This window comes from Roseomonas mucosa ATCC BAA-692, assembly GCF_000622225.1.
GTDB classification, from domain to species: Bacteria; Pseudomonadota; Alphaproteobacteria; order Acetobacterales; family Acetobacteraceae; genus Roseomonas; species Roseomonas mucosa.
Genome location: NZ_JHWD01000002.1, coordinates 336,363 through 391,659, shown reverse-complemented (window position 1 = coordinate 391,659; position 55,297 = coordinate 336,363). Strand labels below are relative to the sequence as shown.

At 72.6% G+C, this 55,297-nt stretch carries 54 protein-coding genes (2 of these 54 only partly in view); 23 read left to right on the top strand and 31 right to left on the bottom strand.

Going from position 1 to position 55,297, the window contains the following annotated elements; all coding sequences use genetic code 11:
- A protein-coding gene (locus tag BT98_RS0104415) for an SDR family oxidoreductase (protein WP_019461533.1) crosses the window boundary here: on the top strand, positions 1-802 show its 3' portion. It extends 62 nt beyond the left edge of the window; 802 of the gene's 864 nt are visible here — the last part of the coding sequence; its start codon lies beyond the left edge, outside the window; it ends in the stop codon at positions 800-802.
- A gap of 66 nt (positions 803-868) precedes the next feature.
- Positions 869-1,627 carry a bestrophin-like domain gene (locus BT98_RS0104410; protein ID WP_019461532.1) on the top strand — a complete coding sequence of 253 codons (759 nt, stop codon included), beginning with the start codon at positions 869-871 and terminating at the stop codon, positions 1,625-1,627.
- 15 nt (positions 1,628-1,642) lie between these two features.
- Here BT98_RS0104410 and BT98_RS0104405 read toward each other — a convergent pair whose 3' ends face one another.
- Both BT98_RS0104405 and ygfZ read right to left on the bottom strand, forming a co-directional pair.
- The gene (locus BT98_RS0104405) at positions 1,643-2,227 is read right to left on the bottom strand and encodes a 3'-5' exonuclease family protein (RefSeq protein WP_019461531.1); all 585 of its coding nucleotides are present in this window, start codon (positions 2,225-2,227) and stop codon (positions 1,643-1,645) included.
- Between the two features lie 78 nt (positions 2,228-2,305).
- Entirely contained in the window at positions 2,306-3,127 is an 822-nt protein-coding gene (gene ygfZ, locus BT98_RS0104400) for a CAF17-like 4Fe-4S cluster assembly/insertion protein YgfZ (protein WP_019461530.1), read from the bottom strand.
- Between the two features lie 48 nt (positions 3,128-3,175).
- Here ygfZ and BT98_RS0104395 point away from each other — a divergent pair, with 48 nt between their 5' ends.
- From BT98_RS0104395 to BT98_RS0104370, 6 genes are all read left to right on the top strand, one after another.
- Entirely contained in the window at positions 3,176-4,153 is a 978-nt protein-coding gene (locus BT98_RS0104395; RefSeq protein WP_019461529.1) for a glycosyltransferase family 9 protein, read from the top strand.
- 186 nt (positions 4,154-4,339) lie between these two features.
- On the top strand, positions 4,340-5,362 hold the full coding sequence (locus BT98_RS0104390) for a glycosyltransferase (RefSeq protein WP_019461528.1): 1,023 nt from the start codon (positions 4,340-4,342) through the stop codon (positions 5,360-5,362).
- Positions 5,362-7,116, top strand: a complete 1,755-nt coding sequence (gene asnB, locus BT98_RS0104385) for an asparagine synthase (glutamine-hydrolyzing) (protein WP_019461527.1) — start codon at positions 5,362-5,364, stop codon at positions 7,114-7,116. Before BT98_RS0104390 ends, asnB begins: the two co-directional genes overlap by 1 nt.
- A 4-nt stretch (positions 7,117-7,120) precedes the next feature.
- Positions 7,121-7,453, top strand: a complete 333-nt coding sequence (locus tag BT98_RS0104380; RefSeq protein WP_019461526.1) for an SMR family transporter — start codon at positions 7,121-7,123, stop codon at positions 7,451-7,453.
- Positions 7,454-7,496: 43 nt separating this feature from the next.
- Positions 7,497-7,649, top strand: coding sequence for a hypothetical protein (locus tag BT98_RS27130; RefSeq protein ID WP_019461525.1), 153 nt, complete (start codon positions 7,497-7,499; stop codon positions 7,647-7,649).
- A 201-nt stretch (positions 7,650-7,850) separates the two neighbouring features.
- The gene (locus BT98_RS0104370; RefSeq protein ID WP_202801203.1) at positions 7,851-8,996 is read left to right on the top strand and encodes a mechanosensitive ion channel family protein; all 1,146 of its coding nucleotides are present in this window, start codon (positions 7,851-7,853) and stop codon (positions 8,994-8,996) included.
- 30 nt (positions 8,997-9,026) lie between these two features.
- On the opposite strand, the gene BT98_RS26495 is transcribed toward BT98_RS0104370, so the two are convergent.
- The gene (locus BT98_RS26495; RefSeq protein WP_019461523.1) at positions 9,027-9,167 is read right to left on the bottom strand and encodes a hypothetical protein; all 141 of its coding nucleotides are present in this window, start codon (positions 9,165-9,167) and stop codon (positions 9,027-9,029) included.
- Positions 9,168-9,304: 137 nt separating this feature from the next.
- Here BT98_RS26495 and BT98_RS0104360 point away from each other — a divergent pair, with 137 nt between their 5' ends.
- On the top strand, positions 9,305-10,654 hold the full coding sequence (locus BT98_RS0104360; protein WP_019461522.1) for a dihydroorotase: 1,350 nt from the start codon (positions 9,305-9,307) through the stop codon (positions 10,652-10,654).
- Positions 10,655-10,697: 43 nt separating this feature from the next.
- Here BT98_RS0104360 and BT98_RS0104355 read toward each other — a convergent pair whose 3' ends face one another.
- The 6 genes from BT98_RS0104355 to BT98_RS23215 form a co-directional block, all read right to left on the bottom strand.
- Positions 10,698-11,444, bottom strand: a complete 747-nt coding sequence (locus BT98_RS0104355) for a carbonic anhydrase (protein WP_019461521.1) — start codon at positions 11,442-11,444, stop codon at positions 10,698-10,700.
- Positions 11,445-11,583: 139 nt separating this feature from the next.
- Positions 11,584-11,973, bottom strand: coding sequence for a VOC family protein (locus BT98_RS0104350; protein WP_019461520.1), 390 nt, complete (start codon positions 11,971-11,973; stop codon positions 11,584-11,586).
- Between the two features lie 79 nt (positions 11,974-12,052).
- A complete protein-coding gene (locus BT98_RS23220) occupies positions 12,053-12,412 on the bottom strand; it encodes a hypothetical protein (protein WP_019461519.1) in 360 nt (119 codons plus the stop codon).
- A 24-nt stretch (positions 12,413-12,436) separates the two neighbouring features.
- Complete coding sequence (locus tag BT98_RS0104340) at positions 12,437-13,084, bottom strand: PqiC family protein (protein WP_019461518.1); 648 nt, start codon at positions 13,082-13,084, stop codon at positions 12,437-12,439.
- A 12-nt stretch (positions 13,085-13,096) separates the two neighbouring features.
- The gene (locus BT98_RS0104335; RefSeq protein ID WP_237719378.1) at positions 13,097-14,827 is read right to left on the bottom strand and encodes a PqiB family protein; all 1,731 of its coding nucleotides are present in this window, start codon (positions 14,825-14,827) and stop codon (positions 13,097-13,099) included.
- Positions 14,824-16,329, bottom strand: a complete 1,506-nt coding sequence (locus tag BT98_RS23215; protein ID WP_162175647.1) for a paraquat-inducible protein A — start codon at positions 16,327-16,329, stop codon at positions 14,824-14,826. Before BT98_RS23215 ends, BT98_RS0104335 begins: the two co-directional genes overlap by 4 nt.
- Before the next feature lie 421 nt (positions 16,330-16,750).
- On the opposite strand from BT98_RS23215, the gene BT98_RS0104325 reads away from it, so the two are divergent.
- The 3 genes from BT98_RS0104325 (at position 16,751) to der (ending at position 20,346) form a co-directional block, all read left to right on the top strand.
- On the top strand, positions 16,751-17,401 hold the full coding sequence (locus BT98_RS0104325) for a tetratricopeptide repeat protein (RefSeq protein ID WP_026033266.1): 651 nt from the start codon (positions 16,751-16,753) through the stop codon (positions 17,399-17,401).
- Between the two features lie 5 nt (positions 17,402-17,406).
- Positions 17,407-18,744 (top strand): outer membrane protein assembly factor BamB family protein, encoded by a 1,338-nt coding sequence (locus BT98_RS0104320; RefSeq protein ID WP_019461514.1) that lies wholly within the window; start codon positions 17,407-17,409, stop codon positions 18,742-18,744.
- A 237-nt stretch (positions 18,745-18,981) separates the two neighbouring features.
- The gene (gene der / locus BT98_RS0104315; protein WP_019461513.1) at positions 18,982-20,346 is read left to right on the top strand and encodes a ribosome biogenesis GTPase Der; all 1,365 of its coding nucleotides are present in this window, start codon (positions 18,982-18,984) and stop codon (positions 20,344-20,346) included.
- Between the two features lie 28 nt (positions 20,347-20,374).
- Here der and BT98_RS0104310 read toward each other — a convergent pair whose 3' ends face one another.
- Genes BT98_RS0104310 through BT98_RS0104295 form a run of 4 tightly spaced genes read right to left on the bottom strand, consistent with a single transcriptional unit; the run spans position 20,375 to position 23,579 of the window.
- Entirely contained in the window at positions 20,375-20,686 is a 312-nt protein-coding gene (locus BT98_RS0104310; RefSeq protein WP_019461512.1) for a hypothetical protein, read from the bottom strand.
- The gene (locus tag BT98_RS0104305; protein WP_019461511.1) at positions 20,683-21,471 is read right to left on the bottom strand and encodes an SDR family NAD(P)-dependent oxidoreductase; all 789 of its coding nucleotides are present in this window, start codon (positions 21,469-21,471) and stop codon (positions 20,683-20,685) included. Before BT98_RS0104305 ends, BT98_RS0104310 begins: the two co-directional genes overlap by 4 nt.
- Before the next feature lie 36 nt (positions 21,472-21,507).
- The gene (gene purF / locus BT98_RS0104300) at positions 21,508-23,004 is read right to left on the bottom strand and encodes an amidophosphoribosyltransferase (protein WP_019461510.1); all 1,497 of its coding nucleotides are present in this window, start codon (positions 23,002-23,004) and stop codon (positions 21,508-21,510) included.
- Positions 23,005-23,018: 14 nt separating this feature from the next.
- Positions 23,019-23,579: a CvpA family protein gene (locus BT98_RS0104295; RefSeq protein ID WP_019461509.1), complete on the bottom strand. Its 561-nt coding sequence runs from the start codon at positions 23,577-23,579 to the stop codon at positions 23,019-23,021.
- A 245-nt stretch (positions 23,580-23,824) separates the two neighbouring features.
- Here BT98_RS0104295 and BT98_RS0104290 point away from each other — a divergent pair, with 245 nt between their 5' ends.
- The gene (locus BT98_RS0104290) at positions 23,825-25,060 is read left to right on the top strand and encodes an MFS transporter (RefSeq protein ID WP_019461508.1); all 1,236 of its coding nucleotides are present in this window, start codon (positions 23,825-23,827) and stop codon (positions 25,058-25,060) included.
- A gap of 12 nt (positions 25,061-25,072) precedes the next feature.
- Here the strand turns inward: BT98_RS0104290 and BT98_RS0104285 are convergent, their stop codons facing one another.
- From BT98_RS0104285 to BT98_RS0104250, 8 genes are all read right to left on the bottom strand, one after another.
- Positions 25,073-25,819: a hypothetical protein gene (locus BT98_RS0104285; protein ID WP_126281839.1), complete on the bottom strand. Its 747-nt coding sequence runs from the start codon at positions 25,817-25,819 to the stop codon at positions 25,073-25,075.
- Between the two features lie 87 nt (positions 25,820-25,906).
- The gene (gene corA, locus BT98_RS0104280) at positions 25,907-26,893 is read right to left on the bottom strand and encodes a magnesium/cobalt transporter CorA (RefSeq protein WP_019461506.1); all 987 of its coding nucleotides are present in this window, start codon (positions 26,891-26,893) and stop codon (positions 25,907-25,909) included.
- Positions 26,894-27,044: 151 nt separating this feature from the next.
- Positions 27,045-27,755 (bottom strand): acireductone synthase, encoded by a 711-nt coding sequence (mtnC, locus tag BT98_RS0104275; protein ID WP_026033264.1) that lies wholly within the window; start codon positions 27,753-27,755, stop codon positions 27,045-27,047.
- Positions 27,752-28,306 carry a 1,2-dihydroxy-3-keto-5-methylthiopentene dioxygenase gene (locus BT98_RS0104270; RefSeq protein ID WP_019461504.1) on the bottom strand — a complete coding sequence of 185 codons (555 nt, stop codon included), beginning with the start codon at positions 28,304-28,306 and terminating at the stop codon, positions 27,752-27,754. Before BT98_RS0104270 ends, mtnC begins: the two co-directional genes overlap by 4 nt.
- Entirely contained in the window at positions 28,303-28,935 is a 633-nt protein-coding gene (locus tag BT98_RS0104265) for a methylthioribulose 1-phosphate dehydratase (protein WP_019461503.1), read from the bottom strand. Before BT98_RS0104265 ends, BT98_RS0104270 begins: the two co-directional genes overlap by 4 nt.
- A 196-nt stretch (positions 28,936-29,131) precedes the next feature.
- The gene (locus BT98_RS0104260; RefSeq protein ID WP_027297157.1) at positions 29,132-29,398 is read right to left on the bottom strand and encodes a twin-arginine translocase TatA/TatE family subunit; all 267 of its coding nucleotides are present in this window, start codon (positions 29,396-29,398) and stop codon (positions 29,132-29,134) included.
- Between the two features lie 361 nt (positions 29,399-29,759).
- Complete coding sequence (locus BT98_RS0104255) at positions 29,760-30,761, bottom strand: Bug family tripartite tricarboxylate transporter substrate binding protein (RefSeq protein WP_019461501.1); 1,002 nt, start codon at positions 30,759-30,761, stop codon at positions 29,760-29,762.
- Between the two features lie 148 nt (positions 30,762-30,909).
- On the bottom strand, positions 30,910-31,446 hold the full coding sequence (locus tag BT98_RS0104250; protein ID WP_019461500.1) for a CHAP domain-containing protein: 537 nt from the start codon (positions 31,444-31,446) through the stop codon (positions 30,910-30,912).
- A gap of 221 nt (positions 31,447-31,667) precedes the next feature.
- Between BT98_RS0104250 and BT98_RS23210 the strand changes: the two genes are divergently transcribed.
- From BT98_RS23210 to aidB, 4 genes are read left to right on the top strand one after another with little or no spacing between them, the layout of a single operon-like run.
- A complete protein-coding gene (locus tag BT98_RS23210; protein WP_019461499.1) occupies positions 31,668-32,864 on the top strand; it encodes an acyl-CoA dehydrogenase family protein in 1,197 nt (398 codons plus the stop codon).
- A gap of 54 nt (positions 32,865-32,918) precedes the next feature.
- Positions 32,919-33,677, top strand: a complete 759-nt coding sequence (locus tag BT98_RS0104240; protein WP_019461498.1) for a PIG-L deacetylase family protein — start codon at positions 32,919-32,921, stop codon at positions 33,675-33,677.
- A complete protein-coding gene (locus BT98_RS0104235; RefSeq protein WP_019461497.1) occupies positions 33,674-34,261 on the top strand; it encodes a class I SAM-dependent DNA methyltransferase in 588 nt (195 codons plus the stop codon). Before BT98_RS0104240 ends, BT98_RS0104235 begins: the two co-directional genes overlap by 4 nt.
- 41 nt (positions 34,262-34,302) lie before the next feature.
- Positions 34,303-35,130: an AidB family quorum-quenching N-acyl homoserine lactonase gene (gene aidB, locus BT98_RS0104230; RefSeq protein ID WP_026033262.1), complete on the top strand. Its 828-nt coding sequence runs from the start codon at positions 34,303-34,305 to the stop codon at positions 35,128-35,130.
- A 78-nt stretch (positions 35,131-35,208) separates the two neighbouring features.
- Here the strand turns inward: aidB and BT98_RS0104225 are convergent, their stop codons facing one another.
- From BT98_RS0104225 to BT98_RS0104195, 7 genes are all read right to left on the bottom strand, one after another.
- Positions 35,209-35,511 carry a hypothetical protein gene (locus BT98_RS0104225; protein ID WP_019461495.1) on the bottom strand — a complete coding sequence of 101 codons (303 nt, stop codon included), beginning with the start codon at positions 35,509-35,511 and terminating at the stop codon, positions 35,209-35,211.
- A gap of 56 nt (positions 35,512-35,567) precedes the next feature.
- A complete protein-coding gene (locus tag BT98_RS23205; protein ID WP_237719377.1) occupies positions 35,568-37,100 on the bottom strand; it encodes a sensor histidine kinase in 1,533 nt (510 codons plus the stop codon).
- Positions 37,101-37,295: 195 nt separating this feature from the next.
- Positions 37,296-37,976 (bottom strand): winged helix-turn-helix domain-containing protein, encoded by a 681-nt coding sequence (locus BT98_RS0104215; protein ID WP_019461493.1) that lies wholly within the window; start codon positions 37,974-37,976, stop codon positions 37,296-37,298.
- Between the two features lie 154 nt (positions 37,977-38,130).
- Complete coding sequence (gene mgtE / locus BT98_RS0104210; RefSeq protein WP_019461492.1) at positions 38,131-39,555, bottom strand: magnesium transporter; 1,425 nt, start codon at positions 39,553-39,555, stop codon at positions 38,131-38,133.
- 447 nt (positions 39,556-40,002) lie between these two features.
- Positions 40,003-40,848: an ABC transporter ATP-binding protein gene (locus BT98_RS0104205; RefSeq protein WP_051004866.1), complete on the bottom strand. Its 846-nt coding sequence runs from the start codon at positions 40,846-40,848 to the stop codon at positions 40,003-40,005.
- The gene (locus tag BT98_RS0104200) at positions 40,845-41,900 is read right to left on the bottom strand and encodes a FecCD family ABC transporter permease (protein WP_019461490.1); all 1,056 of its coding nucleotides are present in this window, start codon (positions 41,898-41,900) and stop codon (positions 40,845-40,847) included. The genes BT98_RS0104205 and BT98_RS0104200 overlap by 4 nt, the downstream gene beginning before the upstream one ends.
- Positions 41,901-42,166: 266 nt before the next feature.
- Positions 42,167-43,237, bottom strand: a complete 1,071-nt coding sequence (locus tag BT98_RS0104195) for a trypsin-like peptidase domain-containing protein (protein WP_019461489.1) — start codon at positions 43,235-43,237, stop codon at positions 42,167-42,169.
- Between the two features lie 348 nt (positions 43,238-43,585).
- Between BT98_RS0104195 and BT98_RS0104190 the strand changes: the two genes are divergently transcribed.
- Together BT98_RS0104190 and BT98_RS0104185 are read left to right on the top strand one after the other, a co-directional pair.
- Complete coding sequence (locus BT98_RS0104190) at positions 43,586-44,593, top strand: LLM class flavin-dependent oxidoreductase (protein ID WP_019461488.1); 1,008 nt, start codon at positions 43,586-43,588, stop codon at positions 44,591-44,593.
- 89 nt (positions 44,594-44,682) lie between these two features.
- Positions 44,683-45,831, top strand: coding sequence for a helix-turn-helix transcriptional regulator (locus BT98_RS0104185; RefSeq protein WP_019461487.1), 1,149 nt, complete (start codon positions 44,683-44,685; stop codon positions 45,829-45,831).
- Between the two features lie 190 nt (positions 45,832-46,021).
- Here the strand turns inward: BT98_RS0104185 and BT98_RS0104180 are convergent, their stop codons facing one another.
- Genes BT98_RS0104180 through hrpB form a run of 3 tightly spaced genes read right to left on the bottom strand, consistent with a single transcriptional unit; the run spans position 46,022 to position 51,477 of the window.
- The gene (locus BT98_RS0104180; RefSeq protein WP_019461486.1) at positions 46,022-47,659 is read right to left on the bottom strand and encodes a Na+/H+ antiporter; all 1,638 of its coding nucleotides are present in this window, start codon (positions 47,657-47,659) and stop codon (positions 46,022-46,024) included.
- A 51-nt stretch (positions 47,660-47,710) separates the two neighbouring features.
- Positions 47,711-49,003: an MFS transporter gene (locus BT98_RS0104175; protein WP_026033260.1), complete on the bottom strand. Its 1,293-nt coding sequence runs from the start codon at positions 49,001-49,003 to the stop codon at positions 47,711-47,713.
- The gene (gene hrpB, locus BT98_RS0104170) at positions 49,000-51,477 is read right to left on the bottom strand and encodes an ATP-dependent helicase HrpB (RefSeq protein ID WP_019461484.1); all 2,478 of its coding nucleotides are present in this window, start codon (positions 51,475-51,477) and stop codon (positions 49,000-49,002) included. Before hrpB ends, BT98_RS0104175 begins: the two co-directional genes overlap by 4 nt.
- 85 nt (positions 51,478-51,562) lie before the next feature.
- Between hrpB and BT98_RS0104165 the strand changes: the two genes are divergently transcribed.
- The 4 genes from BT98_RS0104165 to BT98_RS23200 all read left to right on the top strand — a co-directional run.
- A complete protein-coding gene (locus BT98_RS0104165) occupies positions 51,563-53,821 on the top strand; it encodes a protein-disulfide reductase DsbD family protein (protein ID WP_019461483.1) in 2,259 nt (752 codons plus the stop codon).
- Positions 53,818-54,450, top strand: coding sequence for a redoxin domain-containing protein (locus tag BT98_RS0104160; protein WP_019461482.1), 633 nt, complete (start codon positions 53,818-53,820; stop codon positions 54,448-54,450). Before BT98_RS0104165 ends, BT98_RS0104160 begins: the two co-directional genes overlap by 4 nt.
- Before the next feature lie 67 nt (positions 54,451-54,517).
- Entirely contained in the window at positions 54,518-54,859 is a 342-nt protein-coding gene (locus BT98_RS0104155) for a hypothetical protein (RefSeq protein ID WP_126281840.1), read from the top strand.
- 81 nt (positions 54,860-54,940) lie between these two features.
- Positions 54,941-55,297 carry the 5' portion of an alpha/beta hydrolase gene (locus BT98_RS23200; RefSeq protein WP_019461480.1) on the top strand. 531 nt of this gene lie beyond the right edge of the window, so the window shows 357 of its 888 coding nt (coding positions 1-357); it begins with the start codon at positions 54,941-54,943; its stop codon lies off the right edge, out of view.

The window sequence follows — 55,297 nt, the reverse complement described above, 5'->3', positions numbered from 1 at the left end:
GGAAATGACGCCGAAACCTGCCGCCGAGATGCGGCACTGGAAGGGCTCGGGCAAGCTCGCGGGCCGGAAGGCGATCGTGACCGGCGGCGATTCCGGCATCGGCCGGGCCGTGGCCATCGGCTTCGCCAAGGAAGGCGCCGATGTCTTCATCCTCTACAAGGACGAGCATGAGGACGCCGCCGAGACGAAACGGCTGGTGGAGGCGGAGGGCCGGCGCTGCGACACCGTCGCGGGCGACGTGGGCGACCCGGGTTTCGCCCGCTCGGCGGTGGAGAAGGCGGCGGCCTTCCTCGGCGGCATCGACATCCTGGTGAACAACGCGGGCGAGCAGCACGAGAACAAGGATTTCGCGACCATCGAGGAGGCGCAGGTGGAGCGGACCTTCCGCACCAACATCCTGGGCTACATGTGGATGGCGAAATACGTGCTGCCGCATCTGAAGGAAGGCAGCACCATCGTGAACACCACCTCGGTCACCGCCTATCGCGGCAGCCCGCACCTGGTGGACTATTCGGCGACCAAGGGCGCCATCCTGGCCTTCACCCGCTCCCTGGCTGCGCAGCTCGCGGAAAGGAAGATCCGTGTGAACGGCGTGGCGCCCGGGCCGATCTGGACGCCGCTGATCCCCGCCTCCTTCTCGCCGGAGGAGGTGGAGAAGCATGGCGGCAGCACGCCGCTGGAGCGCCGGGGCCAGCCGGACGAATGCGCCCCCGCCTATATCTTCCTCGCCTCCGATGCCGACAGTTCCTACATCACCGGGCAGGTGATCCATCCCAATGGCGGGGAGCCGGTGAACGGCTGACGGAACAGCCCCTGGACAAGCCTTCCGCCCTTCCGCAACATTGCGGAAGAGAAAGGAACAGCCGCGATGCTCGTGGCCGTCTTCACGGCAATCATTTCGGCAAGTGTCCTCGCCGGCGGAACGGTGGGCCTCTTCCTGTACCTGTATCTTCCGGCGCGCCACGTCACCAAGGAAACGCGGGACGTGGTGCATCTGGCGACTGGCATGCTGTCGGTCCTCGCGGCGCTGGTGCTCGGATTGCTGATCGCGACGGCCAAGGACAGCCTTTCCTCGGCGGACCGCTCGGTCCGCGACTTCTCGGCGGTCCTGGTCCAGGCGGAGCAGGGCCTGCGCGTCTATGGCACGGAAGCAGCGCCGGCCCGCGACCTTCTGCGGCGCTATACCCGTGCGGCCATTTCCCAGCGATGGACGCAGGACGACCGGGACATCCTCGAAGTCGCCGCTCCGATCGGCGCGACGCTGGAGCAGCTTCGGCTGACAGTCCTTTCGCTACGGCCGGCGAACGACGTCCAGCACTGGTTGCAGGGGCAGGTGCTGGCCCAGAGCGACAAGCTGCTGTCGCTGCGGTGGCAGATGCTGGAGCAGCAGGACCTGCCTTTCCAGCCGGTCTTCGTCCTGCTGCTGACCTCCTGGCTGTTCTTCATCTTCGCGGGGTTCGGCTTCATGGCGCCCCGAAACGCCGCCGTCTATGCCGCCTTCGTCGTCTGTGCGGTGGCGGTGGGCGGCGCGATGTTCCTGATCATGGAAATGGAGACGCCCTTCACGGGGGTCGTCCAGGTATCCCGGCAACCCCTGACCATCGCACTGGCCCATATGGAGCGCTGAGCCCGCCGGCAACCATCACCCAGGCGGCGGCAGGCGCAGCAGATGGGCCAGCAACCGGCCGTAGCCACGCGCATCGTCCAGGGCGCAGTGGGTATGCGCCGTCTCCCCCAGCCATTCCGCCGGGTAGTGCTCCACCCGGCAGCGTTCCGGTGGCCAGTGCAGCCGGCCGGCCGCGAAGGCGTGCAGGCAGAGCGGCACGTCCCGGAAGAGGGGGTCCACCGCGCGCGGCACAGGCACGAGGCGCGTTCCGGTGAAGCGTTGCAGGTAGAGGTCCATCCAGGGCCCATCCACCGCCAGCGGATGCGCGGCGAAGACCGGATCGCCCGGCAGGTCCCGCACCCAGGCCACGAAGCGGGCCATGACGGCCTCCGGCGGCTGCGGGTCCCGCGTCGCGGCGGCCCAGGCCTCGGGCTCTCCGGCGAACCAGGCCAGCGTGCCAGGATCGGGTTCCGCGCCGGGGAAGGGGGCAAGCACGGCCTCGAAGGCCGAGACCTCGCGCCCATCCGCCGCCACCGCGACGGCGCCGACCGAGAGCAGCGAATTGCGGCCCGGGGTGGGGCCGTCGAACTCCGTATCCGTCACCACATAGACCGGCGTCACCGCGAATCCCTTTTCCCGGAGGGCCGCATCCTGCGCCGGAGCGGCGGCACTTGTCTTGTGCGCCGCATCATGAAGGTGTCAGGCGGTCTTTTCCGGCAGGTGCATCCAGGCGGGCAGGCGGGGCGTCAGGCTGGCTCCGCCGCAGCGCAGGGGGGCGCCGGCGGTGATCGCCTCCAGCCGCAGCAGGGCCATGCCCTGGCTGCCCAGGCCGGAGCGCATGGTGCCGACCTCGGCCTCGCCCCGGAAGACGGGCGTGCCGGGGGCGGGCAGCGCGCCCTCCACCGTCACGGGAACGAGGCGCCGCTTGACCAGGCCACGATAGCGGGTGCGGGCGGTCAGTTCCTGGCCCATGTAGCAGCCCTTGGTCCAGGAGACGCCGTGCAACTCGTCGAAGCCGGCTTCCAGCAGCACGGACTTCTCCGCCTCCATGTCCTCCGACCCGCCAGGCAGGCCGAGTTCCAGCCGGTGCAGCGCATAGGCGGAGGCATCCATGGCGCCGTGCATCGGCTTGTCCAGCAGGGCGCGCCAGCCGGCATCCGGCAGGCGCGGATCGGCGAAGACGATCCCGTGCTCCGGCGCCGGGCTGCTCCAGCCGGCATGGACGGCGAATTCCGCCGAGGCATCCCGCAGCGCCACCTTGGAGCGCAGGCGGAAGCGGGAGAGCTTCGCGACCAGCATCTCCGCCTGGGCGCGCTCGCAGTCGAGCAGGAAGCGGTCCGGCTGGGCCAGCACGAAGAAATCGGCCAGCCATTTTCCCTGGGGGGTCAGCAGCGCGGCCCAAGCGGCCTGGCCGGGGGCCAGGGCGGCGACGTCGTTGGAGATGAGGCCCTGGAGATAGGCGACCCGGTCCTCGCCCGAGATCTCCACCACGCCACGGTCCGGCAGATAAGCGATCGGCATGGGGCAGAGTTGGCGCGGAGAGAGCGTTGCTGCAACCGGGAACATGCTATGAGGCGCCCGACCATGCGCATCCTCTTCGTCACCTCCACCCGCATCGGGGATGCGGTCCTGTCCACCGGGCTGCTGGACCACCTGCTGCGCGCCTATCCCGAGGCACGCTTCACCATTGCCTGCGGGCCGGTGGCGGAGGGGGTCTTCGCCCGCATGCCGCGGCGCGAGGAGACCATCGTGCTCGCCAAGCGCAGCCTTTCGCTGCACTGGCTGGAGCTGTGGCGGCGCGTGGCGGGGCGGCGCTGGGACCTGGTGGTGGACCTGCGCGGCTCGGCCCTGGCCTGGACCCTGCGCGCCGGCACCCGCGCGGTGATGCGCGGCGGCCGCCGGCCGGGGCACCGGCTGGGTCATATCGCCGAGACGCTGGACCTGGACCCGCCGCCCATGCCGGTGGCCTGGACGGCACCGGAGGACGAGGCGCGGGCCGCCGCGCTTCTGGGGGCGGGCCCCGGTGCGATAGCCGGTCAGGTTCCCATTCTGGCCCCCATTCTGGCCCCCATTCTGACCCTGGGGCCGACCGCCAACTGGTCGGGCAAGATCTGGCCCTGGGAGCGCTTCGAGGCGCTGGCCCGCAGGCTGACGGCGCCGGACGGGCTGCTGCCGGGCGCCCGGATCGTCGTGCTGGGTGGGCCGGGGGAAACCGAGCGGGCCATCGCCGCACCGCTGCTGGAGGCCCTGCGCAACCATCCCGGCGGCGTCACCGACCTGCTGGGGCAGCTTTCCCTGCCGGAAGCGGCGGCGGTGCTGCGCCGCGCCGCGCTCTTCGTCGGCAATGATTCCGGGCTGATGCACCTCTCCGCCGCCGCCGGCACGCCGACGCTCGGCCTGTTCGGCCCGACGCCAGCGGACGAGTACGCGCCCGCCGGCCGTGCCGCCCGGGCGGTGATCGCGGCGGATGGCCGCATGGAGGGGCTCTCCGTCGCGCAGGTGGCCGAGGCTGCCGGGCGGCTCCTGCCCGCGCGGCTGGCGGCGTGACGGCGGCTCTGTCCCGGAGGCCGCGCGAGTGGCGGGGCGAGTGCCCCTTGCCCCTCCACACGTGCCTGTGCCACCACCCCCGCATGCCGACAGTCCTTGCCGCGCCTTGCCGCATCCCGTCCCGGTCTACCGGCCTGCCGAGTCCGGGCGCCTGGTGAGGGGAACGCGGTGAGGGTCGCGCAGGTCATGGCCGGCGCCGTCCAGGGCGGCGCCGAGACTTTCTACGAGCGGCTTTGCCTCGGCCTGCACGACAGCGGCGAGGAAGTCCTGCCGGTGATCCGGCGCGAGCCGGCGCGCGAGGCGCGGCTGCGGGAAGGGGGCCTCACTCCCGTTACCCTGGGCTTCGGCGGGCCGCTCGACCTGCTGACCGGGGCCCGCCTGCGCGCGGCGCTGGGGCGCTTCCGCCCCGCCGTGACGGTGGCCTGGATGAACCGCGCGGCGCGCTTCACGCCAAAGGGGGAATGGACCCTGGTGGGGCGGCTGGGCGGCTACTACGACCTGCGGCACTACCGGCGCTGCGACCATCTGGTGGCCAATACGCGCGACCTCGTCGCCTGGATCACCGCGCAGGGCTGGGCGCCCGGGCGCGTGCACCACCTGCCGAATTTCGTGCCCGACATGGCCGGCGCCGCATCCGCCACGCTGCCCGCGCCACCGGGGAAGCGGCGGCTGCTCGCCATGGGCCGGCTGCACCGGAACAAGGGATTCGACGTGCTGCTGCGAGCCCTGGCGGAACTGCCGGAGGCGCATCTCTCCCTGGCCGGCGAAGGGCCGGAGCGTCCCGCGTTGGAGGGGCTGGCGCGCGAGCTGGGGCTGGGCGAGCGCGTGTCGTTCCTGGGCTGGCGCACCGATACCGGGGCGCTGCTGGCCGGGGCGGAGGTCTTCGTCTGCCCGTCCCGGCACGAGCCGCTGGGCAATGTGGTGCTGGAGGCCTTCTCGGCCTCGCGCCCCGTCGTGGCCGCGGCGGCGCAGGGGCCCAGCGAGGTGATCCGCGACGGCGGGACCGGGCTGCTGGTGCCGCTGGAGGAACCCGCGCCACTGGCCGCCGCGATCCGCCGCGTGCTGGACGACCCGGCCCTGTCGGGGCGCCTCGCCGAGGCCGGGCGGCGGGATTTCGAGGCCGAGCACGCGGCGGCGCCGGTCCTGGCGCGCTGGAGGGGCTTCCTGCGCGCCGTGGCGCCGACGGCCGCCGGTGGGGAGGTGGGCTGATGTGTGGCATCGCGGGCCTCGCCCTCCGTCCTGGCCAGGCACCGGATTCCCGGGTGCTGGAGGCGCTGACCCGCGCCCTGGCGCATCGCGGGCCGGACGGGCAGGGGCATCACGTCGTGGGCTCCGTGGCGCTCGCGCACACGCGGCTGGCGATCATCGACCTGGAGACCGGCGACCAGCCGCTCTTCGCCGGGCCGGCGGCGCTGGTCGGCAATGGCGAGATCTACAACAACCCGGAGCTGCGGGCCGCCAACGCCTTCTCCTGTGCCACCGGCAGCGACTGCGAGCCGCCGCTGCACCTGTGGCGGCAGGAGGGCATCCGCTTCGCCGACGGGCTGCGCGGCATGTGGGCGCTGGCCATCCATGACCGCGCGGCGCGGCGGGTGGTGCTGTCGCGCGATCCCTTCGGCATCAAGCCGCTCTACATCGCCGAGGTGGCGGGCGGCATCGCCTTCGCCTCCGAGCCGCAGGCCCTGGTCGCGGCCGGGCTGGTGGCGCCGAAGGTCCGGGCCGAGAGCCGGGACGAGCTGATGCAGCTCCAGTTCACCACCGGCCAGGAGACGATCTTCGAGGGCATCCGGCGGGTGCTGCCGGGAGAGACCCTGGCCATCTCCGACGGCGCCGTGGTGGAGCGCCACCGGCAGGCTGCCCTGCCGGAAGGCGGGCCGGAGGAGACCGGCGAGGCCGAGGCGATCGCCCGCTTCGGCCGGGCCTTTGCCGAGGCGGTGGAGTTCCACCAGCGCGCCGACGTGCCCTACGGCATGTTCCTGTCCGGCGGCACGGACAGCGCGGCGGTGCTGCACGCCATGTCGCGGCTGAACGAGAGGCCGGTGCTGGCCTTCACCGCCGGCTTCGACACGGGCGACAAGGACGAGCGCGAGCAGGCCGCCGCCGTCGCCAGGGCCGCCGGGGCGCGGCATGTGCGGCTGGAGGTCAGCGAGGCCGAGGTCTGGCGCCACCTGCCCGAGATCGTCGGCGCCATGGACGACCCGGCGGCCGACTATGCCATCGTGCCCACCTGGTTCCTCGCCCGCCGGGCAAGGGAGGAGGTGAAGGTCGTGCTGTCCGGCGAGGGCGGCGACGAGATCCTGGCCGGCTATGGCCGCCACCGCTCCGCCATGCGCCCCTGGTGGCTGGGCGGCAAGGCGATGCGCGCCCATGGCACCTTCGACCGGCTCGACGTGCTGCGCGACCCGCCGCGGCTGTGGCGGGACGGGTTCGAGGCCGCCGAGACCGCCGCCGCGACGCCGGGCCGCACCCGGCTGATGGCCGCCCAGGCGCTGGACATCGCCGACTGGCTGCCCAACGACCTGTTGCTGAAGCTGGACCGCTGCCTGATGGCGCATGGGGTGGAGGGGCGCGTGCCCTTCCTGGACCGCGCTGTGACGGAGGCCTGCTGGCGCCTGCCGGACGGGCTGAAGGTGCGGCGGGAGACCGGCAAGTGGCTGCTGCGGCAATGGCTGGCGCAGAACTTCCCGGCCTCGCAGCCCTTCGCGAAGAAGAAGGGCTTCACCGTTCCGATGGGGGCCTGGATCGCCTCCGCCGCCGACCGCCTGGCACCGCTGGTGGCGGCGCAGCCCGGGGTGGCGGAGATCGCGCGGCCGGAGCGCATCCTGCCGCTGTTCCGCGCGGCGGGCAGCAAGCGCGAGGGCTTCGCCGCCTGGCACCTGCTCTTCTACGCGCTGTGGCACGCGCGGCATGTCGAGCGGCGGGCCATGCAGGGGGATGTCTTCGAAGCGCTGGCGGCCCGCTGACGCTATGCGCCCCTATCTCTTCCTGCTGGTGGCGATCTGCGGCGAGGTCGCTGGCACGCTGTCGCTGAAGGCCTCGGACGGCTTCACCCGCCTCTGGCCCTCGGTCTTCACCATGCTCTGCTATGTCCTGACCTTCTACATGCTCTCGCTGGCCATCCGGACCATTCCGGTGGGCGTGGCCTATGCCATCTGGTCAGGCCTCGGCATCGTCATGATCTCGGTACTGAGCCTCGTCCTGTTCCGCCAGCACCTGGACCTGCCGGCGATCCTCGGCATGGCGCTGATCCTCGCGGGCGTGCTGGTCATCAACCTCCTCTCCCGCTCCGCCAGTCATTGAGGGCCGGGGGCAACCACGCGGAGGCCATGACACGGGCCTTCGGTTGCATTCCTTCGGCGACCTGAACATCCAGCCCGGCAGCGCCATCGGCAACGATCCCGATGACACGGCCAGTTCCATCGTGATCGGGACAAACGGCGTGATCGTGGTGAACGACATGCCGCATCTGCCAGCGAGCGACTTCCTTTTCGCCTGAGATCCCGTGCCGGTGGCGGAGGGGGCTCCCCTCCGCTTCCCATGGCCGCGCAACCTTCCGCTCACCGCCGTGTTCGCTGCCCAGGGCGTGATGGCCGGCCGGGGCATTTCCACGGGTATTCCCGCCTCAGGCATTCCCGTTTCCGGCCGGCGTGGCGGGGAAGCGCGATCCATCGGCAGCGGCGGCAAGGGGGCCGAAGGCTTGGCGGACAGCCTCAGGAATACATTGGACCGGGTCCGGGGCTTCCTGACCTGGCTTCCAGCGGAAGTCTTTGCCGCGCTGTTGCTGCTTCTGGCGGCGGGTCTCGCGCTGGCGCTCACCCGTTTCTGCCTTCGCCTGCTCTACCGCCTGGCGGGGCGCTACGGGCAAAGCTTTCTGCAGGTGCTGGTGACGCGCAGCCAGGGGCCGCTCTGCACCTTTCTGGTCATCATGGCCGTCGGCACGGTGCTGCCGGCGGCACCCTTCCCTTATGCCACCACGCTGACGCTGGCGCAGGTGCTTCTCTGCGCCTTCATCCTGGCGCTGGGATGGATGCTGGTCACCGCGCTCAACCTGGGGGCCGAGGTCTATCTGCGCCGCTTCCGCCTGGACGTGGAGGACAACCTCCTCGCCCGCAAGCATGTCACGCAGGTCCGCATCCTGCTCCGCACCGGGCAGACGCTGCTGGTGATCGTCACCGTGGCAGCGGCCCTCACCAGCATCCCCGCCGTGCGGCAGTATGGCGTGTCGCTCTTCGCCTCGGCGGGTGCCGCGGGCCTGGTGCTTGGCCTCGCGGCGCGGCCGCTGCTGAGCAACATGCTGGCGGGTATCCAGATCGCCATGACGCAGCCGATCCGCGTCGAGGACGCGGTGGTGCTGGAAGGCGAATGGGGCTGGATCGAGAACATCACCAGCACCTATGTCGTGGTCCGGCTCTGGGACCTGCGGCGGCTGATCGTGCCGCTCTCCTACTTCATCGAGAAGCCGTTCCAGAACTGGACGCATGAGAGTTCCGACCTGATCGGCTCTGTTTTCCTGCGCGTGGACTACACCGTGCCGCTGGACCGGATGCGCGAGAAACTGAAGGAGATCGCTTCCGCCAGCCGCTTCTGGGACCGCAAGACCTGCGTGCTTCAGGTGACGGACACGCCGGGCAACATGGTGGAGGTCCGCATCCTGGTCAGCGCCCGGGGCGGCGGCAACACTTTTGATCTGCGCTGCGAGGTGCGGGAGAAGATGATCGCCTTCCTGCAGGCCGAATACCCGGAGGCCCTGCCGCGCCAGCGCACGGAGATCACCGGCAACAGCCTGGACGGGCTGCTGGAGCAGCGGCGCGGCACGGAGGAGAAGGTGCGCCGCGCCGCCTGAGGGAAAGGGCCGGTAAAGCCCCGGCTTCCGTCACCGTAGAGGGATGGGCGGCTTCACGCAGCGGCTGCCATAGGACTGCACCCAGCCATGCTTCGTGACCGCATGGCCCGACATGTATTCGGCGAAGTGCTCCACCATGTCGTTGCGCTCGAACTCGCCGTGCACGGGCATGTCGATCCTGGCTCCTCGCCGCCGCCCCTCCCGGCCGGCGGCAAGCGGTGCGATAAGGCCAGCCGCATATTCCCCGCGGGTTCCCGTCCGGGCGCCCGTCCCAGCACCGTCCTCCCCCCGTGAAGGAGATCCCCCCGATGGCAGCCTATGACCTGATCCTGCGCGGCGGCACCTGTGTCCTGCCCTGGGGCGAGGAGAAGGCCGATGTCGGCGTGCGCGACGGGCGGATCGCCGCGCTGGGCGACCTGCGGACCGACACGGCGGAGGAGGTGGTGGACTGCGCCGGGCTGCATGTCCTTCCCGGGCTGATCGACCCGCATGTGCATCTGCGCGATCCGGGCCAGGGCGCCGGGCCGGACATGACGGTGGAAAGCATCGAGACCGGCACCCGTGCCGCCATCCTGGGCGGCATCACCGCACTCTTCGACATGCCGAACACGAATCCCGCCATCACGACGCGGGAGGCGCTGGACAACAAGCGCGCCTACCTCGCCGGCCGTGCCTGGTGCGACATGGGCCTCTATGTCGGCGCCACCAGGACCAACATCGCCGGGCTCGCCGAGCTGGAGCTGCAGCCCAATGTCTGCGGCATCAAGGTCTTCGCCGGTTCCTCGACGGGCGACCTGATGGTGGAGGACGATGCCAGCCTGGAGGCCGTGATGCGCTCCGGCCGCCGCCGCATCGCCTATCATTCGGAGGACGAGTACCGGCTGCAGGCGCGCAAGCCGCTCTATGCCGCCGGCGGCCCGCATGCCCTGCATGCCGAGTGGCGCGATGTGGAATGCGCCTTCCTCGGCACGCGGCGGCTGATGGCGCTGGCGCACAAGACGCGGCGCCCCGCGCATATCCTGCACGTCTCCACGGCCGAGGAGCTGGACTACCTCAAGGACTACCGCGACGTCGCGACCGCCGAGGTGCTGGTGAACCACCTGACCCAGGTGGCGCCGGAGGCCTATGAGCGGCTGGGCGCCTATGCGGTGATGAACCCGCCGATCCGCGACGCGCGCCACATGGAGGCCGCCTGGGCCGCCGTGCGCGACGGCACGGTGGACTGCATCGGCTCCGACCACGCGCCGCATTCCCGCGCCGCCAAGGAGCGTCCCTGGCCGGCCACCGCGGCCGGGCTGACCGGCGTGCAGACGCTGGTGCCGGTGATGCTGAACCACGTGGCCGAGGGGCGCCTGTCCCTGGCCCGGCTGGTGGACCTGATGAGCGCCGGCCCGGCCCGGGTCTATGGCGTGACCGCCAAGGGACGGCTCGCCGCCGGCTATGACGCCGACTTCACCATCGTGGACCTGAAGCGCCGCCGCAGCATCGAGGAGAGCTGGATCGCCTCGCCCTGCGGCTGGACGCCCTTCGCCGGGATGGAATGCACCGGCTGGCCGGTGATGACCGTGATCCGGGGTGCCCCCGTGATGCGCGAGGACGAGGTGATCGGCGCCCCGCGCGGCGAGCCGGTGCGCTTCGCCGAGGCCCGCGGCGGCTGAAGTCGGGGCCGGGCCTCCGCGCGGAGGCCCGGCCCCGCCTGCCTCAGATCTCCTCGAACCACTCCACATCGCCATCGGCGAGGCGGTAATAGGCCGCCACCACCCGCAGCCGGCCCTGGGCCACGGCCTGCTGCACCACCACGCTCTGCATCTTCAGGCGCTTCGCGACGCGGCGCGCGTTCTCGTGGACCGCGGCATTCAGCGTCATCTCGCCCTTCTCGTCGCGCGCCGCCAGCACGGCGGGGATGATGGGCTGCACCATCTCGCCGATCACGCCGGGGAAGCTGGCGTTCTTCCGCACCACGTCGATCGCGGCGGAGACGGCGCCGCAGCTCTCGTGGCCGAGCACGACCACGAGCGGGCAGCCCAGCACGCCGACGCCGTACTCGACGCTGCCCATGGCCGCCGTGTCCACGGTGTTGCCGGCGTTGCGCACGATGAAGATCTCGCCCAGTCCGCGGTTGAACAGCAGTTCCGGCGGCACGCGGCTGTCGGAGCAGCCGACCAGGATGCAGAACGGCGCCTGGCCATGCGCCAGCTCCAGCCGCCGCTCGCGGCCCAGCAGGCCGCGATGGGGCAGGCCGGCGACGAAATCGTCGTTGCCCTTCTTCATCGTCTCCAGCGCCTGGTCGGCGGTGAGGCTGGTCTTGGGCACTGCCTCCGCCGCCATGGCACGCCGGGTGGGTGCGGTCATGGGCAGCGCCGCCAGCGCGCCGAGACCGGCGAGCATGGCCCGGCGGCCGGGCTGGAAGTGGCGGCCCGGTTCGCAGCAGGAGCAGGTTGGCGGCATGTATGGCCCCTCCAGAATTTCTCGGATGGGCCGGAAACAGGCGGGAAGGCCCCGGCACGAATCCGGCCGGCGCCCGGATAGCACGCGCAGGTTGTGTTACGCCATTGAAATGGTATCTGCCCTGGATGCCGGGCGGGAATCAGGCCGCCGCACGCTCCAGCAGCTCGATCCGCAGCTTCTCCGGCCCTTCCAGGAAGGCGATCTTCAGTCCCGGGCGCGGCGAATGCGGCTCCACCACGAAGCGGGCACCCCTGGCCCGCAGCGCGGCGGCGGTGGCCTCCAGGTCCTTCACCCGCAGGCCGAGGTGCTCCAGCCCGAGGAAGGGGGGCTCCGGCGGCGCGGCGGTGGTGGGCGGGACCTGCTCGATGAAGAGCGGCAGCCCGGCGAGGTCGAGCATCACGCGGAGCGCGCCGTTGCCCTGTGCCGCCCGCCCGGTTTCGGTGGCGCCGAACATCTCGCGGAAGTAGCGCGCCGTGGCCTCGGGGTCAGGGCTGCGCAGATGCAGGTGGTCCCAGGTAAAATCCGTCATGGTCTGTTCCTCGTGATTTCCGGCATTGGAACCCGGGACGGCGGCCGTGGCCAGGGGAGGGGCCGCAAAAGGACCGCTTTCAGAGGCTCTGCAACGGCCAGGGTTCGGGTGGCTGGGCCGGAACGGGCGGCGCGTCGCCCAGCGGGCGCTGCGGCGGCATGCCGGGCGGCGGGCCGTCCCAGCAATCCACCGAGCCCAGGGAGCGCGTGCAGACCGCCTCCACCGGCGGCAGCGGATCGCGTCGGCAATAGCGTTTCTCCCCCGCGTCCAGATGGGCGATCGAGCAGTCCTTGCCCGTGACGGCCGAGACGAAGAGGTCCGGCACAGCCCGTCCGGTCGTGGTCAGCGACGCCACGTTGGCCGCGGCGAAGGGCCCCCAGAAGGCATCGCAGCCGGCCAGGGGAAGGATCAGCATGGGGAGCAGCAGGAGCGGGCGCACGCCGCCATCCTGCCCCGGCGGGAATTAACGGGCGGTGGATGCCACCACCGGCATGGCGGCGATCATGCCGGCCAGCGCATCCGCGAGCTGGCCCAGAGCCTGGTCCATCGCGGCCACCACGCCGGCCGCATCCGGCCCCTTTGCCCCGGACCCCGGCGCGGCGGGCGGCAAGCGGAAGCGCAGCGTCCGGCTTTCGGCGGCATCCTGGTTGCGGGGGCGCACCGCCGCCTGGGCGAGGAGCTCCACCACACCGTCCGGCCCGGCCTCGAAGCGCTGGATCTGCACCTCGGCCAGGATGTTCGCCGGGATTCGCAGCGCGCCGCCCTCCGCCGCCACCGAATCCCCCGGCAGGCGCAGCGCCAGGTCCTCGGCCAGCACGCGCGTCACCATGTCGCCGAAGGGTTCGGGCCAGCTCTCCACATCGGCCACGTCCAGGCGCCCGTCTCCCCGCGCCCGGACGAGGCCGGGGCGGTCGAGATAGCCGGGGATGCCGACGCGGCGGAGCTGCACCTGCCTTCCCCTTCCCGGCAGGGAGGGGCCGGGCTGGGCGGACAGGCGGTAATAGGCCGGGCTGGGCGAGGCGCAGCCCGCAAGCGCGGCGGTGGCCACCATGGCGGGCAGCAGGGCGGGCAGCAGGGCGCCGAGGCGGCGGCGGGTGAGGGGCTGGGACATGCGGCGCCGCTCCTATCGCTCGGTGGCGGCGCCGGCCCGGCCGCGGATCAGCGCTTCCGGATGCCGGTTCAGGAAATCGGCCAGCAGGCGCACGGAACGGGCGGTGTCGGTGAGCTGGGACATCAGGCGCTCCATCTCGCGGTTCACCTCGGAATCGCCGCCATAGCCGCGCTCGATGGAACGGACGGCGGTGTTGGCGCGGGCCACGGTCTGGTCGAGGTTGTCGGCGATGGCGGGCAGGCGGCGCAGCAGCGGGGTCATGCCGCTGTCCGCCTTGCGGATCAGGTCGCGCGCCGAGCCCAGGCTGCTGCTGAGCGCGTTGAGCGCGTTGCGAAGCTCCGGCCCGCCCACCACCCCGTTCACCGAGGCCAGGGTGCCGTTCAGGTTCTTGCCGATCTCCTCGATCGGGAAGCGGTCGAGCTTGCCGGCGATGCTGCTGACCGCCGCCATGATGTTGTCGGTGCCGCCGCCGATGCTGGGCAGCACGATCTCCTCGCCCTCCATGCGCACGGAGGCAGGCGCCGCATCCGGCATGAAGTCCATGGAGACCAGGAGCTGTCCGGTGAGCAGGCTGCCGCTGGTGAGCTGCGCGCGAAGGCCCTTGGCCACCATCTCCTCGGCCATCGCGCGCACCTCGCGCTTCGGGCGTCCGGCGGGGAAGGAGATCCGCTCCGGCTCGATGGCGATATGGACGGGCACGCGGAAGCGGTCCTCCGCCTGGTCGTATTCCAGGTTGACGTCGAGGACGCTGCCGATCCGGACGCCGCGCAGCAGCACCGGCGCGCCGGGCGAGAGGCCGCGCAGCGATCCGTCGAAATAGATCAGGAAGGTGAGGCGGTTCTCCGAGGTCGCGGCGATCGCAGCCTCCAGGTCGCTGTAGAGGGTGAAGCTCTCGTCGTCCGGCGCCGACGGCTGGTCGCGCAGCTGCGGCGGGGTGTCGAAGGCGATGCCGCCGGCGAGCAGCGCGCGGGCGCTTTCCAGCTCCACCCGCACGCCCTCCGCACCCAGGCGGAAGCTGACGCCGGAGGCGTTCCAGAAGCGCGAGCCCTTGCGCACATACTCGCTGTAAGGCGCCCGCACGAAGACGTGCAGGGTGAAGCTGCCATCGATCTCGGGTGGGTTGTAGCTGAGCACCTGCCCGACCTCGACATCGCGGAAGAAGACCGGCGAGCCCCGGTCGATCGAGCCCAGGCGCTGCGCGCGCAGGACGAAGTCGCGGCCCGGCTCGTCGGAACGGCGGCCGGGCGGGTTCTCCAGCCCGGTGAAGCGGCGCTGCTCCGCGCCCGGCTCGCCCGGGTCGAACTCGATGTAGCTGCCGGACACGATGGTCTCCAGGCCGGAGACGCTGGCGCCGCTGAAGCGCGGCCGCACCACCCAGAAGCGGCTGTGCTCGTTGATATGGCCGCCGACCATCCGGTCCATGCGGATGCGGGTCTCGACGCGCCGGAGGTCGCCGGTGAGATGGATGCTCTCCACCGTGCCGACCTGCACGGACTTGTAGCGCACCGGCGTCTGCCCGGCGGTCAGCCCGTCGGCATTGCCGAAGCTGACGGTGATCAGCGGCCCGCGGTCGGAGAAGGTGCGCCAGCCGAGATAGCCGGTGACCAGCGCCGCCACGATGGGGATCAGCCAGATCATGGAGAAGCGGCGGTGCCGGACCCGGGCCTCGCGCGCATCGTCGGGGCGCTGGCCGGGGATCGGCTCGCGCGACATGCCGTCGGCCGGGGGTTCTGTTCCGCTCATGCGGCTCCGTGCTGGCTGGCGGCCCCGGCGGGACCGGCGGAAGGGTGTCCGGCCCGCATGGGGCCATCCGGGGAAGAGGCGTCCGCACCGGCCTCGCCGCGCCAGCGGCGGGGCGCGTCGGGGTCCTGGGCCGGGGAGCCGGCGGCATCCCACATCAGGCGCGGGTCGAAGCATTCGGCCGCCACCATGGTCACCACCACGACCCCGGCGAAGCAGGCGGCGCCGACCTGGGCGGTGATCTCGGCCAGCATGCCGAAGCGCACCAGGGCGATCAGCACGCAGACCACGAAGACGTCGATCATCGACCAGCGCCCGATCGCCTCCACCACGCGGTAGAGCTGGGTGCGGCGCAGCAGGTGGCGGGCGGAGCGGCGCCGGATGCTGGTGAGCATGACCATCAGCCCGACCAGCTTGAGCATCGGCACCGCCACGCTGGCCAGGAAGACGATGAGCGCGAGGGGCCAGAAGCCCGTTTCGACGAACTCGATGACCCCGCCCAGGATAGTGTGCGGACCGCCCTGGCCCAGGGTCACGATCCGCATCACCGGATAGTAGTTGGCCGGCAGGTAGAGGATGAAGGCGGCGGCTATCAGGGCCCAGCTCCGGCTCACGCTGTCGGGCTTGCGCCGGTGCAGCCGGCTGCCGCAGCGCGGGCAGGGCGCACCGGGGCGCGCGTGGTCCAGGCGGTGGCAGCGGTGGCAGGCGATCGGAGCGGACGTGCCGGTGGCCGTTCCGGGGGCGGGCGCCGCCACGGCCTCGGCCCGGAAGGCACGGGACGGGGCGGAGGCCGCCCCAGGAACCGCCCCAGGAACCGCTCCAGGGGCCGCCCCAGGGGCCGCCACGGCCGCGGGCTCCGGCCCGGCGTCTCCCCGTCGCAGGGCGCCGGGATCGGCGACGAGGCCGCGCTCCTCCAGCCGGTCCCAGACCACCTGCGGCTCCAGCGAAGCGTTGCGCGCCACCAGCACCAGGGATAGCGCGGCGATGCCATAGGCGGAAGGGCCGATCTCCACATGCGCGAGGTCCACCAGCCTCGTGTAGGAGACCAGGGCGCCGAACAGGAAGACCTCCACCATCATCCAGGGGTCGAGCGCCATGTACCAGCGGAACAGCCGGTGCAGCCCCGGCGGCGGCGCCCGCATGTGCAGGCCCAGGATCACGGTGGGCAGCAGCACGAGCTGCAGCCCGGGCACCACCACCAGCACCAGGAAGACCAGCCCCGACAACCCCCAGAACCCGTCCTGGGCAAAGGAGAAGACCCCCGAATCCACGAGGCTCACCCGCTCCCGCCCCAGCAGGTTCAGGCCCAGGAAGGGCATGGTGAGGATCATCGCGTAGAGGACGATGCCGGCCAGGGACAGGGCCATCGGGGCGGAGAAGGCGTTCACCCGGTGACGCCGCAGCACCCGGGCGCAGCGGGAGCAGCGGGCCTCCATCCCGGGGCCGAGGGCGGGCAGGCACAGGTGCAGCCCGCAATCCGGGCATTCGTGGAGGCGTGCGGTCATCCGCGGGCCGCGCGGTCCATGGAACCATCGGGTGCCCGCCATGCGGAGCGCGGGATGGCCCCGGCGCATGCTGTGCGGGTTGGCAGGGCCAGGGGTGGATCTTCCGGTTGCATGGGCGAGTGCCGATCCGGGTAGCCTCCTCCCCCCGGCCTGTCCAGCATCGCGGTGCCTCACCTTCCGAAGAGGTGCCGGGCCTCCGCCGGATGCGGGCCGGCGCGGGCGGCCAGGGATCGGTGCCGCCAGGGCTGCCGGTGGAGGCCGCCAGGACGGGCCGCCAGGACGGGCCGCCGGAGTGCGCGGAGGGCGGCCGGAAGAATGGCCGGAGGAAGGGCGCGTCGGGCCGGGCGTGGAGGCCGGGCTTAACGGGCGGGGGGATGGAGGGTATATGGACCGCCGCCTTTGCCTGGGGGACGGGACCGCCTTGTCCGATATCTTCGACGAACTTCAGGAGGAAGTGCGCGCCGAGCGCATGCGCCGCCTTGCCCTGCGCTGGGGCAGCGCCCTGGGAGTCGTGGCCCTGGTGGCGGCGCTGGGGGCCGGCGGCTGGCAGGGCTGGCGCTGGTACCAGTCGCGCCAGTCCGAGCAGGCCGCCGCGCTGTTCCTGGAGACCAGCCGTGCCGCCGAGCAGCCGGGCGCCGATCCCGCCGCCCTCGGCGACCGCTTCGCCCAGATCGCCTCCGCGGCGCCCGACGGATACCGCACCCTGGCACGGCTGCGGGCCGCCGCGCTGAAGGCCGAGGCCGGGGACCGTGCCGCCGCCCTGGCGCTCTGGGACGCCGTGGCGCAGGACCCGAAGGCCGGGGAGGTCTATCGCGAGCTTGCCTCGCTGATGTGGGTGATGCACGGCCTCGACTCCGAGGACCCGGGCGCCCTGGCCAGCCGGGTCGCGCCGCTGTCCGGCGCCACGAAGCCCTGGCGCTACTCGGCGCAGGAAATGCAGGGGCTGGTGGCGCTGCGTCAGGGGCAGAAGGACGAGGCGCGCAAGACCCTCCAGGCGCTGGCCGCGGACGAGACGGCGCCGCAGGGCCTGCGCGACCGCGCGGCACGGCTGGCGGCCGGACTAGAGGGATGACACGCATGACGATCACGCGGCGCGCCGCCCTGCTCGCGGCGACCGGCATGCTGGCCGGCTGCGACACGCTGGACGACATCTTCGCCAGCCGGAAGGACATCCTGCCGGGCGAGCGGCGTTCGGTGCTGGAGATGGAGAAGCCCGTCTCGGTGGACGAAGGCCTGGCCGCGCGGCCGGTGGACCTGCCGCCCCCGGCGCCCATCGCCGACTGGCCGCAGGCCGGCGGGACGCTGGACCATTCCCCCGGCCATGCCGCGCTGCGGCTGGAGGGGCTGCGGCAGGCCTGGAGCGGCTCGGTCGGCACCGGTACGGCCTATCGCCGCCGCATGACGACCGGGCCCATCGCCTCGGCCGACACGGTCTTCGCCTCCGATGCCTATGGCGTGGTCTCGGCCTGGGACCTGGCGCGGGGCGGGCGCCGCTGGCGCTTCGACACCCGGCCGGAGGATGACGATGTCGGCGCGCTGGGCGTCGGCTGCGCCTTTGACGGCGGCACGCTCTACATCGCCACCGGCATGGCCGAGGTGATCGCCCTGGACGCGGGCAACGGCACGCTGCGCTGGCGCACGCGCCTGTCGGCGCCGATGCGCGGCGCCCCCACCGTGGCGGAAGGGCGGATCTTCGTCCTCACGCTGGACAACCAGCTGAACGCGCTCTCGGCCGAGGACGGGCACAAGCTCTGGTCCTTCCAGGGGCAGCAGGTGAGCGCCGTGCCGCTCGGCCTCGCCGCCCCGGCGGTGGAGGGCGACACGCTGGTGGCCGGCTTCCCGTCGGGCGAGTTGGTCGCCCTGCGCACCGCCGATGGCCGCGTGGTCTGGACCGAGGCGCTCTCGGCGGCGCCGGGGGTGGACCGCGGCATCGCCGACATCGCGGGGGTGCATGCCCTGCCGGTGATCTCGGACGGGCGGGTGATCGCGCTGGGCATGGGCGGCACCACCATGGTGGTGGACCTCCGCTCCGGCCGGCGGCTCTGGGAGCGCAATGTCGGCGGCGGCGTGACCCCTGCCGTGGCGGGAGACTGGATCTTCCTCGTTTCCGCCACTCAGCGTCTGGTCGCCATGACCCGCGACACCGGGCAGGTCCGCTGGATCACTGAGCTGAACCCGCCCGCCCCGGCGGGCAGGAAGGTGCCGGAACCCGCGCGCTTCGCGGCGCCGCTGCTGGCCAACGGGCAGCTCCTGGTGCCGGGCAGCGGTGGCGAGGCGCTGATCGTGGGCGTCAATGACGGCGCCATCGCCGGGCGCCTGTCCCTGCCGGGCCCCGTCACCCTGGCCCCGGCCACGGCCGGGGGCGCCGTGCTGGTGCTCAGCGACGACGGCACGCTGGCGGCGCTGCGCGGCTGAGGGCGCCGCGGCCCCCGACGCGGCGTGCCGCCCGGGAGGGTGCGGCCGGGGACCGGCGCGACAGGCGGCCGGGCGCGCCGAAGCGGCGCGCCGCCCCTTTTCGCTGGGCAGGGACCGCGCATCACCCCTTGTCCGGCGCGGCCACAGGGCCGAATCAAGGGACTATAAGGAAGCGGCGCGCCAGGCCCGGCTTTCCGGACCGGCGCGGCATTGGCCGCAGAGCATAAGGACCACGGCATGAAGCCGCGCATCGCGATCCTCGGACGGCCCAATGTCGGCAAGTCGAGCCTGTTCAACCGGCTGGTCGGCCGACGCACCGCGATCGTGGACGACACGCCGGGCGTGACCCGCGACCGCAAGGAAGGCGAGGCCCGCATCGGCGGCATCGACGTCACCGTGGTGGACACGGCCGGGCTGGAGGAATCGCCGCCCGACACCATCCCCGGCCGCATGCGCGCCTCCTCCGAGGCCGCGTTGCGCGAGGCGGACCTGATCCTCTTCGTGGTGGATGCCCGGGCGGGCCTCACCCCGTCGGACCGTGCCTTCGCCACCTGGCTGCGGCGGCAGGAGCGGCCGGTGCTGGTGCTGGCCAACAAGGCCGAGGGCCGCACCGGCGCCGCCAATGCGCTGGAGGCCTATGAGCTGGGCCTGGGCTCGCCGCTGCCGGTCTCGGCCGAGCATGGCGACGGCTGGGGCGAACTGCATGACGAGGTGGCCGCGCGCCTGAAGGACTGGGCGCCCGCGGAGGACGAGGAGGAGCCCGACACCGAGGAGGCCCGCCGCAACCGCCCGCTGCGCATCGCCATCGTCGGCCGTCCCAATGCCGGCAAGTCCACCCTGCTGAACGCCCTGCTGGGCGAGGAGCGGATGATCACCGGGCCGGAGCCCGGCCTGACCCGCGACGCCGTGGCCTCGGAATGGATCGACGAGACCGGCGGCAGGGTGCGGCTGGTGGACACGGCCGGGCTGCGGCGCCGTGCCCGGGTGCATGAGGGGCTGGAGCAGATGTCCACCGGCGCCACCATCGCGGCGCTGAAGGAATGCGAGGTGGCGATCCTGGTGCTGGACGCCAACCTGGGCATGGACGAGCAGGACCTGCGCATCGCACGCCTCGCCGAGCGCGAGGGTCGGGCCGTCGTGATCGCCTACAACAAGTGGGACGCGGTGGAGGACCGCAACGCCGCCCGGCGGAAGCTGGAGGACGTGCTGACGGCCTCGCTGGCGCAGATGAAGGGGATCTCGGTGGTGCCGCTTTCCGCCGCCACCGGGCGCGGCGTGGAGAAGCTGATGCCCACGGTGCGCGAGGTCTATGAGCGCTGGAACCGTCGTGTCCCGACGGGCGCGCTGAACCGCTGGTTCGAGGAGGCGCTGGCGAAGCACCAGCCGCCGCTGGTGGGCGGCAAGCGGCTGAAGCTGCGCTACTGCACCATGCCCAAGGCGCGGCCGCCAACCATCACCGTCTTCGGTACCCGGGCGGAGCTGCTGCCGGAGGACTACAAGCGCTATCTCGTGAACCTGTTCCGCGAGAGCTTCGACATGCCGGGCGTGCCGATCCGCCTGCACATGCGCGGCACGACCAATCCCTACGAGGACGCGGAGTAGCGCTTCGCCACCAGCCGGCCCATCAGGATCAGTATTGCGGACGGTGGGGCGCGCCGCCCAGATCCCCCTGATACCGGTCGGGCCAGCCCATGGCACCGCGAGTCCCGGTGCCGGACAGCAGGGACGAGCGGCTGACGCTGAGGCCGCGCCGGCCGTTGTCCCGCTGCGGCTGCAGCGGGGCCGTGATGGTCGGGGCGGGTTCCCAGCCGCCGCCTCCCGGTCCCTCCGCCGTCCTGGCGGCAGGGGCTTCCGGTGGGCCGGATGGCGGCGGGGGTGTGCATCCCATCAGCAGGATCGGCACGAGCAGGCCGCCGAGGCCCGCCGCCAGCGTCCTGTTCACCGATCCCCCAGCCGTATCACCTCGCCGTTCCGCATCTCCCCCGGCAGGCAGAGCGCCGCGATGGCAGGGGCCACATCGGCGGGCTTCGGCAGCGTGGCGGCATCCTCGCCCGGATAGGCCCGCGCCCGCATCCGCGTCGCCACGGCGCCCGGATCGGCCAGGTTCACCCGCAGCGCGCTGATGGCGGCCTCCTGCGCCCAGGTCAGGGCCAGGTGCTCCATCCCCGCCTTGGTGGCGCCATAGGCCCCCCAGTAGGCCTTCGGCTCGGCCACGCGGCGGGTGGTGAGGAAGACGGCGCGCCCGGCATCGGAGGCGCGCAGCACCGGGTCGCAGGTGCGGATCAGCCTCCAGGCGGCGGTCAGGTTCACCCCCACCGTCTCCTCCCAGTCGCGGGGCGTGATATGGCCGGCGGGCGTCAGCGTGCCGAGCGAGCCCGCGGCATGGACCAGGATATCCAGGCGGCCGAAGCGCTCATAGACCGAGGGGCCGATGGCATCGATCCGTTCGGCGCCCTTGGCAAGGTCGAAGGGCAGCAGGGTGGCGCCCTCGCCGCCGGCGTCCCGGATGGCGTCGTCCATCTCCTCCAGCCCGCCCTGGGTGCGGGCGACCAGCACGCAATGCGCGCCCATCCGGCCGAGCTCCAGCGCCACGGCGGCGCCGATCCCGCGCGAGGCCCCGGTGACCAGGGCGACGCGGCCGGCGAGGGGACGCCCCGCTTCCGCCGCGGGGGCTGGGCTGGGCGGCAGCCCTTCCGGCGGTGGCGTCTCCTCGATCGTGCCGTTCATGGGGCCTCGTGCCGGGGGGCGAGCTGGGGGGAGGGATCAGGCTCCGTTGGCGGCGATCAGGGCCGGGGCGCGCTCCGGCGCCTCCTGCAGATCTGCCAGCGGGATGGCATAATCGCCGGTGAAGCAGGCATCGCAATAGCCCGGCGAACGCTTGTCGCGCCCCTCATGCCCCAGCGCGCGGTAGAGCCCGTCCAGCGAGATGAAGGCCAGGCTGTCGGCGCCGATGAAGCGCGCCATCTCCTCGACGTTGTTGTTGGCGGCGAGCAGCTTGTCACGGTCCGGCGTGTCGATGCCGTAGAAGCAGGGATGCGTCGTCGGCGGCGCCGCGATGCGCATATGGACCTCGGTGGCACCCGCCTGGCGGACCATCTCCACGATCTTCTTGCTGGTCGTGCCGCGGACGATGGAATCGTCCACCAGCACCACGCGCCGCCCCTCGATCATGGTGCGGTTGGCGGAATGCTTCAGCTTCACGCCCAGGTGGCGGATCTGGTCGGTCGGCTCGATGAAGGTGCGGCCCACATAATGGTTGCGGATGATGCCGAGCTCGAAGGGGATCCCCGCTTCCGTCGCATAGCCCATGGCCGCCGGGACGCCGGAGTCGGGCACCGGCACCACCACATCCGCCGGCACGCCGGATTCGCGGGCCAGTTCCTCGCCGATGCGCTTGCGCGTGTTGTAGACGGAGGTGCCCTCGATCACCGAATCGGGCCGGGCGAAATAGATGTACTCGAAGATGCAGAAACGGCTGGGCTGCTTGCCGAAGGGGCGGATGGAGCGCAGCCCCTTCTCGTCGGCAATCACCACCTCGCCCGGCTCGATGTCGCGGACGAACTCGGCGCCGACGATGTCCAGGGCGCAGGTCTCGCTTGCCATCACCCAGGAATTGCTTTCCGGCCCGCCGAGGCGGCCCAGCACCAGCGGCCGCACGCCCAGCGGGTCGCGCGCGCCGATCAGCGCGCCCTCGTGCAGCGTCACCAGCGAATAGGCGCCCTGGACCTGCTTCAGCGCGTCGATCAGCCGGTCCAGCACGGTGGAATAGAGGCTGATGGCGATGAGGTGGACGAAGACCTCGGAATCCGTGGTGCTCTGGAACAGGCAGCCGCGGCGCACCAGGGCGCGCTTGAGCTGGTAGGCGTTCACGAGGTTGCCGTTATGCGCCACGGCAAGGCCGCCGAATTCAAAATCGGCATAGAGCGGCTGCACGTTGCGCAGCGCCGATTCGCCGGTGGTGGCGTAGCGGTTATGGGCGATCGCCGCGCGGCCGGGCAGGGCGGCCATGACCTTGGCATCGCCGAAATTGTCGCCCACCAGGCCACGGCCCTTGTGGGAATGGAACTGGCCGCCTTCCGCCAGGGTGACGATCCCCGCCGCCTCCTGGCCCCGGTGCTGCAGGGCGTGCAGGCCCAGCGCGGCCAGGGCGGCGGCATCCTGGGCGTTCCAGATGCCGACGACGCCGCATTCCTCGTGGAAGCCGTCATCCTCGTCCCTTTCGGGGCTGGACGGCGCGAGAGGGTTGGTCGTGAAATCCATGCGACAATCAATCCTCAGGTCCGGTTGCGCGCGGGCGGTCGCAACAGGTCCTCCATGGGCGGCAGCGGGCGGGCCGGGGCATCCGGCACGCGCAGGCGGTACTCGGGCGGAAGCTGGCCGACCAGCCACTTCGCGCCCTGGGCCACGAAAGGCAATGCGCGGGCATCGCGCAGGGCCTCGGGCCAGCGTTCCGTGACGGGTTGGAGCTGTCCGGCCAGGATGTAGGCGAGCACGACGAGGAATGCACCCCTCGCGATTCCGAACACCGTGCCGAGCGCGCGGTCCACGCCGCCCAGCACCGAGGACTGTACCGCGCGGGCCACCCAGGCAATCAACAGTTTCAGGATGATAAGGGCGATGACGAAGACCGATCCCACGGCCACGACATCCGCCAGCCATGCGGGGCTTACCGCCGCGCCCAGCGCCGAGCGCATTCCTGGCAGCATCACGAAAGCCAGGACCAGGGCACCGGCCCAGGCGCCGACGCCCAGGACTTCCCGCACCAAGCCGCGCGAATAGGCCAGGATGGCCGAAACGCCGAGAATCAGGAGGATGGCGCCATCGGCCCAGGTCATGGCGGCGTTTCCTAGCAGGCTCCGGCCCGCCGCACCACGCCGGGCCGGGCCGGGGCAGGGGGCGGACCCATGCGCGGGGCGGGAGGCGGAACGGGGCCGCGCGGGTTGGCGCGACGCGGCGAGAGGCGTCATCCTGGCGCGGGCACCTCTCGACCGGGTGCCGGACCGCAACCAGGGCAGGTTCGTCCGGACGCCGCCGGCGCCCGTGGCCGGACCCCGTCCGGCCGGAAACGGGACAGCCGTGCATGACAGACGACACCGCTCCCACTGAGAATGACCCGGCGCCCCCGGCCTTCATCGAGGGCGGGACGCGCGAGTTCCGGCGCGTGAACCTGGCGATGCTGGCGGCGGGCTTCTCGACCTTCGCGCTGATGTACTGCGTGCAGCCGCTGATGCCGGTCTTCTCGGAGGAGTTCGGGGTCAGCGCCGCCTCGGCCAGCCTGTCGCTCTCGCTCACCACCGGCCTGCTCGCCGTCTCCATGCTGGTGGCCAGCACCCTGTCCGAGGCGATGGGGCGCAAGCCCGTGATGCTCTTCTCGCTGCTGGTCTCGGCGATCCTGACCGTGATCTCGGCGCTGGTTCCGTCCTGGCACCAGTTCCTGCTGCTGCGGGCCTTGCAGGGCATCACCTTCTCCGGCCTGCCCGCCGTGGCCATGGCCTATGTGAGCGAGGAGGTGCACCCGAAATCCTCGGGCTATGCCATGGGGCTCTACATCAGCGGCAGCGCGCTGGGCGGCATGGGCGGGCGCGTCATCACCGGGCTGATCGCGGATCTCGGCTCCTGGCGTCTGGCCGTCGGGGTGATCGGGCTGCTCGGCCTCGCGGCGGCGGTCGCCTTCTGGCGGCTGCTGCCCCCGTCGCGCCAGTTCGCCCCGCGCAGCGCCCGCCCGCGGGAGCTGGTGGCGAACTTCCTGGTGCATCTGCGCGACCCCGGCCTGCCCTGGCTCTTCCTGGAGGGCTTCCTGCTGATGGGCGGGCTGGTGACCGTGTACAACTACATCGGCTACCGCCTCCTCGCCCCGCCCTTCGGGCTCAGCCAGGCGGTGGTGGGCATGATCTTCACCGTCTACCTGGTGGGGATTGTCAGCTCCACCGTCTCCGGACGGCTGGCCGACCGGCTGGGGCGGCGGCGCGTCTTCTGGGCCATCGTGCTGGCCATGCTGGCGGGGGTGCTGCTGACACTGTCCGCCTCGCTGGCCGTGGTGATCCTGGGCATCGCCGTCACCACCTTCGGCTTCTTCGGCGCGCATTCCATCGCCAGCTCCTGGGTCGGGCGACGGGCACGGCGGGGCCGGGCGCAGGCCTCCTCGCTCTACCTCTTCTGCTACTACATGGGCTCCAGCGTCGCCGGCTCGCTCGGCGGCCTCGCCTGGGCCAGCCATGCCTGGCCGGGCGTGGTGGCCATGGTCGGGGCGATGCTGCTGGTGGCGCTGCTGGTCGCCTTCCGCCTCGCGGTGCTCAAGCCCCTGCCGGAAGCCTGAGGCGCCGCCGCCTCAGGTGCGCGAGGCGGGCGGAGAAAGCAGGAAGGGGTCGGCATTCTCCGGCGCCGGGGGCTTGCCCAGGCCCATCAGGGCCGCGATCAGGCGGCCGCTGAAGGCCACGAGCATGGCCTCCGTCTCGCCGGCGCGGCCGGGCCCGGCGCGGGCCACGGCGGAAACGAGGACGATCCGCCGCCCCAGGATGCGGGCACAGGTCACGTGCTGCCGGTCGGGCGCGCCGCTGCCCGAGGCGAGGACGGCGGCGCAGCGCAGGCCGACCTTCGTGCCGCGCGCGCGGGCGGTGAAGAGGCGGCCCCTCGTGTCCCGGCCTTCGAGGATTTCGCCCGCCGTGACGACGCGGCGCCGGGTTTCGAGGAAGAGGGCCAGTTCCGGGGCCTCGATCCCATCCGGCGGACCGGGTGCGATCTCGTCGGAGGGCGGGAGGTCGAGCAGGGCCGTGATGGCGGAAGCCCCGGCACCCGCCCGCTGGTAATAGGCAAGCAGCACGGCGGGGGAGAGGCGTTCCAGCGCCCCGGCGGGGGGCGGCCTCTGCCCGAAGCCCATCTCCTCTGCCGGCAGCCGTCCCGCCAGGGCCATGGCCGTCGCGGCGACGTCGCTCAGGCCGAGGCGCGCCGGTTCACGCGCGGGCGGCGCGGCGCCACAGGCGGCCAGGGCCAGCGAGGCCGCCAGCAGGCCGGAGGATGGCCTGAGGAGCGGCCCAAGGAGTGACAGGAACGGGAAGGGGCGGGGGGTGCGCGTCACGCGGCGCAGCATACAGGAAGTGCCACCTGTTCCGGGATAGGCCGGATGCCGCTCCGGGCCCGTGGGGCGCCGCGCCGGGACGGCGGCTCAGAGCCAGCCCTTGCGCTTGAAGTAGAGCACCGGCAGGATCGCGGTGACCACCATCAGCCCGATCGCCACCGGATAGCCGAAATCCCAGCCCAGCTCGGGCATGTCCTTGAAGTTCATGCCATAGATGCTGGCGATCAGGGTGGGCGGCATCAACGCCACCGAGGCCACGGTAAAGGTCTTGATGATGCCGTTCTGGTCGATGTTGATGACGCCCAGGATGGCGTCGAGCAGGAAGTTCGCCTTGTTGGCCAGGAAGCCCGCATGGTCCACCAGGGACTTCAGGTCGCGCACCAGGGTCTTCACCTGCGTGGTGTTCTCCTTGCGCACCAGCGCGTCCTTCTCCGTGCCGAGATAGGTCAGGATGCGGCTGAGGCCGAGCAGGGTCTCGCTGGCACGGCTGGTGACCTCGCCCACCTGGCCCAGGGCGATCAGCGCGTTGCGGAGGTCCTCGTCCCGCCGGTTCGCCTTGGTGGTGCCCTTGGCGGAGCGGAAGGCGGTGCGGCTGGCGGTGTCCATGTCCGCGCCCACCCGCTCCAGGATATCGGCCAGCCGGTCCACCACGCTCTCGAAGATGCCGATCATCACCTGGTCGGGGGAGCGCAGCAGGCTCGGCGGGTGCTTGCGGCAACGGGTGGAGAACATGGCGATGGCCTTGGGCGTGGCATAGCGCACGGTGATCAGGTTGTGCGCGGCGAGGACGAAGGTGATGGGCGTGCTGCCGAACTCGCCTTCCTCCACCCCGTAGAGGAAGTTGGCGGTGAGGAAGAGGGCATCCTCCTCCCGGTAGAGGCGGGAGGAGCTCTCGATCTCCTGCTGCTCCTCGCGCGTCGGCACCTCCAGCCCCAGGGCGTCCTGGACGGCGCGCTCCTCCTCCCGGCTCGGGTTCAGCAGGTCGAGCCAGACGGCGGTTCGCAGTTCCTCGGGGGGGCGCGTGCCCTCCCTGACCTCCAGGCGGCCATTCACCACAGTGTAGGTGGTCAGCATGGGAGCGGGGGGATCTCACGGGCTGGATGGGCGGGAAGGTATCTATGACGCCGCCGCAAACCTGCGGCCAGGGTCCGCCGCATGACGATTCCGCCATGCTTGGGTGACGTGTTCGCGCGTTGCGGGCACGGCGGACCCGCACCGCAGGGGTTCAGGCGTGTGGCAGCCCGAAGAGCGAGGCCACGGCCGGGAAGCCGCCCGCCTCGGGATGGCGGCCGGAGGGTTGCGTGCCATCCTCGGGCCGGACGAGCTGGCAGGTGGCGAGGCCGGCCTCCCGGGCCGCGTCCAGCTCCTCGGCCACATCGGACAGGAAGAGGATCTCCCCTGCCGGCAGGTGCAGCCCGGCGGTGATGGTGCGGTAGCTCGCGGCCTCGCGCTTGGCGCCGACGCGGGTGTCGAAGAAGCCCGAGAAAATCGGCGTCAGGTCGCCCGCCGGGCTGTGGCCGAAGAGCAGCTTCTGCGCCTCCACCGAGCCGGAGGAATAGACGCAGAGGCGCAGCCCGGCCGCGGACCAGGCACGCAGGCAGGGGGCCACGTCCGGATAGAGATGCGAGGTGAGCCGCCCATCCTCGTAGCCCTGCCGCCAGATCAGCCCCTGCAGTGCCTTCAGCGGCGTGACCTTGGCATCCGATGCCATCCAGGTGCGCAGGACGGCGCGCGGCTCCTGCCCCGGTGCGAGCTCGCGCACCCCGGCCAGGATGGCGGCGACCTCGGCCTCCCCGCCATGGCGGTCCAGGAAGCGGTCGAGTTCCGCCTCCGCGAAGGGGAACAGCACCTCTTTCACGAAGGCGATGGCGCTGGTCGTGCCCTCGATGTCGGTGAGGATCGCGGCCGGGCGGGTGGCGGGCACCGGAGCGCTCATGCCTGCGCGGGCGTGCCGTGGGCGGCCGGGAAGCGCTTCGCCATGTCCGTGCCCGTGTAGTGCGGCACCCAGCCCGAGGTGTCGGTGAAGATCCGTACCGCGGTGAAGGAGGGATGCGTGCCGGCGTCGAACCAGTGCTGCGTGTTCGCCGGGACGCTGATCAGGTCGCCCGCCGTGCAGTGGGCATCATAGACCTTGCCGTTCACGTGCAGGATGAAGTTGCCCGAGCCCTCGTGGAAGAAGCGGACCTCGTCCTCGGTATGGGTGTGCTCGTCGAGGAACTTGGTGCGCAGCGTCTCACGCTGCGGATGGTCGGGGGAGAGCTTGATCACGTCGGAGGAGCCGGCGCCGGTCTGGCCCAGCAGTGCGTCCAGGTGCGGGCGGTAGGCATCCAGCACCGCCTCGGCATCGGCACCCTGGGGCAGCGAGACGACGGGCCAGCGCTCGAACCGCACGCCGATGGCGGCCAGGGTCTCGGCGATGGCGGTGGCGTTGTCGGTGTCGAGTTCCACCGCCTTGGTGGCGGCGTCGTGAACGACCAGGCGGCTCATTCGAACATCCCTCCTCGGCTCTGCGCGATCAGCTCGCAGCCCAGCATGAACTCCAGGGCCTCCAGCCGCGCCAAGGCCCCATCCATGTCGGCGGCCCATACATAGACGCCGTGGCCGCGGATCAAATAGCCCGGCGGAACGATCGTGTCGTCCTCCGCCATCTCCCGCCAGCGGGCGGAAACGCGGGACTGGAGGCGGGCGATGTCCTGGTCGTTGTCGAAGACCGGCAGGCCGACCGTGGCCTCGTGGGTGGGCAGGCCGGGGAAGGCCTTCAGCAGCTCGTAGCCTTCCAGCAGGATCTCGTCGCCCGACATGCGCGACATCACCGTGTTGGGGACGCTGTGGCCGTGCAGCACCGCCCCCGCCTCGGGGAAGTGGCGATAGACGCCGCAATGCAGCAGGGTTTCCGCCGAAGGCCGCAGCGACGGGTCTTCGGGCCTGCCGTCCAGGTCCACGACCATGACGTGCCCGTCCTGCAAAAAGCCCTTGTGGCAGCCGGAGCGCGTGACCGCGATCCGGTCGCCGGGCAGGCGGATGGAAAGGTTTCCCGCCGTGGCGGGGACCCAGCCGCGCGCGTCCATGCGCCGGCCGGCCCCGATGATGCGGCTGACCGCTTCCGCCAGCTCCATGACCCGATCTCCCGGACAGGGGGAAGCCGGGGCGCGTGGCCCCGGCAAGGGAAAGCCGACCCCGGGGACTCCCTGCGGGAAGCCTCCTGGGCCGGCGCTGGTCTGTCAGAATTCCGGGGCGCGGAAAAGGGCGCCAGGGCGGTCGGTGCCGGGAAAGGAGAGCCCGTGGACCGTCGCCCGGGCTCCCCTGCACGGTTCAGGCCGCGGGGCGGCCCGGATTGGCCGTGGTGGTGGCGTTGTTGGTGCCGGTGGTCGGCGAGCCCGGGGGCGGGGGCGGCAGGTTGGCCGGCGGCGCCTGGGTGTCGCGCGCCATGGACTCGTCCTCGTCCTCGCGCATGTTCTTCTTGAACGACTTGATGCCGGTGGCGAGGTCACCCATCAGACCGCTGATCTTGCCGCTTCCGAAGAGCAGCAGGACCACCAGCAGGACGATGAGCCAGTGCCAGATGCTGAACGAACCCATGGTGCGGCCTCAATTCCTGTCATTATGCCAAGGCGCGCCCGGCGGCGCCTCGATCGCGTTTCCCTACCGACACTAGAGCAGAAAGGCACGCGGCGTAATCGCCCGGCCGCCGGATTCTGCCTGCCGGACGGTGATCCGGAGCGCCGCCGCCCGACCACACGGGCTGGCGGACCCTCTCCGATCCTCGCCGGAAAAGCCGGGGCCACGGGCCGATGGCCAGGGGCGGACCGGCTCCCGACCGGGAGATGGGGGCGTGCGGGGTCCGGCACAACCTCGGGCCGTGGCCGGGGCGGAACGGCTTTGCAACGCGTTGTAACGCCACGGGCCGGCGCCGGTTCCGGGGCCGGCGCCGGAAGGGGGCTCAGTCGGCCTGGATGTCCAGCTTGCGGATCAGGCTGCCCCAGCGTTCCGTCTCGGCGGCGATGAAGCGGGCGAAGTCCTGGCTGGGCAGGCCCATCACCTCGAAGCCGATATTCTCCAGCGCCTGGCGGACCTGCGGCTTGCGGAACCCGGCCACGGCCAGCGCCTCCAGCCGGGCGCGATGCGGCTCGGGCATCGAGGCCGGGGCGAAGAGGCCGCTCCAGCCATAGGAGGTAGCGTCCTTGATCCCGGCTTCGGCCAGGGTCGGCACATCCGGCATCTCGGCGGCGCGGTGCTCGCCGGTGCAGGCGAGGGCGATGAGCTGGCCGTCGCGCACCTGCGGCAGCACGGCGCCGATGGTGACCACCATGGTCTCGATGCGGCCGGCCACCATGTCGAGCACCGCCTGCGGGAAGCCGCGATAGGGCACGTGCTCCATCCGCAGCCCCTCGCGCGCCATCAGCTCCACCATGGCGAGGTGGCCACCCGAGCCGGCGCCGACCGAGGCGAAGGAGAGCCTGCCCGGGTTGGCCCTCACATAGGCGAAGAACTCCGCGAGGCTCCGCGCCGGCACGCCGGGCGTGACGACCAGCAGCTGCGGCGCCCGCACCGCCATGGCGATCGGCCGCAGGTCGCGTTGCGGGTCATAGGGCAGGTTGCGGTACAGGGCCGGGGCGGTGGTGATCGGCCCGTTGATCGACAGGCAGATGGTGTGGCCGTCCGTCGCCTTGGCGGCCATGTCGGTGCCGATATTGCCGCCGGCGCCGGGGCGGTTGTCCACCACCACGGGCTGGCCGAGCCCGGCGGAGAGTTCCGGGCCGATGGCACGGGCCACCAGGTCGGGCGTGGAGCCGGCCGGGAAGGGCAGGATCAGGCGCAGCGGCCGGTCCGGCCAGGGGGCGTCCGTGGCGGTGGCGGCCCGGGCCCGGTGCAGGGCCGGTGCGGCGAGGGGCAGGGCCGCCGTGCTGGCGAGCAGGCCGCGGCGGCTGAGGATCGTGGTCATGGCGTTCCGTCTTCTCTCCCGGCAGACCCCGCGAGGCTTCCGCGGGCCCGCGAGGGGAGCCTGCCGGGCCGCCGGGAACCACCGGGCCCATCTTCGCCGGCTGGCGGGGCGCGTCCAGCAGAGTCCCTGGTCAAGGGGCTGCGGGGATTCAGCGCGACGCCTGCCGGGGCAGGTCCCGGTAGATGAAGCCGTAGGCCGGGAAAACCGTGCTGCCGACAACCCGCGCCGGGGGATACCAGACCCGCACCTGGGTCCAGTCATTGCCGGGGGAGACGTCGATCACCGGCTGGCCGCGCGCCACGAGGCCCTTCAGCCCGCCGGAGGCCCAGTTGGCATGGTCCACCAGCACCTCCCGCCCCGAGACCACGCGCGACACCACGGCCAGGTGGCCGTCGCGCAACCGGGCGGTGCGGCGGAGCACCAGCACGCTGCCAGGGCGCGGCTGCGCCCCGCGCGCGTAGCTGCCGGCGGCCGCGTCCCACCACTGCCAGGCATCGCCGCGCAGCGCGATGCCGGAGCGGGCGCGCGCATAGGGCACGCAACTCAGATAGGCACCGCCGCCGCCCTCGTAGCCATGGGCACGCGCCCTGGCATTGGAGACGGTGCCGCGCGACCCGGCGCAGCCCGCCAGGACGAGCGGCACGGCCAGCAGGACGGCCGCCCACAGCTTCCGCCGCACAGACATGATCGCCGAGGCCCCCCTCCGGATATGCCGGCCGATTCCCCACCCCCGGAACGCCCCCGCGCCCGGAGTGCCGCCATGCTACTCCTCTGCCGCAGCGCAGGGGAGATCCGGCCCGCGGCGGGACCAAGTGGGGCGGGACCACGCGGAGTTTTGCAACGGTTTCGCATCGCTTCCCCGCCGGGCGGGCAACCCGGTCCGGCCTGTCCGGTTGAAGCGGCAGCATGAATCACCACGCCCTCCCGCACCCCGCCCACGCCTCCCTCACCACCATGCCTACGGCGCCAGCCTCCACGGCGGAGATGCTGGAACGGCTGGACGCCCTTTTGCCGGGAGTGGAGGAGCGGGCCGCGCGGCTGGACGGGGAAGGCGGCCTGCCCGTGGAGGAGGTGGCGGCCCTCGGCGCGGCCGGGCTGCTGGTGGCGCCGCTGCCTGGCGCACTGGGCGGGCTGGGCTGGGGTTCCGAACCCGGGGGCACCAAGCCGCTGATGCGGGCGCTGCGCCGGATCGGCCGGGCCAGCCTGCCGCTGGGACGGCTCTTCGAAGGGCATGTGAACGCGCTGCGCCTCGTCGCCGCCTACGGTACGCCGGAACAGGTGGAGGAAGCCGCGGCGGATGCCCGGGCAGGCCGCCTCTTCGGGGTCTGGGCCGCCGAGGTGCCGGGACGCGGGCTGGTGCTGGAGGAGGACATGCGCCAGCTCAGCGGGGGCAAGATCTGGTGCTCCGGGGCCGGGCTGGTGGAACGGGCGCTGGTCCCGGCCCAGGCACCGGACGGCGTGCGGATGCTGCTGCTGCCGCTGCCGAGGGGCACCGGGCGGGCGGACCTTTCCGTCTGGACGGCTTCGGGGATGCGGGCCTCGGCCACCGGGAACATGGATTTCAGCGGCATGGAGCTGAGCCCCGGGGCGCTGATCGGTCCGCCCGGGGCCTACTTCGCCCAGCCCGGCTTCTCCGGTGGCGCCTGGCGCTTCCTGGCCGTACATCTCGGAGGCATCGAGGCGGTGGTGGAGGCGCTGCGCCACCATCTGACCGCGACCGGCCGGGGCGGGGACCCACACCAGCAGGCGCGGCTCGGCCAGGCCCTGGCGGAGGCGGAGGCGGCGCGGCTCTGGGTGGGCGAGGCGGCGCGGATGGCCGAGGGGCCGGAGGCCGGGGCTTCTGGCGACGGGGAGGCGGCGGCGCGGGTCGTGGCCTATGTGGACCTGGCGCGCGGCGCGGTGGAACGGGCGGGGTTGGCGGCGATGGAACTGGCGCAGCGCTCCATCGGACTCGGGGCTTTCCTGCGCCCGGCGCCGGTCGAGCGGATCGCGCGGGATCTCGCCACCTATCTGCGGCAGCCGGGACCGGACCGCGCCCTGACATCGGCGGCGCAGCATGCCCTGGCGGCGGCGGCCCCGGTGGGCGATCTTTGGGGCCGGTGAGCCGGGGCCCCGCCGGGCCGGATGCTCCCGGGACATGAAGGCGGACACGATCGCATGAAGGCCACCGAGTTTCTCCGCGCCGCCGAAGCCTGGCCGCTGGAAGGGCTGGAGGCGCTGTTGCCGGAGGCCGGGCCGGTGCTGCTGCTTTCACCGCATCCGGACGACGAATCCCTCGGCTGCGGCGGGCTGCTGGCGCAGCTCGCGGCGCGCGGGCGGGAGGTGCGGGTGGTGCTGGTTTCGGACGGGGCGGCGTCGCATGATTCGCGGCTCTATCCGCCCCGGCGGCTGGCGGCGCTGCGGCAGGAGGAGATGGCGGCGGCGCTGGCCGCGCTCGGCCTGGGGCCGGAGCGGCTGGTGACGCTGGGCCTGCCCGACGGGGCGGTGCCGCAGGAAGGGCCGGGCTTCGAGGCGGCGGCGACCGCCATCGGCGGGTTGGCGCTGCGCGACGGCGCCACCACGATCCTCGCCCCCTGGGAGGAGGACCCGCATGGCGACCACCTCGCCACCTGGCGGATGGCGCGGCATGTCGCGGGGGACCTGGGACTGCGCCTGCTGGCCTATCCGGTCTGGGGCTGGCGGCACCTCTATCCGGGGATGCTGGCGCCGGTGGAGCCGGTGGAGCTCGCCGCCGTGCCGCGCGGCGTCCGGCTGGACATCGCGGCGGAGCTGCCCGCCAAGCGGGCGGCGGTGGCGGCGCATCGCAGCCAGACCACCGGGCTGATCGCGGATGACCCGGGTGGCTTCGTGCTTTCGCCGGCGGCACTCGACGTGCTGCTGCGCCCCTGGGAACTCTATCTGGACCTGACGCCATGAGCCGCAGCGACCGCAGCCTGCCGACCAGCTACTTCGACGATCTCTATGCCGGGAACCCGGACCCCTGGGGCTTCGAGAGCAAGCCCTATGAGCGCGAGAAATACGCCGCCACCCTGGCCGCCCTGCCGCGCCCGCATTACGCGGCGGCGCTGGAGATCGGCTGTTCCATCGGCGTGCTGACGGAGCAGCTGGCGAAGCGCTGCGATCGGCTGGTGGCGCTGGACGCGGCCGAGGCTCCGCTGGCACGGGCGCGGCAGCGGCTGGCGGGGCAGGCGCATGTGGAGATCCTGCGCGGGCGCGTGCCGGAGGAATGGCCGGAAGGGCACTTCGACCTGATCCTGTTTTCCGAGGTCCTGTACTTCTTCGATGAAGAGGATCTGAAGCGCGTCTGTACGCAGGTCACGCGTTCCCTGCGCCCCGGCGGCGACGTGGTGCTGGTTCATTGGCTGCCGGAGACCGATTTCCCCCTGTCCGGCGACGAGGCCACGGAGCGCTTCATCGCCGGCACGGCCGATGTGCTGAAGCCCCTGGTGGCGAGCCGGAGCGAGTTCTACCGGATGGACACGCTGCGCCGCATCGATTGAATCGCGGCCGCCGGGATTCGCTGGAAGAGGACTGGAATGCCATGACGGATGGAAGTCGCCGGATCGGTGACCGGGAGGTGGCGCTCCTGCTCGACGGCATCTTCGAACCGCCACCGGGGGTGGTGGTGCATCCCGACGGAGTGGAGGCGCGAGACCGCGCCCTGGGGCCGCTGTCCGGCGATGCCATCAGGATCGACGTGAACGCCTTCCTGCTGCGCGGGCCTGACGGCATCACCCTGGTCGATGCGGGGACGGGCCATGCCTGGGGTCCGGCACTCGGCCATGCCCGCACGGCGCTGGAGCGGCACGGGATCGCGCCTGGACAGGTGGACCGCGTGTTGCTGACCCATATCCATGGCGACCATGCGCTGGGCCTGCTCGATGGGGAGGAACCCTGGCTGCCGCGGGCGGAGATCCTGGTGCCGGAGCGGGACCTGGGCTTCTTCACCGATGCCGTATCCCGCGAAGCGACACCGCCGGAGCGGCGCAGCGGCTTCGACATCGCGGAGAAGCTGGTGCGGGCCTATGTCGGGCGGCTGCGCGGCGTCCCCGCCGGGGAGGTCCTGCCGGGGATCGAGCTGCTGCCGCTGCCGGGGCATACGCCGGGCCATGCCGGCTATCTGCTGCGCGGCGAGGGGGAGGGCGGCAGCCTGCTGCTCTGGGGCGACCTGCTGCACCTCGCCGGGCCGCAATCGGCCGACCCGACGCTGAGCCTGACCTATGACCTCGACCCCGCCGAGGCGCGCCGCAGCCGCAAGGCGGGACTGGAGCGCGCGGCCGCCGCGGGCTGGCTGGTCACGGGTGGGCATGTCACCGGCTTCAGCCGGGTGCGGGCGGAGGGCATGGGCTTCCGGATGGTGGCCGGCTGATCCCCGGGGCTGATCCTGGGGTTTGGCCCCGGGATCTGATCCTGGGATCTGATCCTGGGACGGCTTCGATGTTCCGTCCTAGTTCCCCTGGGCCTCGCGGATAGCGCGGCGCAGCTTGGCGACGCCGGTGCGCGGATAGCCTTTCCGGCACAGGGTCAGCCCCTCGTCCCCCAGCTGCTTGGCCGGCGTGGTCAGGGCGCCCGGCAGGGCGGCGAGGCGGCTCGCCAGCTCCTGGCAGTATTCCGGACGGTCCGGCCGCACATGCCAGAGGTCCCGCGCCCCCTTCTCCACGGCCAGCCCGACGGTCTGAAGGGAGGTGGACTGGAGACAGAAAAGGGGCCCGGCAAGGAGCAGGACCGGCGCGATGGCCTTGTGTCGCATGGCCCCTTATCGGGCACGGGACACTGTGCCGCCGTGTTCGCGCCGTGAAAGCTGCGTTAGCCGCTCGCCTGGCCCTCCGGCTGCTCGGGGTCCATTGGCAGGCGCAGCGTCACGCTCAGGCCGGGCAGGGGACGCCCGGGGCGCGTGTCGGCGAGGATGATCTCGCCGCCATGCAGCGCGGTCACGGCGCGGACCAGCGACAGGCCGAGGCCCGAGCCGGGCGTGGCGCGGGCGCCGTCGGTGCGGAAGAAACGTTCGCCGGCGCGGGCGCGCTCCCCGGGGCTCATGCCGGGTCCCTCGTCGGCCACGGTGACATGCACCGCCTGCCGGTCGCGGAAGGCGCGCAGCCGCACGGTGCTGGCGGGCGGCGAGAACTTCACCGCGTTGTCCAGCAGGTTGGCCACCGCCTGCAGCAGCAGGTCTCGGTCGCCCACCAGCGGCAGGTTGGGCTGGATCTCCGCCACCAGGCTCTGCTCCGCCGCCTCGGCCGAGGCGCCGTAGAGCTCCGCCGCATCGGCCAGCACCGGGGCGAGGTCAAAGGGGGCGAAGGCGGCGCGCCGCGCGCCGGCCTCCACCTCCGCGATCCGCAGCACCGCCTGGAAGACCCGGGCGATGCCGTCCAGGTCGGCGATGCCGCGATCCACCGCCTGGCGCAGCAGCTCCGCCGCCTCCCGGTCCGGGGCGCCCTCGGCCTCGGCCAGCGCGTCCTCCAGCTTGGCGCGGGCGCGGGCGATCGGCGTGCGCAGGTCGTGGGCGATGGCGTCGGACACGCCGCGCACCCCCTCCATCAGCGTCGCGATGCGGTCCAGCATGTTGTTCATGGCGCTGCCGAGGCGGTCGAACTCGTCCTCCCGGCCCGAGAGCGGCACGCGCTGGCTCAGGTCGCCCTGCGCGATCGCGGCGGCGGTGTCGGCGGCGGGCTGGAGCCGGTCCTCCAGCGCCCGGCGCAGCACCCAGGCCCCGGCGAAGGCGAAGAAGGCGGCCGCCGCGGCGGACCAGGCGAGGCCCTCGTTCAGCAGCTCGCGCAGCCGCAGCTTGTCCTCCACGTCGCGGCCCAGCAGCAGCACGTCGCCGTTGGGGAAGTCGAGGCGGAAGATCCGCGCCTCGGTCAGCACGCCTTCCCGCAGCAGGGACAGGGACTGCCAGCGCGGCCCGGCGAGATAGGTGTCGAAATAGCCGTCGCGCGGCGCCTCCAGGTTGCCGGCCAGCCGGTGCCCCGTGACGTCGGTGAGGAGGTAGAGGCTCTGGTCCTCCACATCCTCGGCCAGATGCTGGGCGATGGCCTCGATCAGCCCGTCGCGCCCGGCCTCGCGCCAGCGTTCCTGGAAGACCGCGGCATCGCTGCGGATGGTGGCATCCGTCTGCCGGTCCAGCGCCCCGGCGGTGCCCCACCAGAGCACGGCGGCGAAGACCAGCCCGGCCAGCAGGAAGACGGTGGCGAAGAAGGCGGCCGCGCGGAAGCCGGCGCCGCCCACCAGCCGCGCCAGCCGCTGGCCAAGCAGCCGCAGCCCGGCCAATGGCTGGCGCGGCCGCTTCGGTGGTCCGTTCGGCGACCTGCCGGAGGGGCTGGCCGGCGGCGTGTCAGGCAACCCGGCGGGCAACCCGCCCGCTGGCCCGCATGGCGGCGGCCCGTGCGCCGGTCCCTGCTCCGGTCCGGCCGGCGGCCCGGCGCTCATCGCGGCATCACGCCTCCGTCCCCACCGGCGCGGAACCCGCGCGGCCGGGACGGGGTGGAGGCCGGTTCCCGTTGCCGGCCCCCCTGGAAGGGCATGGAGAGCCTCCCGTCAGGGGTCCGCGCGCAGCATGTAGCCGGCATTGCGGATGGTGTGGATCAGCGGCTTGTCGAAGCCCTTGTCCAGCTTCTGGCGGAGGCGGGAGACATGCACGTCGATCACGTTGGTCTGCGGGTCGAAGTGATAGTCCCAGACCTTCTCCAGCAGCATGGTGCGGGTCACCACCTGCCCGGCATGGCGCATCAGGTGCTCCAGCAGGCGGAACTCGCGCGGCTGGATCTCGATGCGCTTGTCGCCGCGCGTCACGGTGCGGGAAAGCAGGTCGAGCTCCAGGTCCGCGACCTTCAGCCGCGTGGCGGGCGCGTCCACCGCCGGGCGGCGGCCCAGCGCCTCGACACGGGCCAGCAGCTCGGCGAAGGCGAAGGGCTTGGCGAGGTAGTCGTCGCCCCCGGCCTTGAGCCCCTTCACCCGCTCGTCCACGGCGCTGAGGGCGGAAAGGAACAGGACGGGCGTCCGGTTCCCCTGGGTGCGCAGGGTCTCCACCAGCCGCACGCCATCGACGCCGCCGGGCAGCATCCGGTCCAGCACCAGCAGGTCGAAGGGTTCCGAGGCGGCGAGGAACAGGCCGTCGCGGCCATTGGACGAATGCTCGACGGTATGCCCGGCCTCGCGCAGGCCCTTGGTCACGAAGCGGGCGACCTCGGCGTCGTCCTCCACAAGCAGAATCCGCATTCCAGGTCTCCCGGCGGGATGTTGTGCTTAGCCCAGACCGTGCTGGATGGGCAGGCTGATGAAATTCCGGCCTTTTGTGAAGACCGGGGTTCCGTGAAGACCGGGGCGGCCGCCCCTCGGCGCCCTTTCCGGGTCTGCCGTGGGCGGGGCCGGGTCACAGCAGGGTCCCGCGCAGGATGGCGGAGGCCACGGAGAAGTAGATGACCAGGCCGGTGACATCCACCAGGGTCGCCACGAAGGGGGCGGAGGCGCTGGCGGGGTCGAAGCCGATGCGCTTCAGGATGAAGGGCAGCATGGAGCCCGCCAGCGAGCCGAAGGTCACGATGCCCACCAGGGCCGTGCCCACGGTCAGGGCGATCAGCATCCAGTGCTCGCCATAGTCGAAGAAGCCGAACTCCTGCCAGGCCAGGATGCGCAGCATGCCGATGGTGCCCAGGATGGCGCCCAGGGTGAGGCCGGTCGGCAGCTCGCGCAGCGCCACGCGCCACCAGTCGCGCAGCCGCAGCTCGCCCAGCGCCAGGGCGCGGATCAGCAGCGATGTGGCCTGGGAGCCGGAATTGCCGCCCGAGCTCATGATCAGCGGGATGAACAGCGTCAGCACCACGGCGCGCTCCAGCGCGTCCTCGTAGTGCTGCATGGCGCTGGCGGTGAGCATCTCGCTGAGGAACAGGGCGCAGAGCCAGCCGGCCCGCTTGCGGATCATCCCGCCGAAGCCGAGCTCGGTATAGGGCTCGTCGCTCGCCTCCATGCCGCCGAAGCGCTGCACGTCCTCGGTGCCTTCCTCGACGATGGCGTCGAGCACGTCGTCCACCGTCACGATGCCGAGGATGCGGCGGGCGTCGTCCACCACCGGCACGGCCAGCAGGTCGTGGCGGCGGAACAGGCGGGCCACCTCCTCGCGGCTGGTCAGCGGCTTGACCGTGACGGGCTCGGTCTCGCGCGTGGCGGAGAGGATGAAGTCCCCTGGCTCCGCCGTGATGAGGCGGCGCATGGTGGCCGCGCGCACCAGGGCGCGCGTGCGCGGCTCCACCACATAGATGGCGTAGATCGTCTCGCGCGTGCGCTCGACCCTGCGAACATGCGCCAGGGTCTGCGCCACCGTCCAGTTGGCGGGGACGCTGACGAACTCGGTGGTCATGATGCTGCCGGCGGTGCGCGGCGGATAGGAGAGCAGGCGCTGCACCGCCAGCGCCATCTCGGCGCTGAGCCGCGCCACCAGCGCCGCCCGCTCCGTGCCCTCCAGGTCGCGCAGCATGTCGGCCACGCGGTCGGCGGACATGCCTTCCAGCAGCACCGCGGCGCGGTCGCGCGGCAGGAAGTGGACGATCTCCGCCGGGTCGTCGAGCTCAGGCTTGTCGAGGATCTCGACGGCGCGATCGTCGGGCAGCAGCGCGAGGGCGGCGGCCGACTCCTGGGGGGAGAGGGTGTTCAGCCGCTCCACTGCATCGGCGACGTGGCCCTGGGCGAGCTGTTCGGCGAGGATGCCGGCCGCGCCCTGTTCGCGCGGGTCCAGCACCGGGCCGGGAGCAGCGGTCCGGTCGGCCTGGTTGCCGCCGGGGGTGTTCCTGTTCGTGTCCATGTTTCACCGTTCCGTCATGCCGTTGGCAGCGGAACGCGGGGAACCGGACCCGGAGGCGGGATCAGTCCGCGGCGGCCACCAACGGCGGGCGAGATCGACTGTGACTGTCGCTTGGCATGAGCTTCGTCTGGGGGTTCGGCGCCGCGCCGGACCCGGAGGGGAGCGCGCGGCGGAAAGGCGCATGATCCTTTCGCACCGCAGTGTCAAGCAGGGGCAAGGGCGTGTTCCCGGGGACCGTCACCCGGGGAGTGGCGGGGAAACTGACGGAAACCGCTGCCAGCCTTCCGGATGGGTAAGGATGTTGCAACGTTTTAGGATGGCGTTAACGAACGGGCGGCAATTTCGGGGCATGAGCATGGTCCCTGCCCCTTGGGTACCGGCCCGCCCGCCGCCGATTCACGCCCTTCCTCACCGGCGCCTTCGCCGGGCGGCAGCCGGGCGCGGGGGTCAGGCCGCCTGCCGGGGCAGGGGGGCGTCCGCGAGCACCAGCAGGCTGCCCTGGGAGCAGAACTCGATCCGCGCCGCCACGCCATAGACCTCGGCCAGGATCGCCGGGGTCAGCGTGTCCTCGGGCGTGCCGTCCGCCCGTACCGTGCCGTCGTGCAGCACCACCACCCGGTCCGAGAAGCGGGCGGCGAGGCTGAGGTCGTGCAGCACCACCACGCCGATCAGCCCGTGTTCCAGCACCGTCTGCCGCACCAGCCCCATCACCGAGAGCTGGAAGCGCAGGTCGAGCGCCGAGGTCGGCTCGTCGAGCAGCAGCACCTCCGGCTCCCTCACCAGGGCCTGGGCGAGGCCGGCGAGCTGGCGCTGGCCGCCGGACAGCCGGTCCAGCCCCCGCAGGGCGAGGTCGGAGATGCCCAGCCGCTCCAGGATCGCGAGGCCGCGGCGGGCGGCTTCCTCGCCCGAGACGGCGCCGGAGGCGGGGGCCACGGCCTTCAGCGCGCCGACCAGCGTTTCCAGCACGGTGAGCGCCACGCCCTGGGGCAGGCCCTGCGGCATGTAGGAGACGTGGCGCGCGCGGCGGCCGACCGACATGGCGGAGAGGTCCTGCCCGCCGAGATGCACCCGGCCCTTCGCCGGCACCAGCCCGGCGAGGCCGCGCAGCAGGGTGGACTTGCCGGCGCCGTTGGGGCCGACCAGGGCGGTCAGCGTGCCGGGCAGCATCGGGCGCAGCGACAGGTCGCGGACGATCTGCCGCTTGCCGTAGCCGACCGAGACATGCTCCACGGCCAAGGGCTGGCGATTGTCCGTGTGGGGGGTGCCCGTGGGGTGGATGGCTTCGTCCCTCATGCCGCGCGCGCCCGGCCGAAGACCAGCGCCACGAAGACGGGCACGCCGATCAGTGCGGTGACGATGCCGATCGGGATCAGCAGCCCCGGCACGATCATCTTGGAGGCGATGGAGGAAAGCGAGAGCAGCACCGCGCCGCAAAGGGCGGAAGCAGGCAGGAAGTAGCGGTGGTCCTCGCCCACCATCAGCCGCGCCGCGTGCGGGCCGACCAGCCCGACGAAGCCGATCGTGCCGACGAAGGCGACGGAGACGGCGGCGAGCAGCGAGACGCGCAGCAGCGAGCCGCGCCGCAGCGCCGCGGAATCAACGCCGAAGGACCGGGCGCGGTCCTCGCCGAGGCGCAGCGCCGTCAGCTTCCAGGTGGCGCGGGCGCAGAAGGGGACGCAGACCGCGAGGGCCAGCGCCATGATGCCGATCTTCGGCCAGGTGGCGCGGGCGAGCGATCCCATGGACCAGAAGACGAGCTGCTGCAGCGCCTGTTCCGTGGCCACGAACTGCAGCAGCGCGACCAGCGCGTTCATGGCGAAGACCAGGGCGATGCCGAACAGCACCAGCGAATCCACCCCGGCGCCGCGCAGCCGCGACATGAAGTGCAGCAGCAGCATCGAGGCGAAGGCGAAGACGAAGGCATTGGCCGGGATCAGCCATTCCTGCGGCACCCAGGGCACGCCGCGGCCCAGCACGATGGCCAGCGCCGCGCCGAGCGAGGCGGCCGAGGAGACGCCGAGGGTGAAGGGGCTGGCCAGCGGGTTGTTCAGCACCGTCTGCATCTCCGCCCCGGCGAGCGCCAGGGCGGCGCCGACGAGCACCGCCATCAGCGCATAGGGCAGGCGGACATCCCAGACGATGACGCGCATCGGGCCGGTCGCGCCATCGGGCGAGAGGATGGTGGCGAGCACGTCGGCGAAGGGCAGGCGGGAGGGGCCGGTCATCACGTCGCAAACCAGCGCCACCACCAGCAGCAGGGTCAGGCCGGCCAGCACGGCGCCACGGCGGAGCAGCAGGCGCCGGTAGTCCGCCGCGGCGAGGTCGTGCGAAGTGGCGGCGCTCACTTCGGGGCGGCCTCGCGGGACGGGCCTCTGCGGCCTTCTCCGGTCGGCGGGGTTCCGGGGAAAGGGGCTCCGGTGGGCGAGGCGATGTCGCGAACGCGGTATGGCGGCGGGGTCGGCGGCATGGGCAGTTGCTTACACCAATTCGCCGCGTGCTGATAATCATTCGCGGATGGCGCCGCGCTCCCGCGCCATGCTCCGAGGGCATAGCCCCAGAAGACAACGCGAAAGGATGACCCCGGAGCGCGGCGGCGGGCCGGGCGGCGGCCTCAGCCGGCGCCGCTGGGCCGGCGGCCGACCTGGACGGGGATCTCCTGCTGCCGCCCGTCGCGGATCAGGGTCAGCCGCACGGTCTGCCCCGGCGCCACCCCGGCCACGGAGCGGATCAGCACGCGCGAGGTGTCCACCCTTTCTCCATCCAGCGCGATCACCAGGTCGCCCTGGCGCAGCCCGGCGCGGGCGGCGGGGCTGTTGCGCTCCACCCCCTGCACCAGCACGCCGCGCCGGCCGCGGCCGCCTTCCGGCGTGGCATCCTGCACGGCGACGCCGAGCCAGCCGCGCTCCACCCGCCCGTCGCGGCGGAGCTGCTCGATCACCGGGCGCGCGAGGTCCGAGGGCGTGGCGAAGCCGATCCCGGCCGAGCCGCCGGAAGGCGAGAAGATGGCGGTGTTGATGCCGATCACCTCGCCGTCGATGTTGAAGAGCGGGCCGCCGGAATTGCCGGGGTTGATGGCGGCATCGGTCTGGATGAAGTCGTCGAAGGGGCCGGCGCCGATCTCGCGCCCGCGGGCGGAAACGATGCCCGAGGTGACGGTGCCGCCCAGGCCGAAGGGATTGCCCGCCGCCAGCACCCACTGCCCCACGCGCAGCTTGCCGGAGGAGCCCCAGGGGACGGATTTCAGCGTCTCCTTGCTCTCGATCCGCAGGAGGGCGAGGTCGGTGAGGTCGTCGGTGCCGACCACGCGGGCAGGCATCTCGGTGCCGTCCTGCAGGGCGACCACCACGCGGCTGGCATTGCCGACCACATGGTTGTTGGTCACCACCAGGCCGGAAGGGTCGATGATGAAGCCCGAGCCGGCGCCCTGGACCTGCTGGCGGCCCCGGCGCTCGCGAAAGAAGCGCTCATAGGGGGTGCCGCGCATGTCGGGGGGGATCTGGACCTGCTGCTCCCCGGTGACGGCGATGTTCACCACGGCGGGCAGGACCTTCTCGGCGAGGTCGGCGAAGTCGAGCACCGCCACCCGCTGCGCCTCGGCGGGATAGGGGCGGGCGGTGCAACCCGCCATGGCGAGGCCCGTGAAGGCAAGCAGGGCGCTGCGTCGGCTGCTGTGCTGGATCATGGGCGGATCATCCCCGATCCCGGGCGGCGCAAAAAGGGCCGAAGCCTTGGATTGCGCCGGCCGTGCCGCCGACGCGGTGGTGGCGTGCCGGGGCTGTGGCGAAAAAGTCATCCTGCGGTGCGCTCCTCCGGTCGGACCTTTCCAACTGGGCCCGGTGGCGGCGCGGAAAAGCCCCGCCGGTGCCAGGAAGCGGCATGTTCCCGGCCGTCCGGGGGTTCCGGGCGAGTCCTCCGCCGGACGGGCGCGGGGCTGCCCTGCGGCAAGGACGGGACGGCGGGGCCGCGGCACCCTATCTGTAGCCGGACGGCCCGTGGCAATCCCGCCCGGGGCCACAGGACGGAAGGACGCATGGTCCCCTTCACCCTTCTCGACCTCTCGCCCATTCCGCAGGGCGCGGATGCCGGCACGGCGCTGCGCAACACGATCGACCTCGCCCGCCATGCCGAAGCCTGGGGCTACCGGCGCTTCTGGCTGGCCGAGCACCACAACATGCCCGGCATCGCCAGCGCCGCCACGGCGGTGGTGATCGGCCAGGTGGCGGCCGCGACCTCCCGCATCCGGGTCGGTGCGGCGGGCATCATGCTGCCCAACCACGCGCCGCTGGTGATCGCGGAGCAGTTCGGCACGCTGGCGGCGCTCTTTCCCGGGCGCGTCGACCTGGGGCTGGGCCGGGCGCCGGGCAGCGACATGCGGGCCGCGCGGGCCCTGCGCCGCAACCTCGACAGCGACCCGGACGGCTTCCCGCGCGACGTGGTGGAGCTGCAATCCTATTTCCGCCCCGCGCGGCCGGGGCAGCCGCTCCAGGCCGTGCCGGGAGCAGGGCAGGACGTGCCGCTCTGGATTCTCGGCTCCTCTCTCTATGGCGCGCAGCTCGCGGCGGCGCTGGGCCTGCCCTATGCCTTCGCCTCGCATTTCGCGCCGGATGCGCTGGACGAGGCGCTGCGCGTCTACCGGGAGCAGTTCCGCCCCTCGGAGCAGCTCGACCGGCCCCATGTGGCCGCCGCGATCAATGTCTTCGCGGATGAGACGGAGGCCGGGGCGCGGCGGCTCTTCACCTCGCTGCAGCAGCAGTTCCTGAACCTGCGCCGCGGCACGCCGGGCCAGTTGCCGCCGCCGGTGGACAGCATGGACCGGCTGTGGACCGCTGCCGAGCGGGCCGGCACGGAGCGGGCGCTGTCCTGTTCCGCGGTGGGTACGCCGGCGCAGGTGCGGGCCGGGCTGGAAGCCTTCCTGGAGCGGACCGGGGCGGACGAGCTGGTGCTGACCGGGCAGATCTTCGACCACGAGGCCCGGCTGCGCTCCTTCCGCCTCGTGGCGGAGTTGGGCAAGGACCTTCTCCCTCGGCACGGCGGCTGAGCGGTCCGGGGAAAGCCCGGCGAGGCCGCCGGACGGTCTTGCCGGAAGAAGGATGCCGGGCGGCTTGATCGCCCGGCCATCCTGCGGCCATGCTGGGATGCCCGCCGGGAGGCGGACAAGGGAGCGATCCTGGCCTGACGGACGACGATCTCGATGCCCTGACCGACCGGATCTACGAGGCGGCGCTGCGCCCCGAGCTCTGGGAAGCCGTGCTCCGGGAGATGGAGGAGCTGTTCCGGGTCGGCGATGGCGGCGTGTCCCTGGTCACCATGGGGCAGCGGATCGAGTATATCAGCTCGCCGGGCCTACGGGACGCGGCGGGGGAATGGTTCGCCGAAGGCTGGCACCAGCGTTCGGACCTGCCGCGGCGGCTGCTGGAGCGTCCCGAGAAGCGTTTCCTGCAATACACGGAGCTCTACACCCGCGAGGAGATGGCGGCGGACCCGCACCACCAGGAGTTCCTCCGGCCGAGGGACCTGGGCTGGGGCACCTATTCGATGGTGGACTTGCCGAATGGGGAAAGGCTGATGTTCAGCGTCCAGCGGCAGCTTTCCCGGGGGCCGCTCGATGCCGGGCAGGTCCGGCTCCTGCAAGCACTGCGGCCGCATCTGGCGCGTGCCGCCACGGTCACCGCCCGGATGGGCCGGAGCCAGCTCGACCGCCAGCTGGATCTGCTGGAGGAGATCGACCTGCCTGCTGCGGTGCTGGGCCTGGGCGGGCGCTTGGTGGTGGCGAACGCGGGCTTCCGGGTGCGGCGGGAGGCGAAGGGCGGCGGGGACCGGCTGGCCCTGGCGGACGAGGCGGCGGAGCGGCAGGTCCTCGCGGCGCTGGAGGCGATCGCGGCGTCGCGGCTGCCGCCGGTGCTGTCCTTCGCCGTCGCGCCCGGGGTGTCGCAGCTCCCCATGATCCTGCGCCTGCTGCCCTTGCGCCGGGGGGCGCAGCAGCTCTTCACGGGGGCACTGGCGGTGCTGGTGCTCCACGATATCCAGCCGCCCCCGTTGCCGGAGGCGGCGATCCTGAGCGACCTCTTCGGCCTGACGCCGGCCCAGATCCGGCTGGCGAGGCTGCTGATGCAGGGCCACAGCCTGCCGCAGGCGGCCTCGGCCACAGGGCTGTCACGCGAAACGCTGCGGACGCAGCTCCGCTCCATCTTTGAGAAGACCGGAACCGGGCGGCAGGCGGAGCTGGTGGCCCTGTTCAGCCGCCTGGCCCTGTGGACGAGGCCGCAGCGGCGATAGGTCGCCCGCCAGGAATGGCCGCCTGGCCCGGATGTTCGCGGCAAGCCGGAGCGGGGCCTTACAGGGCGATGCCACGGCGGCGCAGTTCCTGCCGGTGCTTGGCGATCGCGCCCTCCGCCACCTTCCGGCCTCCGCTCCCCGCACGGAATGGTTGTGGGTTCGCCGTGCGGGAAGGGTCATCCGGTTTCGTTCAGGAAACGTAGCGCGCCTCGGTCAGATCGATCTCGCGCACCAGGTGCCTCAGCGTCTCGTCCTCGATGCGGCGGGCGCGGCGCAGGCGGTAGAGCTCGTCGCGCTCGGCCCGCAGGCCGGCGAGGCGCAGGTGCCGCTCGACGGCCACGCGCTTCTGGGCGCGTTCCTGTTCCTCCGGCTCCGGTGCATGGGTGTCGCTGGCGCGGCAATAGGGTTCCATGGCTTGGGAGGCAGCCTCGGCGAAGAGGTCGGCGTCGTCGCGCCCCTCGGCCAGTTCGTGCTGCTCGCGCTCGATGGCGCGGATGGCGGCGCTGGCGGCGGCGGCGCGGGCCTCGTCCTCCTCGTGCTGGTGCGTGGGCTGCGGCGGCAGGCTTAGGCGGCGCAGCAGCGGCGGCAGGGCCAGGCTGGCCACGACCAGCGAGAGCAGGATGACGCCCATGGCGAGGAAGATGGCGAGGTCGCGCGCCGGGAAGGGCGCGCCGTCCGGCAACACCAGCGGCAGGGTGAGCACGCCGGCCAGGGTGATCGCGCCCTTCACGCCCGCGAGCGCCATGACGGCGACGAGGTGCCAGCTCGGCCGTTCCGGCGAAAGGCCCTTTCGCGAGGCGTGCAGCAGGATGAACTGCACGGAGATCCAGACCCAGGCGAAGCGCAGCGCGGCGAGTCCCAGGGTGATGGCGATGACATAGAGCAGGAGCCAGCTCTCGTCGTGGTGCTCGGCCTGGTTCACCGTCGCGGCGGCACTCGCCAGGATGCGAGGAAGCTGCTCGCCCAGCAGGACGAAGATGGCGCCGTTGGCGGCGAGCTGCACCGTGTCCCAGACCGCGGTGCGGCGCATGCGCGTGACCGCCATGGCGATGCCGAGGTTCTCCACATAGTTCATGGTGATGCCGGCGGCGACGGCGGCCAGGATGCCGGAGGTGTGCACGTGCTCGGCGGCGAGGTAGGCGCCGAAGGGGATCAGCAGGCTGACCAGCGTCTGGATGCCCGGGTCCTCCCCGGCGCGGCGCAGCAGGCGCTTCTGCACGAAGCTGACCACCACGGTCACGGCCACGCCGACGGCGACGCCGCCGAGGGCGAGCTGGAGGAAGGTGACGGAGGCCTCGGCGAGGGAGAAGGTGCCGGTGAGCGCGGCCGCGACGGCGAAGCGCAGGCAGACCAGGCCGGAGGCGTCGTTCAGGAGGGACTCGCCTTCCAGGATGTGCATCAGCCGGTGCGGGATGGGCACGCGCGCGGCGACCGATGAGACGGCGATCGGGTCGGTGGGCGAGAGCACGGCGGCGAGGGCGAAGGCGACGGCCAGCGGCATGGCCGGGATCAGCCAGTGGATGAAGAGGCCCATGCCGAGCACGGTGAAGACGACGAGGCCCAGCGCCAGGGTGAGGATGGTCCAGCCGTCGCGGAAGAAGCCGCGCTTGGGGATGCGCCAGCCGTCGAGGAAGAGCAGGGGCGGCAGGAAGACGAGGAAGAATATCTCGGGCTCCAGCTCCACCTCGAAGTGCGGGCCATAGGCCAGCAGGGCGCCGATGCCGATCTGGAGCAGGGGAAGCGGCAGCGGGACCGGGGAAAGGCGGGCGATGTAGTTGCTCACCACCACGGCGAGCAGCATGACGAGGACGAGGGTGACGATATCCATGTGATTTCCCGAGCCTGCTTCCGTCTCCGGTTCCGGCGGCGCCTCTCCCGCCTATCGCGACAGCGCTTCCAGGTTGTCCACGCGGCGCAGCGCCGGAAAGACCCGCATCCAGAGCAGCACGATCACGATGCTGCCAATGCCGCCCAGCACCACGGCGGGGACGGTGCCGAGCAGCGCGGCGGTGACGCCGGATTCGAATTCGCCGAGCTGGTTGGAGGCGCCGATGAAGAGCATGTTCATCGCGTTGACGCGGCCGCGCATGTGGTCCGGCGTCGCGAACTGCACCAGCGCGGAGCGGATCACGACGCTCACCACATCCGCGGCCCCCAGCACGACGAGCGCCGCGACGGAGAGCGGCAGCCAGGTGGAAAGGCCGAAGACCACCGTGGCCAGGCCGAAGACGCCCACGGCGCCGAACATCTTCAGCCCGGCATGGTGGCGCATCGGAAAGCGCGCCAGCAGCAGCGACATCGCCAGCGCGCCGATGGCGGGAGAGGAGCGCAGCAGGCCGAGGCCCCAGGGGCCGGTGTGCAGGATCTCCTTGGCATAGACGGGCAGCAGCGCCACGGCGCCGCCAAGCAGCACGGCGAAGAGGTCGAGCGTGATGACGCCGAGCAGGATGGGCCGGGTGCGGATGAAGCCGATGCCGGCGAAGGCGTTGGCGAGCGTCAGCGGCTCGCGCCGCGGCGGCGTGTGGTCCAGCCGGATCAGCGTGGTGGCCAGGGCGGCGGTCAGGAAGAGCGCGGTGACGATCGAATAGGCAAGGCCGGCGCCGAGCGCGTAGAGGAGGCCGCCCAGGGCCGGGCCCAGGATCATGGCGGTCTGCATCGCCGAGCTGGTGAGCGAGATGGCCTGTTGCAACTGGGAGGACGGCACGAGGCCCGGCAGCAGGGAGGTGGTGGCGGGGCTCTCGAAGGCGCGGGCGGCGCCCACCGCCGCCACGACCACGAAGACCAGCCAGGTCGGGGTGTGGCCCGCCAGGGCGGTGGCGGCCAGGGTGAGGCCGGCCAGGGCCTCGGCGAGCTGGCAGGCGCGCATGATGTGGCGGCGGTCGTACTGGTCCGCGATATGGCCCGCCGGCAGGGTCAGGATCATCTGCGGCACGAACTGGGCGAGGCCGACCATGCCGAGGGCGAAGGTGCTGCCGGTCAGCGCATAGACCTGCCAGCCCACCGAGACGGCGATGACCTGGAAGGCCAGGGCGGAGGAGACCCGGGTCACCCAGAAGAGCAGGAAGGAGCGGTTTCGCAGCAATGGGGACGCCGCCTCGGCCTGGGCGGCGGATGGCGCGGTCGCGGTGTTCAGGGGGCCGTCGCCGGCCGGCTGGGATGGTGCGTCACTCATGCGGGGGCGGTCGGGTCCTCGGGCCAGGCATGTTTGGGGTAGCGGCCGCGCATGTCCTTGCGGACATCGGCCCAGGCGCCGCGCCAGAAGCCGGCGAGGTCGGCGGTCAGCGCCACCGGGCGTCCGGCGGGGGAGAGCAGGGCCACCTGCAACGGCACGCGCCCGCCCATCAGCGGCGGCAGGCTGGCGAGGCCGAAGAGGTGCTGGGCGCGGGCCTCCAGCGTCGGCGGGTCGCGGTCGTAGTCGATGGAGGCGGAGCGGTTGCTCGGCAGGTCGAGCCGGTCGGGGAGCTCCGCGTCCAGGCGCCGGCGCTGTGGCCAGTCGAGCAGGCCGGAAAGGATCTCGTGGGCGTTCAGGTTGCGCAGCTCGGTCAGCTTCGTCAGCCCGTGCAGGTGCGGGGCGAGCCATTCCTTCGCCCGCGTCGCGAGCGCCTCGTCGGAGACATCGGGCCAGGATTCCGGCTCCACCCGATGCGCCCAGGCGAGGCGGGCGCGCAGACGGCGGGAGGCGTCGGTCCAGGGCAGGTCGCGGAAGCCGCGCCCCGCCACGGCCTCCGCCAGGGCCTCCGCGACGGCCGTGGGGTCGGCGACGGGGAGGGTGGTCTCCTCCAGCACCAGGGGGCCGAAACGCAGGCGGCGGCGGGGCAGGACGGCGCCGGCGCGGGCGTCGAAGCTGGCGCCTTCCTCCCGCACGAAGCGTTCGGGGAAGCGTTCCTCCAGCACGGCGCGGCTGAGGGGGGCCGCCATGCGGATGCGCGCCTCGGTGCCCTGGAGGGCGAGGTCGGCCACCGCGAGCAGCGGCTGCTTGCCCAGCGGGTCGGTGGCGCCGAGCCGGGCGCCCTGCCCCGAGGCGAGGCGGAAGGCGCCGTCCATCGTGCCGCGCTTCGCCGCGATCCGGTCCGGGAAGCCGGCGGCGAGCAGGGCGCCGGGATCGCCCTCCGCCGCCATGCCGCCCGGCACGCGCAGGCGGCGGCGGTGCAGCCCGGCGGCGCGGCGGATGCGCGACAGGGTGGCACGGTCGGCGCCGGGATGGTCGCCGCCGCGCAGCAGGTCGAGGCGCAGCTCGATGTCGGAAGGCGCGTCGCGGTCGCGGGAGGGGGCGCGGATCGGGTCGCGTTCCTCCAGCAGCGCCGCGAGGTCGGCGGCCAGGGCGCGTTCCTCGGGAGAGGTCGCGGCCTCCATCATCCGGGCGAGGCGGGGGTGGGTGCCGAGGCGCGCCATGCGGCGGCCGGTCGGGGTGATGCGGTTCTCCGCGTCCAGGGCGTCGAGGTCGCGCAGCAGGGCACGGGCGGCGGCCAGCGTGCCCTCGGGCGGCGGGTCGGGGAAGGCGAGGTCGCGCGGCTCGGCGCCCCAGGCGGCGCAGTCCAGGGCGAGGCCGGACAGCTCGGCCTCCAGGATCTCCGGCCGGTCGGCCAGCGGCAGGCCGCGGTGCAGCGCCTCGCTCCAGAGGCGGATGGCGACGCCCGGCTCGGTGCGGCCGGCGCGGCCGGCGCGCTGTTCCGCCGTGGCGCGGCCGATGCGGACAGTGACGAGCTTGGAGAGGCCGGAGGCGGGGTCGAGCCTGGGCACGCGGCGGAAGCCGCCATCCACCACGATGCGGACGCCGGGCACGGTCAGCGAGGTTTCGGCGATGGAGGTGGAGAGCACCACCTTGCGCCGCGCGGAGGGGGAAAGGGCACGGTCCTGCTCGGCGGGCGGGAGTTCGCCATGCAGGGCGATGACATCGGCGTCGAGCCCGCCCACCTTCAGCCCATCCAGGCGCTCGGCGGTCCGCGCGATCTCGCCCCAGCCGGGCAGGAAGGCCAGCACGTCGCCCGGATGCTCGCGCAGCGCCTCGCGGATCGCGCCGGCCATGGCCTCCGGCAGGTCGCGCGGCGAGGCGAGGTCGCGCGGGCGGTGGCGGATCTCCACCGGGAACATCCGCCCCGCGCTCTCGATCACCGGGGCGGGGCGGCCTTCCTCGCCGAGCAGGGTGGCGAAGCCGGCGGCGTCCAGCGTCGCGGACATGGCGACGAGGCGCAGCTCCGGCCGCAGGGCGCGTTGCAGGTCGAGGCAGAGGGCGAGGCCCAGATCGGTGTCGAGATGGCGCTCGTGCGCCTCGTCGAACAGGACGGCGGCCACGCCTTCCAGCCCGGGATCGGATTGCAGGCGGCGGACCAGCAGGCCCTCGGTCACGACCTCGATGCGGGTGGCGTCGGAGACGGCGCGGTCGAGCCGGGTGATGAGGCCCACGGTCTGGCCCAGCGCCTCCCCCCGCAGGTCGGACATGCGCCGGGCGGCGGCGCGGGCGGCGAGGCGGCGGGGTTCCAGCACCAGGATGCGGCCATCGCCCAGCCAGGGCTCGTCCAGCAGGGACAGGGGGACCAGGGTGGTCTTGCCGGCGCCTGGCGGGGCGACCAGGACGGCGTTGGAAGCGTCGCGCAGGGCTGCCGCCAGGCGCGGCAGGGCTTCCGTGACGGGAAGTTCGGGGAGCATGTTGCCGTCAGATAGGCGCAAGCGTCGCGCTTTGTCACATGCCGAGGATTGCAAGGCGTTCATGTTGTCGCGTTTAGTGAGGCGTATGGCACAGGTGGTTGGCTTTCCGGGGATTCCGGCGGGAGGGGGGCCGGCGAGGCTGGCCCTGGCCGCCGCGATCCTCGTGGCCGCCCCTTTGATCCCGCCTCTGGTCGCGCCGGGCATTGGCTGGAACGGCGCGCAGGCCGCCGAATCCGCACCCGTCGCCTCGCCGCGCGCGACCGTGGTGCTGGCCAGCGAGATGGCGGCGGTGGCGCCGGGGCAGAGCTTCCGGCTGATGCTGCGGCAGAGACTGGCGCCGGGCTGGCACACCTACTGGACCAATCCGGGCGATGCGGGGCAGCCGCCGGAACTGGCGCTGGACCTGCCCGCAGGGGCCTCGGCCGGGCCGCTCCGGTTCCCGGCGCCGGAGCGCATTCCCTTCGGGCCGCTGGTGAATTTCGGCTATGAGGGGCGGGCGGATTTCCCGCTGACCGTGACGGTGCCGGGCGACCTGGCGCCGGGGCAGGTCTTCACCGTGCAGGGCAGCGGCAACTGGCTGGTCTGCGAGAAGGTCTGCATCCCGGAGGAAGGGAGCTTCCGCCTGGACCTGCCGGTGGAGGCGAAGCCGCGGCCGGATGCCGTGCTGTCGGCGGCCTTCGCCGAGGCCGAGGCGGCGCTGCCCAGGCCCTCGCCCTGGGCGGCGCGGGCGGGCTTCGACGGGCCGCGCGGCGCCATCGCGCTGGACGGGGCCGAACTGGGGCCCGGTGCGGTGAAGCAGGCCTTCTTCTTTCCGGCGGAGTGGGGCGCGGTGGACAATGCGGCGCCGCAGCCGCTGAGCCTGCGCGACGGGGGGCTGGTGCTGGGCCTGTCGCGGGGCCAGGGCGATGCGCCGAAGGAGCGGCTGGAAGGCGTCGTCGCCATCACCGACGCGGCCGGGACGCGCGCCGCCTATACGGTGTCGGCGGCGATCGGCCCGGTTCCCGTGGCGGCGGAGGGCGTGCCGGTGGGTGCCGCGGCGCCGGCGGCGGGCGGCGCCACGCCCCGGGCCGCCGTTCCCGGCATCGGCCCGTTGCAGACGGCTCCCTGGGCCATGCTTTGGGCGGCGTTGGGCGGGCTGCTGCTGAACCTGATGCCCTGCGTCTTCCCCATCCTGGCGATGAAGGCCATCGGGCTGGCCCGACTGTCGGGCGAGGCGCGGCGGCGGGTGCGGGTCCATGCCGCGAGCTATTGTGCCGGGGTGGTGCTGTCCTTCCTGGTGCTCGGCGGCGGGCTGCTGGCGCTGCGGGCGGCGGGGGGCGTGGCGGGCTGGGGCTTCCAGTTCACGCAGCCGGTCTTCGTGGCGGTGATGGCCTGGCTGATGCTGCTGGTCGGGCTGAACCTGTCCGGCGTCTTCGCCTTTGGCGGGCCGGTCTCGGCCGGGGGCGGGCTGGCGGCGCGGGGCGGGCATTCGGGCAGCTTCCTGACCGGCGTGCTGGCGGTGCTGGTGGCCACGCCCTGCACCGCGCCCTTCATGGCGGCGGCGCTGGGGGCGGCGCTGCTGCTGCCGGCCCCGGCGGCGCTGGCGGTCTTCGCCGCGCTCGGGGTCGGCATGGCGCTGCCCTATGCGCTGCTGGCGCTGTTCCCGGGGCTGGCGGAGCGCCTGCCGCGCCCGGGGCCCTGGATGGAGCGGCTGCGGCAGTTCCTGGCCTTCCCGATGTACGGCGCGGCGGCCTGGCTGGCCTGGGTGCTGGCGCAGCAGAGCGGGCCGGACGGGGTGCTTCTGGTGCTGGGCGGCGCGGTGCTGGTGGGGCTGGCCGCCTGGGCCTGGGGACAGGCGCAGCGCTCGCCCGAGGGGCTGCTGCAACGGGCCAGCCGCGGGCTGGCGGCGCTGGCGATCCTGGCGGGGCTGGCCGGGCTGACGCGGCTGGACACGGCGGCGCCGCCAAGGATGGCCGAAGCCGGTGGCGAGGCCTGGTCCGAGGCGCGGCTGGCCGCGCTGCGGGCGGATGGCAGGCCGGTCTTCGTCAACCTGACGGCCGCCTGGTGCATCACCTGCAAGGTGAACGAGCGTGTGGCGCTGGACCAGCCTTCCGTGCAGGATGCCTTTTCCCGCCGTGGCGTCACGGTGCTGGAAGGCGACTGGACGCGGGGCGACCCGGCCATCACCGCCCTGCTGCGGGCCCATGGGCGGGACGGAGTGCCGCTGTATCTGCTGTACCCGGCGGGAGGGGGTGAGCCCGCCGTGCTGCCGCAGATCCTGACCGAAGGGATCGTGCTGAGGGCCCTGGACGACACGCTGCATGGCGTGGCCGGGACGGAAAAAGGGAGAAGGGGAACCACGTGAGCAAGCCGCCGACGCGCCGGAAGGTTCTGGCCGGCACCACCGCCGTCGTTTCGACCTGCCTGCCGCGATGGGCGCTGGCCGCGCCGGTGATCGGGGCCCCGGCGCCCGAATTCAGCCTGCCGGACCAGGATGGCGCGGTGCGCAGGCTGGCGGAGCAGCGTGGCAAGCTCGTGGTGCTGGAATGGACCAACCACGAATGCCCCTATGTCCGGAAGCATTACGGCAGCGGCAACATGCAGGCCTTGCAGCGGGAGGCCACGCAGCAGGGGGTGGTGTGGTTCTCGGTCGCGTCCTCTCCGGAGGGAGAGCAGGGGCATGTCACCGGGCGGCAGGCGAAGACCCTGACCGTCCAGCGCGAGGCGGCGCCGACGGCGGTGCTGCTGGACCACCGCAGCCAGGCGGCGCGGGCCTATGGCGCCACCACCACGCCGCAGATGTTCCTGATCGGGACGGACGGGACGCTGCTCTACATGGGCGGGATCGACTCCATCCGCTCCACCCGGCAGGAGGATATCGAGCGCGCGCAGCCCTTCTTCCGCGATGCGCTGCGGACGGCGCTGGCAGGCCGGCCGGTGGAACGGGCCTCCACGCCGCCCTATGGCTGCGCGGTGAAATACGCGCCGATCTGAGGCCGGGCGCTTAACCTTCCGGCAGGAGGATGGGGCGCATCCTGCGGCGATGCGACCGATCCCGCCGATGGCTCCGCTGCTCGCGATGCTCGCGCTTCCGCTCTGCATGACCTTCGCGGGGGCGCAGGGCGTGCCGGGCGATGCCTTTCCCGCCCATGCGCCGCCGATGCCCGTGTGCAACGCGCCCCGCGACGGCGTGGCAGCCTGCCTGGGCGGGCGGCAATGCCTTTGCCGCTTCGAGCGCGGCGGCAGCATCGCCGGGCGGCCGGACGGGTATCGCTGGGATTGCGGGGTGCTGCGCCCGTCCTGCGCCGAGGTTCCGGCGGAGACCGCGCCGCCCGCCGCCGGGATGCCGCTCTTCCCGCAGATCACCCTGCCGGAACCGGAGGGCTGGCCGCAGCGGCGATGAGCCGCCGCGCCGCTTCACAGGGATGGACCCGCATGGTTCCCTTCGCGCGCCGGAGAAGGGACTCCGGTGGAGGAAACGAACATGCCGGACCATCACCGGAGACCGCCCGGGCGCGGGCTGCGCGCCTTTCTGCTTTTTGCGATGCTGCTCCTGCTCGCGCCATCGGCCTGGGCCGGAAGCATCGTGACGCGGGAGTTCCGCTCCGAGCAGCTTGGCCGGGCCTGGCGCTACAACGTCTATCTGCCGGATGGCTATGACGGCGGCACGCTGCGCTATCCCGTGCTGTATCTGTTGCACGGCAATGGCGGCTCGCTGAACGAGTGGCCGGTGAAGGGCAACCTTCAGGCGGCGGCGGACCGGCTGATCCGCGCGGGCGAGATCCCGCCCGCCGTCATCATCCTGCCCGATGCCGGGACCACCTGGTACGTGGACCGCAAG

Bases quoted from the DNA above. Each gene is read 5' to 3' on its own strand.
- corA (WP_019461506.1), bottom strand. From the start codon at position 26,893: ATGCTGACCACCTACACTGTGGTGAATGGCCGCCTGGAGGTCAGGGAG.
- hrpB (WP_019461484.1), bottom strand. From the start codon at position 51,477: ATGCTCCCCGAACTTCCCGTCACGGAAGCCCTGCCGCGCCTGGCGGCA.
- BT98_RS0104240 (WP_019461498.1), top strand. From the start codon at position 32,919: ATGAAGGCCACCGAGTTTCTCCGCGCCGCCGAAGCCTGGCCGCTGGAA.
- BT98_RS0104190 (WP_019461488.1), top strand. From the start codon at position 43,586: ATGGTCCCCTTCACCCTTCTCGACCTCTCGCCCATTCCGCAGGGCGCG.
- BT98_RS0104360 (WP_019461522.1), top strand. From the start codon at position 9,305: ATGGCAGCCTATGACCTGATCCTGCGCGGCGGCACCTGTGTCCTGCCC.
- aidB (WP_026033262.1), top strand. From the start codon at position 34,303: ATGACGGATGGAAGTCGCCGGATCGGTGACCGGGAGGTGGCGCTCCTG.
- BT98_RS0104165 (WP_019461483.1), top strand. From the start codon at position 51,563: ATGGCACAGGTGGTTGGCTTTCCGGGGATTCCGGCGGGAGGGGGGCCG.
- ygfZ (WP_019461530.1), bottom strand. From the start codon at position 3,127: ATGCCGATCGCTTATCTGCCGGACCGTGGCGTGGTGGAGATCTCGGGC.
- BT98_RS0104340 (WP_019461518.1), bottom strand. From the start codon at position 13,084: ATGTCCCAGCCCCTCACCCGCCGCCGCCTCGGCGCCCTGCTGCCCGCC.
- purF (WP_019461510.1), bottom strand. From the start codon at position 23,004: ATGGATTTCACGACCAACCCTCTCGCGCCGTCCAGCCCCGAAAGGGAC.
- asnB (WP_019461527.1), top strand. From the start codon at position 5,362: ATGTGTGGCATCGCGGGCCTCGCCCTCCGTCCTGGCCAGGCACCGGAT.
- BT98_RS0104320 (WP_019461514.1), top strand. From the start codon at position 17,407: ATGACGATCACGCGGCGCGCCGCCCTGCTCGCGGCGACCGGCATGCTG.
- BT98_RS0104380 (WP_019461526.1), top strand. From the start codon at position 7,121: ATGCGCCCCTATCTCTTCCTGCTGGTGGCGATCTGCGGCGAGGTCGCT.
- BT98_RS0104215 (WP_019461493.1), bottom strand. From the start codon at position 37,976: ATGCGGATTCTGCTTGTGGAGGACGACGCCGAGGTCGCCCGCTTCGTG.
- BT98_RS0104350 (WP_019461520.1), bottom strand. From the start codon at position 11,973: ATGACGGATTTTACCTGGGACCACCTGCATCTGCGCAGCCCTGACCCC.
- BT98_RS0104410 (WP_019461532.1), top strand. From the start codon at position 869: ATGCTCGTGGCCGTCTTCACGGCAATCATTTCGGCAAGTGTCCTCGCC.
- BT98_RS0104270 (WP_019461504.1), bottom strand. From the start codon at position 28,306: ATGAGCCGCCTGGTCGTTCACGACGCCGCCACCAAGGCGGTGGAACTC.
- BT98_RS0104265 (WP_019461503.1), bottom strand. From the start codon at position 28,935: ATGGAGCTGGCGGAAGCGGTCAGCCGCATCATCGGGGCCGGCCGGCGC.
- BT98_RS23210 (WP_019461499.1), top strand. From the start codon at position 31,668: ATGAATCACCACGCCCTCCCGCACCCCGCCCACGCCTCCCTCACCACC.
- BT98_RS0104205 (WP_051004866.1), bottom strand. From the start codon at position 40,848: ATGAGGGACGAAGCCATCCACCCCACGGGCACCCCCCACACGGACAAT.
- BT98_RS0104305 (WP_019461511.1), bottom strand. From the start codon at position 21,471: ATGAACGGCACGATCGAGGAGACGCCACCGCCGGAAGGGCTGCCGCCC.
- mtnC (WP_026033264.1), bottom strand. From the start codon at position 27,755: ATGAGCGCTCCGGTGCCCGCCACCCGCCCGGCCGCGATCCTCACCGAC.
- BT98_RS0104295 (WP_019461509.1), bottom strand. From the start codon at position 23,579: ATGACCTGGGCCGATGGCGCCATCCTCCTGATTCTCGGCGTTTCGGCC.
- BT98_RS0104290 (WP_019461508.1), top strand. From the start codon at position 23,825: ATGACAGACGACACCGCTCCCACTGAGAATGACCCGGCGCCCCCGGCC.
- BT98_RS0104155 (WP_126281840.1), top strand. From the start codon at position 54,518: ATGGCTCCGCTGCTCGCGATGCTCGCGCTTCCGCTCTGCATGACCTTC.
- BT98_RS0104195 (WP_019461489.1), bottom strand. From the start codon at position 43,237: ATGATCCAGCACAGCAGCCGACGCAGCGCCCTGCTTGCCTTCACGGGC.
- mgtE (WP_019461492.1), bottom strand. From the start codon at position 39,555: ATGGACACGAACAGGAACACCCCCGGCGGCAACCAGGCCGACCGGACC.
- BT98_RS0104175 (WP_026033260.1), bottom strand. From the start codon at position 49,003: ATGAGTGACGCACCATCCCAGCCGGCCGGCGACGGCCCCCTGAACACC.
- BT98_RS0104335 (WP_237719378.1), bottom strand. From the start codon at position 14,827: ATGAGCGGAACAGAACCCCCGGCCGACGGCATGTCGCGCGAGCCGATC.
- BT98_RS26495 (WP_019461523.1), bottom strand. From the start codon at position 9,167: ATGCCCGTGCACGGCGAGTTCGAGCGCAACGACATGGTGGAGCACTTC.
- BT98_RS0104395 (WP_019461529.1), top strand. From the start codon at position 3,176: ATGAGGCGCCCGACCATGCGCATCCTCTTCGTCACCTCCACCCGCATC.
- BT98_RS0104180 (WP_019461486.1), bottom strand. From the start codon at position 47,659: ATGGATATCGTCACCCTCGTCCTCGTCATGCTGCTCGCCGTGGTGGTG.
- der (WP_019461513.1), top strand. From the start codon at position 18,982: ATGAAGCCGCGCATCGCGATCCTCGGACGGCCCAATGTCGGCAAGTCG.
- BT98_RS0104260 (WP_027297157.1), bottom strand. From the start codon at position 29,398: ATGGGTTCGTTCAGCATCTGGCACTGGCTCATCGTCCTGCTGGTGGTC.
- BT98_RS0104185 (WP_019461487.1), top strand. From the start codon at position 44,683: ATGCTGGGATGCCCGCCGGGAGGCGGACAAGGGAGCGATCCTGGCCTG.
- BT98_RS0104250 (WP_019461500.1), bottom strand. From the start codon at position 31,446: ATGTCTGTGCGGCGGAAGCTGTGGGCGGCCGTCCTGCTGGCCGTGCCG.
- BT98_RS0104235 (WP_019461497.1), top strand. From the start codon at position 33,674: ATGAGCCGCAGCGACCGCAGCCTGCCGACCAGCTACTTCGACGATCTC.
- BT98_RS0104390 (WP_019461528.1), top strand. From the start codon at position 4,340: ATGGCCGGCGCCGTCCAGGGCGGCGCCGAGACTTTCTACGAGCGGCTT.
- BT98_RS0104255 (WP_019461501.1), bottom strand. From the start codon at position 30,761: ATGACCACGATCCTCAGCCGCCGCGGCCTGCTCGCCAGCACGGCGGCC.
- BT98_RS0104225 (WP_019461495.1), bottom strand. From the start codon at position 35,511: ATGCGACACAAGGCCATCGCGCCGGTCCTGCTCCTTGCCGGGCCCCTT.
- BT98_RS0104355 (WP_019461521.1), bottom strand. From the start codon at position 11,444: ATGCCGCCAACCTGCTCCTGCTGCGAACCGGGCCGCCACTTCCAGCCC.
- BT98_RS23215 (WP_162175647.1), bottom strand. From the start codon at position 16,329: ATGACCGCACGCCTCCACGAATGCCCGGATTGCGGGCTGCACCTGTGC.